At 65.3% G+C, this 40,585-nt stretch carries 36 protein-coding genes and 4 pseudogenes; 22 read left to right on the plus strand and 18 right to left on the minus strand.

Going from position 1 to position 40,585, the window contains the following annotated elements; genetic code table 11:
* Positions 1-135 precede the first annotated feature (135 nt).
* The 7 genes from ABIB25_RS26965 (at position 136) to ABIB25_RS26995 (ending at position 7,205) form a co-directional block, all read left to right on the plus strand.
* Positions 136-840: a GAF and ANTAR domain-containing protein gene (locus ABIB25_RS26965; RefSeq protein ID WP_354531613.1), complete on the plus strand. Its 705-nt coding sequence runs from the start codon at positions 136-138 to the stop codon at positions 838-840.
* A gap of 761 nt (positions 841-1,601) precedes the next feature.
* Positions 1,602-2,099: a YflT domain-containing protein gene (locus ABIB25_RS26970; RefSeq protein WP_354531614.1), complete on the plus strand. Its 498-nt coding sequence runs from the start codon at positions 1,602-1,604 to the stop codon at positions 2,097-2,099.
* Between the two features lie 84 nt (positions 2,100-2,183).
* Entirely contained in the window at positions 2,184-2,582 is a 399-nt protein-coding gene (locus ABIB25_RS26975) for a PRC-barrel domain-containing protein (RefSeq protein ID WP_354531615.1), read from the plus strand.
* Positions 2,583-2,606: 24 nt separating this feature from the next.
* Positions 2,607-3,017, plus strand: a complete 411-nt coding sequence (locus tag ABIB25_RS26980) for a hypothetical protein (protein ID WP_354531616.1) — start codon at positions 2,607-2,609, stop codon at positions 3,015-3,017.
* A gap of 450 nt (positions 3,018-3,467) precedes the next feature.
* Positions 3,468-3,938 (plus strand): PRC-barrel domain-containing protein, encoded by a 471-nt coding sequence (locus ABIB25_RS26985; protein WP_354531617.1) that lies wholly within the window; start codon positions 3,468-3,470, stop codon positions 3,936-3,938.
* Positions 3,939-4,032: 94 nt separating this feature from the next.
* Positions 4,033-4,854 carry an HAD family hydrolase gene (locus ABIB25_RS26990; RefSeq protein WP_354531618.1) on the plus strand — a complete coding sequence of 274 codons (822 nt, stop codon included), beginning with the start codon at positions 4,033-4,035 and terminating at the stop codon, positions 4,852-4,854.
* On the plus strand, positions 4,851-7,205 hold the full coding sequence (locus ABIB25_RS26995; protein WP_354531619.1) for a glycoside hydrolase family 65 protein: 2,355 nt from the start codon (positions 4,851-4,853) through the stop codon (positions 7,203-7,205). Before ABIB25_RS26990 ends, ABIB25_RS26995 begins: the two co-directional genes overlap by 4 nt.
* A gap of 12 nt (positions 7,206-7,217) precedes the next feature.
* On the opposite strand, the pseudogene ABIB25_RS27000 reads toward ABIB25_RS26995, so the two are convergent.
* Positions 7,218-7,604: pseudogene (locus ABIB25_RS27000) on the minus strand (phosphogluconate dehydrogenase (NAD(+)-dependent, decarboxylating)); the annotation flags it as partial.
* A 4-nt stretch (positions 7,605-7,608) separates the two neighbouring features.
* On the opposite strand from ABIB25_RS27000, the gene ABIB25_RS27005 reads away from it, so the two are divergent.
* The 3 genes and pseudogenes from ABIB25_RS27005 to ABIB25_RS27015 all read left to right on the plus strand — a co-directional run bounded on the left by ABIB25_RS27005 (position 7,609) and on the right by ABIB25_RS27015 (position 8,561).
* Positions 7,609-7,809, plus strand: coding sequence for a hypothetical protein (locus tag ABIB25_RS27005; protein ID WP_354531620.1), 201 nt, complete (start codon positions 7,609-7,611; stop codon positions 7,807-7,809).
* Positions 7,760-8,104, plus strand: a pseudogene (locus ABIB25_RS27010) (acetate/propionate family kinase); the annotation flags it as partial. The gene ABIB25_RS27005 and the pseudogene ABIB25_RS27010, both read left to right, overlap by 50 nt.
* 46 nt (positions 8,105-8,150) lie before the next feature.
* Positions 8,151-8,561 (plus strand): hypothetical protein, encoded by a 411-nt coding sequence (locus ABIB25_RS27015; RefSeq protein WP_354531621.1) that lies wholly within the window; start codon positions 8,151-8,153, stop codon positions 8,559-8,561.
* Positions 8,562-8,838: 277 nt separating this feature from the next.
* Here ABIB25_RS27015 and ABIB25_RS27020 read toward each other — a convergent pair whose 3' ends face one another.
* The 12 genes and pseudogenes from ABIB25_RS27020 to ABIB25_RS27075 form a co-directional block, all read right to left on the minus strand.
* A complete protein-coding gene (locus ABIB25_RS27020; protein ID WP_354531622.1) occupies positions 8,839-9,093 on the minus strand; it encodes a hypothetical protein in 255 nt (84 codons plus the stop codon).
* Between the two features lie 190 nt (positions 9,094-9,283).
* Entirely contained in the window at positions 9,284-9,622 is a 339-nt protein-coding gene (locus tag ABIB25_RS27025; RefSeq protein ID WP_354531623.1) for a hypothetical protein, read from the minus strand.
* A 166-nt stretch (positions 9,623-9,788) separates the two neighbouring features.
* Positions 9,789-10,655, minus strand: coding sequence for an ADP-polyphosphate phosphotransferase (locus ABIB25_RS27030; protein ID WP_354531624.1), 867 nt, complete (start codon positions 10,653-10,655; stop codon positions 9,789-9,791).
* Positions 10,652-11,272 (minus strand): annotated as a pseudogene (locus ABIB25_RS27035) (triose-phosphate isomerase family protein). The gene ABIB25_RS27030 and the pseudogene ABIB25_RS27035 overlap by 4 nt, the downstream one beginning before the upstream one ends.
* Positions 11,230-12,051 carry a histidine phosphatase family protein gene (locus ABIB25_RS27040; RefSeq protein WP_354531625.1) on the minus strand — a complete coding sequence of 274 codons (822 nt, stop codon included), beginning with the start codon at positions 12,049-12,051 and terminating at the stop codon, positions 11,230-11,232. The pseudogene ABIB25_RS27035 and the gene ABIB25_RS27040 overlap by 43 nt, the downstream one beginning before the upstream one ends.
* Positions 12,052-12,159: 108 nt before the next feature.
* Entirely contained in the window at positions 12,160-14,796 is a 2,637-nt protein-coding gene (locus tag ABIB25_RS27045) for a plasma-membrane proton-efflux P-type ATPase (RefSeq protein ID WP_354531626.1), read from the minus strand.
* Between the two features lie 95 nt (positions 14,797-14,891).
* Positions 14,892-16,028 carry a class I fructose-bisphosphate aldolase gene (locus ABIB25_RS27050; protein ID WP_354531627.1) on the minus strand — a complete coding sequence of 379 codons (1,137 nt, stop codon included), beginning with the start codon at positions 16,026-16,028 and terminating at the stop codon, positions 14,892-14,894.
* Positions 16,025-18,421 carry a phosphoketolase family protein gene (locus ABIB25_RS27055; RefSeq protein ID WP_354531628.1) on the minus strand — a complete coding sequence of 799 codons (2,397 nt, stop codon included), beginning with the start codon at positions 18,419-18,421 and terminating at the stop codon, positions 16,025-16,027. The genes ABIB25_RS27050 and ABIB25_RS27055 overlap by 4 nt, the downstream gene beginning before the upstream one ends.
* Positions 18,422-18,574: 153 nt before the next feature.
* Complete coding sequence (locus ABIB25_RS27060; RefSeq protein WP_354531629.1) at positions 18,575-18,784, minus strand: hypothetical protein; 210 nt, start codon at positions 18,782-18,784, stop codon at positions 18,575-18,577.
* Positions 18,772-19,299: a three-helix bundle dimerization domain-containing protein gene (locus tag ABIB25_RS27065; RefSeq protein ID WP_354531630.1), complete on the minus strand. Its 528-nt coding sequence runs from the start codon at positions 19,297-19,299 to the stop codon at positions 18,772-18,774. Before ABIB25_RS27065 ends, ABIB25_RS27060 begins: the two co-directional genes overlap by 13 nt.
* Positions 19,296-19,880 carry a universal stress protein gene (locus tag ABIB25_RS27070; protein WP_354531631.1) on the minus strand — a complete coding sequence of 195 codons (585 nt, stop codon included), beginning with the start codon at positions 19,878-19,880 and terminating at the stop codon, positions 19,296-19,298. Before ABIB25_RS27070 ends, ABIB25_RS27065 begins: the two co-directional genes overlap by 4 nt.
* Positions 19,877-20,233, minus strand: coding sequence for a DUF3040 domain-containing protein (locus ABIB25_RS27075; protein ID WP_354531632.1), 357 nt, complete (start codon positions 20,231-20,233; stop codon positions 19,877-19,879). Before ABIB25_RS27075 ends, ABIB25_RS27070 begins: the two co-directional genes overlap by 4 nt.
* A gap of 1,025 nt (positions 20,234-21,258) precedes the next feature.
* On the opposite strand from ABIB25_RS27075, the gene ABIB25_RS27080 reads away from it, so the two are divergent.
* Positions 21,259-22,923, plus strand: a complete 1,665-nt coding sequence (locus ABIB25_RS27080) for a SulP family inorganic anion transporter (protein ID WP_354531633.1) — start codon at positions 21,259-21,261, stop codon at positions 22,921-22,923.
* Positions 22,924-23,465: 542 nt separating this feature from the next.
* Here the strand turns inward: ABIB25_RS27080 and ABIB25_RS27085 are convergent.
* Positions 23,466-23,933, minus strand: coding sequence for a DUF1707 SHOCT-like domain-containing protein (locus ABIB25_RS27085; protein WP_354531634.1), 468 nt, complete (start codon positions 23,931-23,933; stop codon positions 23,466-23,468).
* A gap of 360 nt (positions 23,934-24,293) precedes the next feature.
* On the opposite strand from ABIB25_RS27085, the gene ABIB25_RS27090 reads away from it, so the two are divergent.
* Complete coding sequence (locus ABIB25_RS27090; protein ID WP_354531635.1) at positions 24,294-24,497, plus strand: hypothetical protein; 204 nt, start codon at positions 24,294-24,296, stop codon at positions 24,495-24,497.
* A 599-nt stretch (positions 24,498-25,096) separates the two neighbouring features.
* Positions 25,097-25,750 carry a universal stress protein gene (locus ABIB25_RS27095; protein WP_354531636.1) on the plus strand — a complete coding sequence of 218 codons (654 nt, stop codon included), beginning with the start codon at positions 25,097-25,099 and terminating at the stop codon, positions 25,748-25,750.
* A 592-nt stretch (positions 25,751-26,342) separates the two neighbouring features.
* Here the strand turns inward: ABIB25_RS27095 and ABIB25_RS27100 are convergent.
* Together ABIB25_RS27100 and ABIB25_RS27105 are read right to left on the minus strand one after the other, a co-directional pair.
* Positions 26,343-26,777 carry a PRC-barrel domain-containing protein gene (locus ABIB25_RS27100; protein WP_354531637.1) on the minus strand — a complete coding sequence of 145 codons (435 nt, stop codon included), beginning with the start codon at positions 26,775-26,777 and terminating at the stop codon, positions 26,343-26,345.
* A 97-nt stretch (positions 26,778-26,874) separates the two neighbouring features.
* The gene (locus ABIB25_RS27105) at positions 26,875-27,747 is read right to left on the minus strand and encodes a slipin family protein (protein ID WP_354531638.1); all 873 of its coding nucleotides are present in this window, start codon (positions 27,745-27,747) and stop codon (positions 26,875-26,877) included.
* An 845-nt stretch (positions 27,748-28,592) separates the two neighbouring features.
* Here ABIB25_RS27105 and ABIB25_RS27110 point away from each other — a divergent pair.
* From ABIB25_RS27110 to ABIB25_RS27150, 9 genes and pseudogenes are all read left to right on the plus strand, one after another.
* On the plus strand, positions 28,593-29,378 hold the full coding sequence (locus tag ABIB25_RS27110) for a hypothetical protein (RefSeq protein ID WP_354531639.1): 786 nt from the start codon (positions 28,593-28,595) through the stop codon (positions 29,376-29,378).
* Between the two features lie 459 nt (positions 29,379-29,837).
* A complete protein-coding gene (gene tdc, locus ABIB25_RS27115) occupies positions 29,838-31,676 on the plus strand; it encodes a tyrosine decarboxylase (protein WP_354531640.1) in 1,839 nt (612 codons plus the stop codon).
* Entirely contained in the window at positions 31,673-33,223 is a 1,551-nt protein-coding gene (locus ABIB25_RS27120) for an amino acid permease (RefSeq protein ID WP_354531641.1), read from the plus strand. The genes tdc and ABIB25_RS27120 overlap by 4 nt, the downstream gene beginning before the upstream one ends.
* Positions 33,224-33,263: 40 nt before the next feature.
* Entirely contained in the window at positions 33,264-34,610 is a 1,347-nt protein-coding gene (locus ABIB25_RS27125) for an APC family permease (protein WP_354531642.1), read from the plus strand.
* 346 nt (positions 34,611-34,956) lie between these two features.
* Positions 34,957-35,373 carry a nitroreductase/quinone reductase family protein gene (locus ABIB25_RS27130; RefSeq protein ID WP_354531643.1) on the plus strand — a complete coding sequence of 139 codons (417 nt, stop codon included), beginning with the start codon at positions 34,957-34,959 and terminating at the stop codon, positions 35,371-35,373.
* A 165-nt stretch (positions 35,374-35,538) separates the two neighbouring features.
* A complete protein-coding gene (locus ABIB25_RS27135) occupies positions 35,539-36,171 on the plus strand; it encodes a TetR/AcrR family transcriptional regulator (RefSeq protein ID WP_354531644.1) in 633 nt (210 codons plus the stop codon).
* A gap of 35 nt (positions 36,172-36,206) precedes the next feature.
* Positions 36,207-36,691 (plus strand): annotated as a pseudogene (locus ABIB25_RS27140) (nitroreductase family deazaflavin-dependent oxidoreductase).
* Between the two features lie 324 nt (positions 36,692-37,015).
* Positions 37,016-37,186: a hypothetical protein gene (locus ABIB25_RS27145; protein WP_354531645.1), complete on the plus strand. Its 171-nt coding sequence runs from the start codon at positions 37,016-37,018 to the stop codon at positions 37,184-37,186.
* Positions 37,187-37,619: 433 nt separating this feature from the next.
* Positions 37,620-37,913 (plus strand): hypothetical protein, encoded by a 294-nt coding sequence (locus tag ABIB25_RS27150; RefSeq protein WP_354531646.1) that lies wholly within the window; start codon positions 37,620-37,622, stop codon positions 37,911-37,913.
* Positions 37,914-37,925: 12 nt separating this feature from the next.
* On the opposite strand, the gene istB is transcribed toward ABIB25_RS27150, so the two are convergent.
* Both istB and istA read right to left on the minus strand, forming a co-directional pair.
* Complete coding sequence (gene istB / locus ABIB25_RS27155) at positions 37,926-38,705, minus strand: IS21-like element helper ATPase IstB (protein WP_354531647.1); 780 nt, start codon at positions 38,703-38,705, stop codon at positions 37,926-37,928.
* The gene (istA, locus tag ABIB25_RS27160; RefSeq protein WP_354531648.1) at positions 38,702-40,306 is read right to left on the minus strand and encodes an IS21 family transposase; all 1,605 of its coding nucleotides are present in this window, start codon (positions 40,304-40,306) and stop codon (positions 38,702-38,704) included. Before istA ends, istB begins: the two co-directional genes overlap by 4 nt.
* Positions 40,307-40,585: the final 279 nt, after the last annotated feature.

A 40,585-nucleotide genomic window follows, 5' to 3' on the forward strand; every position in this document is an offset into this window, starting at 1 on the left:
CACCACGGCAAACTCGTCGAACGATCAGATCGCGACACCGATGTTCAGGAGGTCGCCTAAATGATCTTGATCCACAGGTATTGACAATATCTCCGTGCCGGTCCGACAGAGGCTGCCCCGCACGCCGGTGACGGCGTGAGACGACTGACCGATGTGTCGCTCCCGCCCGGTCGGCGCGGTGCCGACCCGTCGCTAGATCGGGATTTCGCTGCAGAACTGGCCCACTTGGCCCTGACCTGGCACCAGCAACCCGACCAGGCCTCAGCCCTGAACGAGATCACCTCAGCTGTCCCTCAGTTGCTCCCGGGCGCCGACATGGCCGCCGTCGCCGTTGTTTCCAGCTCCGGGAACTTGCAGATCACCGCGGCCCACGGACCGCCGGCGACCTTCGAGGCGGCGCTGCACCGCACCCTGGAACCGCCTCGGTGGGCCGCGGCCGACCAATCGCAGCCAGGTGCAGTGGCCGATCGGTGGCCGGTGTCGGTGACTCTGGATCACTACGCGGAAATGGGCAGCCTGATCTGCGTGCCGCTGGGCAGCGGGGCGATGATGTTCGGGACCCTGCTGGTGCTGGGTTTGCGCGTCGACGCTTTTACCCCACGCACCGCCGCGGACGCCACCACCCTGGCCATCCACGCCTCGATCGCCCTGGCCGCCCAGCGCCACCGAAGTCACCTGCAGCAAGCTGTCCTGTCCCGCGACATCATCGGGCAAGCCAAAGGCATCCTGATGGATACCCGGCACCTGAGCGCAGACCAAGCATTCGCCCACCTGGAGGCCGCGTCGCACAACAGCAACGTCAAATTGGCAGGTCGCCGAAAACCTTTCTCGCACCGGTGAACTACCCGACCCACGTGCCTCGCAGTGACGCCGCAGGTCCTTCACAGTGGTTGACCTGCTCGGCCTCACCGGACCACTGCAGCCGCCGGCATCATCGAGGTCGACAACTGGCCGCGTCGGGGGTGCGGACCATAGAGATCGAAAAGATGTCATGGTCAACCTGATGGGGCGCCATACGGCCAGCAGCGCCCAGAATAGCCTTCTATGCGGTCCCGCCTTGTACTGTGCGCCCTTGTAGACCGGCGCCGCACCGGCGCGTAGTGTCGGAGTTAGCTGAGTTGACAGCCAGCCTGGACCTCGTGGATCGCCTGACGGCCGCCGCGGTGAGCGAAACGCTCCCCACCAGGCACTTCTGAGCGACAACCCCTTGTTGATTCGACACCGTACGTGGTGGTGCTGCGCCCTTGGCCTCGACCCTAGTTGACCCGCCGCAGTCCTGCCGGCCTGATCAGCGGTCCACGGTTCCAACCGCAGGCCGAGTGGGTGCCACTGAGCTGAATCGAGCATTGGTCATGGTCCTGCGTACCCGTGCCGTTGGTCATCTGGACGCGTTTGCTGGTGACCAGCTGCTGTGCGACCCGCCCGCCCTCCCGCGCTCCCGCGCCCGACAATGCGCAACCGGCGTCTGCGGCGCCGCCAGTGCGGGGCCTGGACTGACGTCGGCGTTCGTACCGGCCCAGTGGAGCGCAGCGGATGACCGCCACCTCATCGGGCTCCTGACCAAATCCGCACCGCACGCCACCACCGAATAGGAACCCATGATGACGAGAAGTCAGATGTTCACCGCCGACCGCATACAGATGCAATATCCGCTCTCGCTGGGTGTGTACGACCAGTACGTGAAGGCCCAGCAGGTGGTGGATTACCTCGCCGAGAACAACTTTCCGGTGCAGAACGTGGAACTGGTGGGCACAGAACTACGATCCGTCGAGCGGGTCACCGGCCGCCTGACCCGCAGCAAAATCGCGGCGGCCGGTGCTCTGTCCGGGTTGTGGATCGGGCTGTTCGTCGGGATCGCGTTCAGCCTGTTCAGCGACCGAAGCCAGCTGGGCTTCCTGATCACCACTCCGCTACTGGGAGCGGTGTTCGGGTTGGTCTGGAGTCAGCTCGGCTACAGCACAGCGACGCGGCGGGGCACCCGCGATTTCACCTCGGTCGACCAGATCGTGGCCACCAAGTACGAGGTGCTCGTCGAACACGGCTACGCCGCCCGTGCACGGGAACTCCTGGCCGCTATGCCGCGGGACATGACGACCTGACATCCGCCGTAACGCCGCCGTCGCCGGGATCGACGGCCGATCAAACCAACTCAAGCTTTCACCAACAGAAGGAGACGATCTTTGATGACAACGAGCGAGAGCACCACCTTGTACACGCTGGGTGACCGCGGTCAGACGATCGACGGATCAGCCAACGACGTCCGCGGACGGCAGGTCAAGGACAGCAACGGCGACGGCATCGGCAACGTAGTTGATCTGCTGGTGGACGACCAGGAAAACAAGGTCCGCTTCATGGTGGTGGAGCACGGCGGATTTCTGGGCTTCGGCGAAACGCAGTCGCTGATACCCGTCGACGCCGTCACCAAGACCACGAAGGACGAGGTGTTCATTGATCAGTCCCGCGAGCGGGTCGCGGCGGCGCCAGGCTATGACCCAGGTCTGCTCGAGGCCCGGACCTACCACGCCAGTATCTACCGGCATTACGGGTTCACCCCTTACTGGGGTCTGGGCTACGCCTACTAGAAAAGCCCAGCTGCCCGCCCGGCAGTGGCGGAAGACCAGGACCGCAGCGTCGATATCAGGCACAGACCGGGGCAGCTCGTTTCGATCACGCAACCGCCGATCCGATCCACCTCAGGAGTGATTCCGATGTTGTTCTTCCTCATCGATGTGCTGATGATCGCTCTGGTGATCACCGGGTGGCACCACGATCCCGCGGTCGGCCCCGGCCCGCACACTCAAAGCGCACACAACTCGACCGACACCGCCGTCGACACGCCGGAACGACAGCCGACCGGGGCTGTGAGGCTGCCGCACCGCAGCACTGTGCGCGCCTCTTTGCAGCGCGGCAGCCGCGGCCCGGTGCGGCCCGGCGAGTTCACCGGTAACGAGATCCCGGAGTGGACCGCCCTTGATGATCACCAACTCACCCGGCTGCTCAAACAGTTTTCGCCCTGATCGGCGCGGCGTCGGACGGCGAGTGAAAAACACCACTGGCAGCCCGTTGCGACCGGCCAACGCCGAGCAGCCGACCAGCCGCTTGCCCCGATCCCCCAGCCGACAGGCTCCCTACCGACTGGATTTGATGAAAGGACCATGACCCTCATGGGCACAGCCGAACAAGAACCTACTCAGGCGATCAGCCCGGGCGCGGACCCTTACGAACCGAAAACTCCCGGCCAATCCGACCCCGCGATGGTCGACCCGGCAGCGGCCGCGAACGCCGAATTCGACCCGGCCCACCCACCGGAGCCGATGCCGTTCGTTTCGTGGCCGCCCGCGCCGCCATCGCCATGAACGTGAACCGGCACCGAAGCTTTCCCCATTCTCGACACGAAGTAGGCGTCGATTCACCAACACCGGCTCAGCCCCACCAGCACCCGCCACACCTACCTGGGAGTAAACCCCATGAGCAGTGAAGTGACTGACAACAACTCCGCGCTGATCGCGCTCGGCACCCAGGGGCAGACCGTCGCCGACCCCGTCGAAGACATCCGCGGACGGAAGGTCCAGGACAAGGACGGCACCGACATCGGCAAGGTGACGGACCTGATGATCGACACCCAGCAGCGGAAGGTCCGCTTCCTGAAGGTGGAGCACGGAGGATTCCTTGGCCTCGGGGCCAAGGAATCGTTCATCCCGGTCGATGCGATCAGCGCCGTAGCCGCCGACGTCGTGACCGTCGACCAGTCCGGTGAGCACGTCGCCGCGGCGCCCGACTACGACCCGGACCTGCAGAACGAAAGAGGCTACTACGGCAACCTTTCCGGCTACTACGGCTATCAGCCGTACTGGGGCATGGGATACACCTATCCGGGCTATCCCTACTACGGCGCAGACCCTTACCGCGGCGTCGGCACATCCCAGCCCCCCGACTGACCCACAGACCGAGGTTGAGAGATGGTTATTGGTGACAAACACCAGCAGGGACCATACGGAACCGGGGTTTCGTAGCGTCGGATCCAGTGCAGCGATGAGCGCATCCGCGCCGCACCACCCCGAGAGTCGGCAGCGGTGCACGGTCGGCTCTGCCCCGCATAGCCCGCTGGGCTTGCCGGCAGGAGCGCAGGCATGCCTGTTCGATCTGGACGGTGTCCTCACCGACACGGCCCGGCTGCACGCAGCGGCGTGGAAGGAGATGTTCGACAAGTACCTCAAGGCGAGGGCCGAAAAGGAGGGTCAGCCGTTCGTGGCGTTCGACGACGTCGGCGACTACGACACCTACGTCGACGGCAAGAGCCGAGCGGACGGCACCCGCTCGTTTCTGCGGTCACGCGGCATCGACATGCCGATCGGAGCTTCCACTGACGGGGTCCAGGAGCCGACGATCACCGGGCTCGGTGCCGCCAAGAACGCGATGCTACTGCGCAGGATCCGCCGGGACGGGGTAAATCCCTATCCCGGCTCGGGGCGCTACGTCCGCGCAGTGCGGTCAGCGGGTCTACGCACGGCGGTGGTGTCCTCCAGCGCCAACTATGCCGAGGTGCTCACGGCCGCCGGTATCGCTGATTTGTTCGACACGCGGATCGACGGGGTCACCGCCCAGGAACAGCAGCTGGACGGAAAGCCTGCGCCCGAAACGTATCTCGCGGCTGCGACGGTGCTGGGGGTGGATCCGGGCGGGGCGGCGGTGTTCGAAGATGCCCTGTCCGGGGTGGCCGCCGGTCGGGCCGGCGGATTCGGGTTCGTCGTGGGGGTCGACCGGGTCGGCCAAGGCGAGGAACTGCGCGCGCACGGCGCCGACCGGGTGGTGACCGACCTCGGGCAGCTGCTGACTCCGGTCGGCCCCGGGTGATCACGCATCCGGCGTACGCGGTGGCGCCGTGGTGTGTGCGGGAGACCGGCCTCGATCTGGCGGTGCTGGCGCAGAGCGAGTCGGTGTTCGCGCTGTCCAACGGACATATCGGGTGGCGGGGCAACCTGGACGAGGGTGAGCCGCATGGGCTGCCCGGCTCGTATCTGAACGGGGTGTTCGAGTCGCACCCGTTGCCCTACGCCGAGGGGGGGTACGGCTACCCCGAGGCCGGGCAGACCGTCATCAACGGCATCGATGGCAAAGTGATCCGGCTGCTGGTGGACGATCAGCCCTTCGACGTCCGCTACGGACAGCTGATCGCGCACGAGCGGGTGCTGGATTTCCGCACCGGGCTGCTGCGCCGGCAGGTCGAGTGGATATCGCCGGGTGGGCAGGGCGTGCGGGTCCGCTCGACCCGGATGGTCTCGTTGGTGCAGCGTGCGGTGGCCGCGGTTTGTTACGAGGTCGAACCGATCGATACCGCGGCGCGGGTGGTGCTGCAATCGGAGCTGGTGGCCAACGAGAGGCTGCCGGGTGCCGGTGGTGACCCGCGGGAGGGATCTGCGCTGCTGAGCCCGCTGGTGTCCGAGCAGCACACCAGCCGCGGGAGCGGCGCCTTCCTGCTGCACCGCACCGCGTCCAGTGGTCTACGGCTCGGCGCGGCGATGGAACACCACCTGGACGCGCCGCCGGCGACGCGGGTGTCCAGCGAGAGCTTCCCTGATCTGGGTCGGGTCAGCTTGACGGCCACGCTGCAGCCCGGTCAGCGGCTGCGGCTGGTCAAGTTCGTCGCCTACGGCTGGTCGGCGGTCCGCTCGCCACCGGCGGTCACCGATCAGGTCGCCGCTGCGTTGACCGCGGCCGCGGCGACCGGCTGGGACGGTTTGGTCGCCGAACAGCGCGCGTATCTGGACCGGTTCTGGGCCGGCGCCGACGTCGACGTCGACGGTGACCCCCCGGTGCAGCAGGCCGTCCGTTTCGCGTTGTTCCACCTTCTGCAGGCTGGCGCGCGGGCCGAAGGGCGGGCCATTGCCGCGAAGGGACTGACCGGGCCCGGCTATGACGGGCACACATTTTGGGACACCGAGACGTTCGTGTTGCCGGTGCTCACCTACACCGCGCCGTCGGCGGCGAGGGACGCGTTGCGGTGGCGGTACTCGATCCTGCCGAAAGCCCAGGCAAGGGCCAACCAGTTGGGGCTGGAGGGGGCGGTGTTTCCGTGGCGCACCATCGCCGGGCATGAGTGCTCAGGCTACTGGCCGGCCGGCACCGCCGCGTTTCACCTCGGGGCCGATATCGCCGACGCGGTCGTCCGCTACATCGCCGTCACCGGCGACGTGGCGTTCGAGCGGGACATCGGGGTGGAACTGCTGACTCAAACCGCACGATTGTGGTGCTCACTGGGCCACCACGACGCCGCCGGCGGGTTTCGTATCGATGGGGTGACCGGTCCCGACGAGTACTCCGCTGTCGCGGACAACAACGTCTACACCAACCTGATGGCTCAACATAATCTGGTGTGCGCCGCTGATGTCGCGCAGCGCCACCCCGACCGCGCCCGAGACCTTCACATCGCCGCACCGGAGATCGCCGAGTGGCTAGACGCCGCCGGCGCCATGGTGGTCTGCTACGACCAGAAGCTGGGGATCCACAGCCAATCCGAGGGTTTCACCAACCACCAGGTCTGGGACTTCGCCGCCACCACCACCAGTCAGTATCCGTTGTTGCTGCATTTCCCGTACTTCAACCTCTACCGCCAGCAGGTCGTCAAGCAGGCAGATCTGGTGCTCGCCATGCACCTACGCGGGGAGGCCTTCACCGCGGCGGAAAAGGCCCGCAACTTCGCCTACTACGAAGCTCTCACCGTCCGGGATTCCTCGCTGTCGGCCTGCACCCAGGCTGTGCTGGCCGCTGAAACCGGCCACCTGGACCTGGCCTATGATTACCTGACCGAGGCCGCGTTGATGGACCTGAACGACCTGGAACACAACACCCGCGACGGTCTGCATCTCGCGTCCCTGGCCGGAACCTGGATCGCCCTCGTCCACGGTTTCGCCGGTCTGCGGGAACGCGGCGGCACCATCGCCTTTGCCCCGCGGCTACCGGCGGGCATCACCCGGCTGGCCCTGACGATCGGTGTACAGCAGAGCCGGCTGAGCCTCGAGATCGCCCCGGCGACGACGACATATCGGGTCTTAGACGGGCCGGCACTGTCAGTGCGGCACGACGGACAAACCCTGCTGGTGGCGGCCGGTCGTCCGATCAGTGTCCCTAACCAGAAGCCGCCCACCGGGCCCGCACCCACCCAGCCGTGGGGCCGGGCGCCGCAGCGTCACCGGGGCGGCTGGTGAAAGTCCCTGTCGTCATGATTTTGGCTCGTGGTGGGTGACCGCGGTGGTCGCTTTCTCTTCGTGTCCGCCGAAGCCCATGCGCATGGCTGACAGGGCTCTATCGGCGAAGTCGTCCAAGCCGCGGGAGCCGAAGCGGGAGTACAGGGCGGTGGTCAGTACGGGGGCGGGGACACCTTCCTCGATCGACGCGATCGAGGTCCACCGGCCTTCACCGGAGTCCGACACTCTGCCTGCGTACTCGTCGAGGTCGGGCGATTTGACCAGGGCGGCGGCGGTGAGATCGAGCAGCCAGGACTCGATGACGCTGCCGCGGCGCCACACCTCGGTGACCGCTGTGGTGTCGATGTCGAACTGGTAGAACTGCGACTGTTCCATCGGAGCGGTCTCGGCGTCGCCGCGGGTGTTGGCGGAGCCCGATGTCGTCGGTCACCGCATCGTGCACGGCGGCACCCAATTCACCCACGCGGTCAACATCGATGCCGACGTCGAGCAGCGGCTGCGTGAGCTGACCGACCTGGCCCCACTGCATCAACCCAAATCGCTGGCCGGTCTGGATGCAGTCACCGCCCTCCTACCCGACACGCCGGCGGTTGGCCTGCTTTGACACCGCCTTCCATGCCAGCCTGCCCGCCGAGGCCGCAACCTACGCGATTCCCCGGCAGTGGCGCGAAAAGTACGGCATCCGCCGCTACGGCTTTCACGGCCTATCCCACAGCTACGCCTCCCGCCGGGCGGCGCAGCTGCTGAACCGCCCCATTGCCGACCTGCGGATCGTCACCTGCCACCTCGGTGCCGGAGCATCGCTGGCGGCCATACTCGCAGGCCGAAGCGTGGACACCACTATGGGTTTCACCCCACTGGCGGGGCTGGTGATGGCGACCCGCTCGGGCACCGTCGACCCCGGCCTGGTGCTATGGCTGCAAGAACACGAACACCTCACCGCGCATGAAGTCGCCACCGCCCCTCGAGCAACGCTCCGGCATCCTCGCGCTCGCCGGAACCGCCGACATGCGCCAGGTCGACGCCGCGGCGCAGCGCAGGGAACCAGACGCGCAACTGGCGATGGATATCTACATCCACCACCTGGCCGCCGGTATCGCAGCGATGAGCGCAGCAACGGCCGGACTCGACGTGCTCGTCTTCACCGGCGGCATCGGGGAACAGTCATCGATCGTGCGCGAGCGCGCCGCACGACGGCTGGGCTACCTCGGCGTCGAGATCGACCACCGCAAGAACAAGCTCGAGGGTGACGACGTGATCAGCCCGCCGGACGCGAGCGTGCAGAGCCTGGTGATCACCGCCAGAGAAGACCTTCAGATCGCTGCGGAAGTTCGACAGCTACTGACAGCAAAATAACCAACCACAACATCCAGACATCAGATGTACGGCATCTGCCTCGACGCTGATCAGCTCTTGGGCCATACCAATCCGCAATTCACTCACCGGCGGGACGACTGCGGCTGGCATGCAGCGACCACAGCATCTCCCGGACCATGCCGCGCCACAGACCAAGGCCCGGCGTCCTGGCATCCGGCGACTACGCCGGAAACCTGCCGTACCCCCCGATGCTCCCCGCCGCCACGATGAACGTGACCCGCGAGTCCGCCCGACGGTAGGGCGCCGGAGTATCGCCTCACTCCTGCGGGCCGACCATCTCGATCAGATCGATCTCTGTAATTCGGTGCGGGTCGAGCCGCACCGGATCCGGCGGGAATCCACTTTTGGTCTGGACAGCGAGCATCGGCACCTCCGCCGAGCGTGCCTCGTTCAGGTCGTAGATCAGCCCCTCACGCTCAGCCTCCGCATCAATCCCGGAAAATCCACGTAATGCGATGCGTGCAGGTTCAGCGGAATCACGCAGATGAATGACGATTTCGTAGTCGGTCACCGGGCCAGCCTCTCACGCCGCCGCGGGCGAATGTCGAGCTCGGCAGCGGGTTTGATCGTGGCGCCAGTGTCGATCCGTTTGCCGGCGGCGTGTCAACGTGTGCTCGCTTCGGTGTCGATCCCATCTTTGGGCAGCAGATCTCGCACGCGTCCGCTAGTAGCGGTGGTCGCCAGCGGCGGTGGTCGCCTGTTCAGACTGAGCGGCGGGGGTCGGTTGAGATGTGGGAGCGCGTGTCGGCGGCGGCGAGCTGGGCGGTGATGCTGGCGTTCGTCACTTCCTGTTGTGCGTGGATGACGCCGATGGCCTCTAGCACCTTGGCCAGGTCGTCGCGGTTGAGCTCGTTGTAGGCGGATTTCATTCGGGTGGTACGGGTTTGCCAAACGCGCTGCTCTGCATCGGTGGTAGCGCGGGACAGGGCTTCGGCCACGGCGCGGCGGGCCTTGAAGTACAGGCCGTCGAGCTCGTTGACCGCGTCGGTGGGCGCGGCGTGGATCTGTGGGATAGGGGTGACAGCCAGGTTGATACTCATCGGCGCGGTCCATTCTTCGTTCCGACTGTGACGGCGCGCCGAATCCGGGATCGATCCATTGGGGTGCCAGGCGGTCGTGAGAGGTGAGGGGTACTGCGGTGTGGTCAACAATGTTCGAACGAGAGCCAGATCTGGCTGCGCAGCTCGCAGGAACCGGCGTCACCAATCATCTGAGTTGGTGGCGGAATGATTCCAGTTCATGGTGGCGTTTGTCGGTCGTCTCGGGGTAGGCCATCTTCAGCTCGGACAGCGTGTCCAGCAGGATCTGGGAGACGATGAGTCGGGCGTTGTGCTTGTTGTCCGCCGGGACGACGTACCAGGGTGCGTGCTGGGAGCTGGTGGCGCTCAGGGCGTCGCTGTAGACGCCCTGGTAAGTGTCCCAGTAGGACCGTTCGTGGATGTCGGCGAGGCTGAACTTCCAATTCTTGTCCGGGGCGTCGATGCGGGCCCTGAACCGTTTGGCCTGTTCACCCTTGGACAGGTGCAAGAAGATCTTGACGATCTGGGTGCCGTTGCGGTGCAGGTGCCTTTCCAGGTCCTCGATGGAGCGGTAACGCTGCTGCCAGATCTTCTTGTCGTCGATCAGATCGTCGGGAAGGCCATGTCCGTGGAGCATTTCCGGGTGGACCCGGGTGATCAGGACGTCTTCGTAGTAGGAGCGGTTGAAGATGCCGATCCGGCCACGCTCGGGTAGGCACCGGCTGGTGCGCCAGAGGAAGTCGTGGTCCAGTTCTTCGGTGGTGGGTTGTTTGAAGCTGAACACCTGGCAGCCTTGCGGATTGATTCCGGACATGACGTGGCGGATCGCGCCGTCCTTGCCGGCGGCGTCCATCCCTTGGAAGATCACCAGCAGCGCGCGGTGGTCGGAGGCGTAGTGCAGCCGCTGCAACGCGCTCAGTTTCTTGACGTGCTTGCGCAGCTTCTTCCTGTAGTTCTTCTGCGATTTGTACAGCGGCTCCACCGTGGTGGGCCGGTCGGTCAGGTCGACCTGCGTTCGAGCCTCGACTCGGAATGATGCGGTCTTGATGCTCAAGGGTTTTCCTTTCCTGCCGTGACGGTTTCGTTGGTGTCGCAGCTCAACAGGTGCCCCGCTTCTTCATCGCGTAGGCGCCGGTAGGTGGCCAGGCAGGCCCGGATCAGGGCCTGGAACGAGGTCAGATGTTGGCTGGCGCCGCCGACCAGGCCGCCGTCGATATCAGCCTGCCGGAAGTACGTTTCAGCGTTGTCGGCGGTGACGCTCCCCCCCTAGAGCAGCGTGGTGTCGGCCGCGACGGCGCCGCCGAGCTCCGCGGCGATGACCGCGCGGAGGAAGCCGTGCCGGTCTTGCGCCTCCTTCGCTGTGCATGCCATCGGGTCGTTGCCGGTACTGATCGCCCACGCGGGCTCGTCGGCGATGAGAAACGGGCCGCCGGTCTGCTGGTAGACCTCGAGCAGGACCTCCAGCTGCGCCCGCACGGCTTGCTGGGATCGGCCCGCTTGGTGCTGCTCCAGGGTGTCGCCGACGCACAGGATCGGGGTGAGGTGATGGGTGAACGCGGTCTGCAGCTTCCGGGCGATCATGTCGTTGGTCTCGCCCAGGTACAGCCGCCGCTCGGAGTGGCCCAGGATCACGTATCGGCAACCGAGGCCAACGCGGTCATCGACGGGCACACCGACAACTCGAACAGACCTTCCGCCTCGGACACGGCCCTCGTGGCGGCGTCGGCGAGCACCAGCGAGTGCGCCAGGCTCACCTGGTTCTTCCAGGTGGCGAAGATCTTGTGCCGAGTTGTCGGACGATCTCCGGCGGCCGACAGCGATTCCGCGGTCCAGCCAGATTGGAGGGTCGGGCCGTGGGTTGAATTCTGGAGAAGACCGGAATCTGCGTTGCACAAGCCCAGACACCGCTCACTGTCATGATCTTCGACCAGCGAAACCGAAGCAGTAGTACTCGCGAAGAGCCGTCCGTATTTCGGTGCCAGCCCGATGGCTCGAGCAGCCAGGATCCGGGAGAAGTGGCCGTGGGTCACTACAACCAACGGCTGTGTGCCGTCGGGTACCACCCCGGCCAACAAACGGTCGGCTCGTGTCCCGACATCCGGCGTCGACTCGCCATGCGGGCAGCCATCCCGCCAGATGTCCCAACCGGGTGCGCGCCGGCGGATGTGCTCGCCCGTCAAGCCCTCGTAGTCCCCGTAGTCGAATTCGGCCACGAGCGGGTCGATGTCCATCTGGTGTCCGGGTAGCGCGAGGGTGATTGTCTGGATGGCGCGTTGCCGTGGGCTCGTGACCACCACCGGATCCCGACCACGCAGGACGTTGGCCAGCACCGGTGCCAGGGCGGCCGCCTGGGTCCGGCCCTTGGCCGTCAGGGCCAAGTCCGTGCCGCCGGTATAGCGGCCGGTCAACGTCCAATCGGTTTCGCCGTGTCGAACGATGATGAGCCTCATCGCCGCTCCCGGCCCCTCGGGATCCACCGGTACGCGGGCGGGTTGCTTGTCATGACGCACGGTCGGTTGATTCAGGCAATCGATTCGTTCCAGGTCCGTCGGGCACCTTCATTTGTTGGCTACCAGCGGCTGGTCGTGCTGGGCGCACCAGTCGCAGCGGCGGCGGTGGCCGGTGCCGGGCTGGTCGTGGTGATGGCTCTTGATTTCGGCGCCGTGGGGGCAGTCGGTGTTGTCGTGGAACACCGGGTCCCGCAGATCGGCGTCGGTGTGAAACGCGGCGGAAACCGACGGGGCGGTGACGGATGAGCGGCCCGTGGAATCCGTCTGGCTGGGCGGGTTGTTCGTGTCCGGGTCGGCGGTTGTTCTGATGGGGTCGAAGATGCGGTAGGCAAGCAGTTTGATGCGGTCGCTGGCCAGCGCCCAGATCAGGGCGTAGCCCCAGACGAACGCGGCCCAGCCCCACCCGAGCGGGGTCATGAACAGTCCGTAGACGGCGATCAGGGTGGCGATGGTCTGGGTGCCCAGGACGGCCAGGAGCAGGATCCGGGCCGGGCGGATGGACCAGAACGGCCCGCGGGTGCGGGTCAGGAAAATGGTGAGGTGCCCGGCAACGGAGAGCATCAGGTACATCATGGTCTGCAACCGCGGACGGCCCAGGTCGAAAATCTGATCGCCGAGGTAGAAAAGCCCGAACGCGGCGATCGGTCCGATCACGCCCAACACTGTGGAGATGCCCAGGACCAGGCGCATGTTCCAGGCTTCGGGTTTCATCTCGTAGCGGACGTTGTCATACGCGATGGACAGGATCGCGCCGTCGTTGAGCAGCGCGAGCATCACGATCATGATCGCGGTGACCGGGTAGAAGTTGAACACCAGGATCGCCAGGGTCATGAACAGCAGTACCCGTAGCGTTTCGGCGATCCGGTAGATGGCGTAGGAGTTCATCCGCTGGAAGATCTTGCGGCTCTCCTTGATCGCGTCGATGATCACCGACAACCCCGGGGTGAGCAACACGATCGCCGCGGCGGCGCGGGCAGCGTCGGTGGCGCCGGAGACGGCGATGCCGCAGTCGGCCTTCTTGAGCGCGGGCGCGTCATTGACGCCGTCGCCGGTCATCCCGACGATGTGGCCGCGTTGTTGCAGGACGTCGACGATGTGGTACTTGTGCTCGGGAAAGACCTGGGCGAATCCGTCGGCCGTTTCGATGGAGTGCGCAACCTCGGCGGTTTCGGTCTTCTTCACATCGCCCAGGCCGGCGGCGTCCAGGATGTCGGTGCCCAGGCCCACTTTGCCGGCGGTTTCTCTGGCGATGGCGATGGCGTCGCCGGTGACCATCTTGACGGCCACGCCCATGGCCTTCGCGGTGGCGATGGTGGACGCGGCGTCCTCGCGCGGTGGGTCGAACAGCGGGAGCACGCCCAGGAATTTCCAGCCGCCGCTTCCTTGGGCGCGGGCCACACCCAGGGCACGGAAACCTTTGGCGGCGAAGTCATCCACCGCGGCGTCGACAATGGTTTTGATCTTGGCGGTGTCCTGCGCCAACGCGAGGATGACCTGGGGGGCGCCCTTGCTGACCTTGAATGTGGTGCCGTCGCTGCCGGTGACGGTGGCCTCGGTCCGTTTGTCGACCGGGTTGAACGGCTCGAAGTGTGTCACCTGGTAGCCGTCCAGCGCCGTCTTGTCCTCCAGGCCGCCGAGCACGGCCAGATCGATGGGATCGTTGTTCTCCGCCCGGGAGGCCAACGCGCCGGCCAGGATGACCTGGGCGGCTGAGGTTCCCTCCAAACTGAACGGATCGCCCAGGGTCAGCGAGTTCTGGGTGAGGGTGCCGGTCTTGTCTGCGCAGAGGATGTCGACGCCGGCGAGTTCCTCGATGGCGACCAGTTTGCTGACGATGGCCTTCTTCTTGGCCAACAGCCGGGCCCCGACGGCCATCGTCACCGACAGCACGGTCGGCATCGCCACCGGGATCGCCGCCACCGTGAGGACCAGGGCGAACTGCAGCGTGGTCAGGATCGGGTCGCCGCGTAGCACCGACACGACCACGATCACCGCGACCAACGCGACGGCCAGGATGATGAGGTAGTTGCCGATCTTCAGGACGGCCTTCTGGAAGTGGCTGACCGTGTGGGCGTCCTGCACCAGTTCGGCGGTCTTGCCGAAATAGGTTCCGGTGCCGGTGGCGTAGACCAGGGCGCCGATCTCGCCGCGGCGGACCACCGACCCGGAGAACACCGCATCCCCTGCCTGGCAGGTCGCCGGCAGGGACTCCCCGGTCAACGCGGACTGGTCGACCTCGATCTCGTCGCCGGCCAGCAGACGCGCGTCGGCCGGCACGATATCGCCCAGCCGCAGCCGGATCACATCTCCGGGCACCAATTCCCGAGCGGCGGGGGTGACCCATTGGCCGTCGCGCAGAGCGCGGGCATTGATCGCCAATTTCGCCTTGAGCGCGTCGATGGCGTTGCCGGCCTGGCGTTCCTCAGTATAGCCGACGACCGCGTTGGCGATCAGCAGGACCAGGATGATGAAAAAGTCCGGCCAGTGCCCCACGGCACCGGACAGGATCACCGCGATTTCGATCATCCACGGAATCGGGCCCCAGAAATAGGACAGGAACTTCAGCAGCGGGTTCCTCTTGTGCTCGGCGATCTCGTTCGGCCCGTACTGCTCCAACCTGTTCGCGGCCTCAGCCTGGGTCAAACCATCCGGTGAGCTCTGGAGTTGCTGCTGCACCTGCGCCATCGGCAGGGTTTTCAGATCATTCTTCGGGTCCGAATGTGGATCTGGCTTCCTACCGGGCGAAGAAGCAGCCTCGGCTTGCTTGGCATGGGTGGTCATCAGGCTGGCTCTGTTCTGGAAGTGGGGGGAAGAAGGTGGACTTCGATCGGTCGGGACGGGGCCGGCGGGAGAGTTCCGACGGTCTTCACCGGCCGGCCTTTTGCGTTGGTGTCGTCGCCTCGGCGGGCGTCCTGGTTGGAGCTGGCCCGAATGAGCAGGGCCTGTTGCGCGGCACGGACGTTGGCGTCTTGCCCAGCCCAGATGCTCAGGGCGGGTTCCTGGATCGCGCGTCCGAAGGAGAACGCGACCGGCCACGGCAGCAGGTCAGGGTCTGCGTTGATGGCGGCCAGGCGGGCCGTGGCCAGGTCACCGGACTGGCCGCCGGACAGGAACGCAACGCCGGCGACCGCGGCCGGAACGGCCCGCCGCAAGCAGGTGATCGTCGCGGCGGCCACCGTCTGGTTCGATTCCTGCTCGGCGCAGTCGGTCCCGGCCAGGATCATGTTGGGTTTGAGCAACATGGCTTCCACGACGACCTCCTGGGTCCGCAGCTGCTCGAACACCTCGTGCAGCACGTCTTCGGTGACCTGCGCGCAGCGGGCGAGGGTGTGGGCGCCGGTCATCAGCACCTCCGGTTCCACGATCGCGACCAGCCCGGCCTCCTGGCACAGCGCCGCATACCGGGCCAACGCGTGGGCGTTCGCCTGTGTGCAGGCCCGGCTGGGCGACGCCGCGCCGATAGTGAAAACAGCCCGCCATTTGGCGAACCGGGCACCCATCCCGGCGTACTCGCCCAGTCGTTGTCGCAGCCCGTCCAACCCCTCGGTCACCGTCTCCCCGGGATGCCCGGCCAGCGGCTTCGCGCCGAGGTCAACCTTGATGCCCGGGACGACCCCAGCGTCGGTCAGCACGGTCAAGAAAGGCACACCGTCGCTGGTGTGTTGCCGGATCGTCTCGTCGAACAGGATGACCCCGCTGATGAAGTCCCCCAGTCCGGGTGTAGTCACGAGCAGTTCCCGGTAGGCGCGGCGGGTCGGTTCGTCCTGGGCGATGCAGAGGGCGGCGAACCGCTTGTTGCACGTGGAGATCGATTCGTCGATCGCCAACAAACCCTTGTCCTCGGCGACGAGCAACTGCGCAGTCTCCACCAGGGAACTCAGGTCCGTAGGCTCCGGGAGCAGCGTCGCTGTGGTCATGGCGTAGGTGTCCAGGTCCAGTTGCGGATCTCCGGCAGGTCCTGGCCGTGCCGGTTGATGTAGAGGTTATGTTCCACCAGCTTGTCGGCCATGGTCTGCTTCAGGTAGTCCCCGGTCGCGCCCAGCTGGGGCAGACGTTCGATGACGTCCTGCACGAGATGGAAACGGTCGAGCCGGTTCTGCACCCGCATGTCGAAGGGGGTGGTGATGGTGCCCTCCTCGTTGTAGCCGCGGACATGCAGGTTGCGGTTGGCCCGGCGGTAGGTGAGCCGGTGGATCAGCGTGGGGTAGCCGTGGAAGGCGAAGATGATGTGCTTGTCGCGGGTGAACAGGGCGTCGTAGTCACCGTCCGGCAGCCCGTGCGGGTGTTCGCTGGCCGACTGCAACTTCATCAGGTCGACCACGTTGACGACCCGGACCTTCAACTGCGGCAGGTGCTCCCGCAGGATCGACACCGCCCCGAGCACCTCCAGGGTCGGGGTGTCCCCGCAACAGGCCAGCACCACATCGGGTTCGGCGCCGCGATCGTTGCCGGCCCACTCCCAGATGCCGATGCCCTCGGTGCAGTGCACCTGCGCGTCGGCCATGGAAAGCCACTGCGGCATCGCATGTTTGCCCGCCACGATCACATTCACGTACTGACGGCTGCGTAGGCAGTGATCTGCGACGGACAGCAGGCAGTTGGCATCCGGCGGCAGGTAGACCCGGACGATGTCGGCCTTCTTGTTCACCACGTGGTCCAGGAAACCCGGATCCTGGTGGGTGAAACCGTTGTGGTCCTGCTGCCAGACGTGGGAGGCCAGCAGGTAATTCAGTGAGGAGATGTCGCGGCGCCACGGCAACGCCTTGGTGACCTTGAGCCATTTGGCGTGTTGGTTGAACATCGAGTCCACGATGTGGATGAACGCCTCGTAGCAGTTGAACAACCCATGCCGGCCCGTCAGCAGATACCCCTCCAGCCAGCCTTGCGACTGATGCTCGGACAACATCGAATCCAGCACCCGCCCCGCCGGGGCCAGGAACTCATCACCATCGACCGTGCGGGCCTCCCACTGCCGGTCGGTGACCTCGAACACCGCCCCCAGCATGTTCGACAACGTTTCGTCGGGCCCGAAGATCCGGAAGTTCCGCTGATCGGAGTTGAGCGTAACGATGTCTCGGAGGAACTCACCGAGCACCAGGGTGTCCTGCGCCGTCACCGCACCCGGGGCGGGGACGGTGACGGCGTGGACCCGGAAGTCCGGCATGCGCAGGTCGCGCAGCAGCAGACCACCGTTGGTGTGGGGGTTGGAACCCATCCGCCGGTCCCCCTGCGGAGCCAGCGAAGCAAGCTCGGCCAGCAGCCGCCCATCGGTGTCGAACAGCTCCTCCGGTCGGTAGCTGCGCATCCAGGCGTCCAGCTGCTCGACATGGCCCGGATGGTCCTCGTCGACCAGCAGCGGAACCTGATGGGCCCGGAACGTCCCCTCGATCGCCAGGCCGTCGACCACCTTCGGGCCGGTCCAGCCCTTCGGCGACCGCAGCACGATCATCGGCCACCGCGGCCGGACCGTGTTCCCGCCGACGCGGGCGTCAGCCTGAATGGAGTGGATGGCCTCGATCGTCTGATCCAGAACCGTGGCCATCAACTCGTGCATCGTCTCCGGGTCATCACCTTCCACGAAATACGGATCCCACCCGCAGCCCCGCAGGAATTGATCCAGTTCTTCGTGCTCGATGCGGGCCAACACCGTCGGGTTGCTGATCTTGAAACCGTTCAGGTGCAGGATCGGCAGCACCGCCCCGTCACCGACCGGGTTCAGGAACTTCGTCGACTGCCAGGCGGTGGCCAGCGGACCGGTCTCGGCCTCCCCGTCACCGATCACGCACGCCACGATCAGGTCGGGGTTGTCGAACGCAGCGCCGAACGCGTGACTGAGGGAATAGCCCAGCTCGCCGCCTTCGTGGATCGAACCGGGCGTGGTCGGGGCGACGTGGCTGGAGATCCCGCCCGGGAAGGAGAACTGGGTGAACAACTTTTTCATCCCCGCCTCGTCCTGGGTGACATCGGGATAGATTTCGCTCCAGGAACCTTCCAGGTAGGTGTTGCCGACCAACGCCGGACCGCCGTGGCCCGGGCCGGCGACATAGAACATGTCCAGGTCGTATTTGTTGATCACCCGGTTCAGGTGCACGTAGATGAAGTTCTGCCCCGGCGTGGTCCCCCAGTGCCCCACCACCAGTGGTTTCACATCAGACAGCGCCAGAGGCCTTTTCAGCAGCGGGTTGTCGTATAGATAGATCTGGCCGACCGACAGGTAGTTCGCCGCCCGCCAATACGCATCCATCCGGCGCAACAGTGCCGGATCCACCGTCCCGGTGAGTGCCACGGGGGGCTCGAGGGTTCTGGTCATGGGTTGCTCCTCATTGCTGATTTACGTCGGTGAAGGTGGAAGCCCGGCGGATGAGCGGCGGATCGCGGGTAACGGTGGGTGCACTCCCGGAAGTGCGACGCGGGCGGCCTCATCCGCGGCGGCGGCCGCCGGTTCTCGTGACCGTCGATGAAGTCATGAGGACGGGTCGGCCAGGAGCCGGATCAACTGCCGCTCATCCAGAGCGGTCCAGTCACCGCGGACCACGGCCGGCGGCCACTGCACCGGGTCATCCTCGACGCCAGCGACCGGTCCCGCCGCTGTCGTCCTGAAGGCCCGGCGTAGAAGCATCACGGGGCCCCAGCCGAGCAGGCAGATGCACAGCGCGATCATCACCGTCTGCACCCGGAGTGCGATGACGGCAGGGGCGGGAGGTAGAGGTGGCGGTGGAGTTCCTCCGCGATCTGGGCGACGGCGGGTTGAACTAGTGGCTTCTGGATGGCAGGGCCCGGCGCGTGTCCTTCCCGCCACAAAGTTGCAACCGGCTGTGTGATGACCGCCGGCTGCCCGATCCGATGTGCAGATGAACGGTCCGAGCAAACTTCTGGCCCAACGGTTGTGCATGGTGCGCCGCCGCCGCTGGTGCTTTCGGCGAAGGAAAGAACTGTCCGGCCGGTGAAATGGTCACGGGCAGCGCGGCGGATCAGCACCGGTAGGAATTCGCGGATCGGCGCATCGCGGAAAATATCCCGCAGACCACCCAGTAGCAGATCAACCTGGTCCAATGTTGCGGTCGGGAACGACGCAGTCAACTCGGCCGCCAACCGCTGCATCGCAAGGTCCTCGTGGACGCTCGTCGGCTCGGGCTCCTGGTTTTGGGCGGGTTCAAAAGGGTTCGGCGCGGCAACCTCGCATCTCACGAGCACCGCACCTTCTCATTGGCTCCAGGTACCAAAGGTTCAACTGCGGCGGGTTGTTGCATACCCCCGCCGCCCCCGGCCGCTGCCGGCTGGCGCGGTGTGGGTATTTGCGGGATCCGGCCATGTTTCTGTGAAGCGTTGCTCAGGGTCCGCGCCACCGCCGGGCTGCCCGGGTCGATGACGGAGACCGGGCACCGCGCATCCTGCCGGCAGATCGCCACGATCGAACCAGCCCTGGTGGCGTCCCCGGCATTAGGTTCGGTCGCGCCCAACACCAGCAGACCGGCCCGCGCCGATCGTGAAATGAGGACGGCAGCAGGGTCTCCGGGTTGGTTGCTCAACCGGATCGGGGGTGAGTCTTTGATGGCCGCCAGAGCGACCCACACCTCCCGTGAGAGCAACGAGGATGATTGAGCCCTGGCCCCGCCGGCCGCCGGTGATGGGCCCGCGGCGGGTAGGTAGGCATGGACTGCCTCGATGGCGGCTCCGGTGCTGATCGCCTCGCCGCACGCCCACCTCAACGCAACGATGGCCGCGTCGGAGCCGTCGATGCCGACAACGATCAACTTCTGTTTGGTCATCGGCCGCTACCTCCTCCTGCGTACTGCCCGGGTGTAGGCGAGCCTGAGTCGCGGCGACGCCGGATCAGCAACCTGGGCAACGGATACCACCACCGGGTCAGGTTCATCGTTGCGGCGGACAGGGCAATGAACCCGCTGATGCTCGATGCGCAACCCCACACCGGCGAGGCCAACGTCAGCGGTAGGCCACCGATCATGACGGCCATCGCAGTGGCAACGGCTGTGACCGCCGCTGCGACGGACCGCGGCCGGGTCGGCCAGCGCGCCAGCTGGGCAGCCAGCGCGGGATCGGTCACCGTCAAAGCGACCGCGATCTGCTCGAGCAGGCGGTGTTCGCGAACGGTCAGGCTCACCGGACACCAGTAGACGATGGAGGTACGAACAAGACCGCTGAATGCTGAAGCATGGGACGTCCCGGTGGTTTCGGGTGAACGTGTGACCGTGCGCGGCGACGAGCGATGCACGCTCCCAGGTTCGCGACGAAGGTGCAGCGAATCCGTTCCACGCTGGCTGAGTCCCAGCCATGCAAGCGTGACCCCGCCGGGCCGCCGGTGTCAAGCACTCACGTCGGCCGGGCCATTCCGGCGCGGGCACCGTCCCTGTCCTTCACCTCGCAGCCGCGGTCACCGGGTGTCTACCGAACGGTTTTTCATTACTTGTCAATGACTCTCGTCTGCCCGACGGTAGGTGCGGTGAGCTGCTGGCGGCGCTCATGCTGATCGGGCTCCACACCCACCCGAAGACCACCGGCGGCGGGCTGAGCGGGCTGCTCGAACAGACCGGGATCTGCTCAACGAACGTTGCGGCGCGGCAGTCATCCTGACCGCAGAATAACCTCCGCACCGTCGGCCACAGCACCGTCGGCTGGCCGGCCGATCCGCCAACCGGCGGCGGCAGGTGCTGTGCACCCGCCTCGACAGACGCCCGCACCGGACGCGTCGCGCTGCCCGCGCCCTGCGCGGAGATCCTCACCACGCCGTCGACCCTGCGGATGTCGTCGATTTTCACCGGCGTCAGCTGCGGCAGCAGAACGCGTCACGAACAGCAGTCGGCCGCCAATGCCTCTGGGGCATCACGTAACCTCCCCGCTCTGGGCGCTGCCCAGCTCCGGGTGGGAGCAGTCCGTCGGCCACCGCGTCGAGCAGTGCGGGGTATTTCTGGCTCCGGAAGACTCGGGTGCAAGAACCGCGCAGGCGATGGGCTGGACGGTGATTCCCAGCTCATTGTGCTATTTCTGGCCCCCGCCGTACCGAGCTTCCCGTCCCGACCTGGCCAGGTCGGGACAGGGGTAGGGTCCCACCCGGTTCGCAAGCTATTGTTCACCAAATGTTTGTCCGGTCAGAGCGATAGAGCACTGCAGGTAGTGCGAATGCCGTCGATGGTCTTGCGTTCCCTGCGCGGCTATCGCATGTCGTGGGCCGTCGGTGACGGGGGCGCCGCGCTCACCCTGCTGGCGATTGCCCTTCCCGAGCAGCTGGCCACGGCCAGACTGGCCGGTATGCCCCCGATTACCGGCCTCTACGCTTTCGTGGCGGGCTCGTTGATGTTCGCGCTGTTGGGCTCAAATCCTCAGATGTCGGTTGGCGCCGATTCAACCATTGCGCCGTTGTTCGCGGCGGGGGTCGCCACCCTGGCGGCGTCCGGGTCGGCTGTCTACTTGGCCGACGTGGGCATCCTGGCCGTCATGGTGGGACTGATCGTGGCTCTGGTGGGTGTGCTGCGGCTCGGTTGGATCGCCCAGTTCCTATCCGCTCCGATCATCAGCGGATTCCTGGGAGGCGTGGCAGTGATCGTCGTCGTCGGGCAGCTGCCCGACCTCCTGGGCTTGCCCGGCGGCGGCGGCGGCATCCTGCACCGGATCGGGACTGTGCTCACCAGCTTGCAGCTGACGAACTGGTGGACGCTGGGTATCGGTGTCGGTGTGTTCGTCGTGGCGCTGCTGGGGCACCTGATCGATCACCGGGTACCCGGTCCGCTCGTCGGGCTGGTCCTGTCCGCCGTCCTGGTCGGCGCCCTGCATCTGCACGGCCACGGCGTTGCGGTGCTGGGCGCTCTGGCCCATGGCGGTCCACGACTGGGGTTGCATGGCCTGTCGTGGTCTGTGCTGGGCAGCCTGGCCCCGATCGCGGGTGTGGTTGCGCTGGTCGTTGTCAGTCAGAGCGCCGTGACCACCTCGGCTTTCGCCGGTCAGGGTGGATATCAGGTGGAGGTTGGCCGTGACTTTCTCGGTGTCGGTGCCGGCAGTATCGTCGCCGGGCTGGTCGGCGCCTTCCCGGTGAACGCGAGCCCACCGCGAACCGCGGCGGTCGCCTCGGCATCTGGACGAACTCAGGCGGCCGGGCTTGCCGCTGCGGTCGGCGTGGTGCTGCTGATCCCGGCCGCCGCTTTGCTGCAGGACGTACCGTTGGCCACGCTGGCCGCTGTACTGATCTTTATTGCCGGCCAGATCTTCCATGTTCGGGAGTTGATTGCGATCGCCAAATTCGACCGCTTCGAATTCGCGCTGGCGATGGTCACACTGTTCACTGTTGCGCTCGTCGGCGTAGAGCAGGGCATCGTGATCGCGGTCGCCCTGGCCATCCTGGATCGCACCCGGCTGTCCGACCGACCCGCGCTGCACATCCTGGGCCGGATTATCGGGGCCACCAGTTGGACCCCGGTCAGCGGCGCCGAGCGTACCGCGCAGCTGCCCGGTGTCCTGGTGGTGCTGTTCGCCACCCCACTCTGGTACGCCGATGCGGCACGTTTCCGGACCGAACTGGACGCCGCGAAAGACCGCACCATATTACCGCTGCGAGCGGTTGTCCTGGACACCATCGGGATGAGCGATATCGACTACACCGGATCCCTGGTACTTCATCAGGTTTTGGACGAGCTGGACCGCGACGGTGTTCGGTTCGTGATGGCCAGAACCGGCGGTCGAGTACGCGCCGGACTCGGCCGGTCCGACCTCCTGCAACGAATCGGCCGACAAAATCTGTTCTCCTCGGTGAACGAGGCGGTCCTGGCAGTCAGCCCCTTGACGTCGCCGGACCCTGAGTAGTTGTGCCCAGTCGGTCCGGGACCAGGATTGCTTAAGCAACCGATCGAGTTGATGATCATCCAGGGGCTCCACCCCAGCGGTATACCCGGGGCCGCCGCTCGCACGGCCACCGATCCCCCGCGGGGCTTCGGCGCCAATGTACCGATCGCCTCCAACCTGGCCCACCGCCACCCTCGTCGAACGCTCCGAAATCGGCAGCGACGAGACCGCGTCCCAGACGTCGAGCGCCGCTTGAGCCCGCCCGCGGGCCGCGTCGCCTACAAATGCCGGCCGTGTGACCTCCACCAGCTCACCGGCCAGCCGAAGTCATCCCATATGTGAATGCCGAGTTAGCTTTGACGAGGCCGCGGATCCGACGTTGGCGCACAAAAAACCTTTCCTACCGCCACAGTAGACGCGCCCGATGATGCTGTTCTTTCAGGAGAAGACTGCTGTCAAACTGAGGCACGCTGCGCAGCCCTGCACGACGAAGGGGATCTCACCTGGCAGCGTGCTGACACCAAAACGGTGTGCCGGTCAGAAATCGAAGGCGAGTCCACTGATCAGCGCAGATGAAAGCGTGACCCGTCCAGGCGGTTGGGGCGATGCGCCCATCTCCTGCTATGCGTAGTTCCGGACAGCGGCAAGATGAGAACCAACAGCCAGCCGTGGCCGGTAAGAAGGCCCAGCAGTAGCAGCAGCACGACCACGACCGGACCCAGGCCGGCTCGCAGCGCACCCCAGGAGACTGTCCTCCGCACTGGCCGGCCCAACTCCAGCCCAGGCGCCGACAGTGCAGCAGGCAGGCCGCCGGGCAGATCGATGAACACCGCAGACAAGTCTGCCACCGTGCGCGCAGCAGCGGTCATGCTGGAACGCTGCTCGAACTCCGGCATGACCAGACGACCCTGGCTGAAGTGCTCGATCAACGCGGTCTGTGCCCGCTCACGCTCGCTGGTGCCGATGCGCACTTCCGGTTTTTCTTCCACGATTTCAAGGTACCTCCGCCGCCCGGCGGGGTAGTCGGTCACAATCCTTCCACCACTTGCCCGGTGAACGACCCGCCCAACTCGCCCAGCACAGAGGGACCTCGCCGCCCGGTTCAAGGGACCTTCGACCCTACCCATCGCGCTACCTCGCCATCATAATTCAGGTTGATAAGCGAGCCGGGCGGCCCTTCAAGGCGTACCAGCGCATCCAGCAACAATGCAGTCCAAATGAGGTGGTAGCCGAAGGGGCGAACACCAGCCGGTCAGCCCAACGGCTGAGCAATATGATTCAACGATAGTGGTGACTTCAATGCCCACCTTATTGGCCTCGTGCCGGCCGCTGGGGCACCAAGAACCTATCTCCCCCGGTTACCCCGCTTTGTCAGATCAGGAGGCTCACCGATGAGCGAAGCAGCACCGAAGCCGGCACCCACCATGAGGCGGTCGGGCGCGGCGGAAGATCCACTGGACAGAGCCGTCGCCGGCCCGCCGATCGATTGGGACGACTCGAACACCGCACCGGAGGAACCGAGCGCAACTGACATCATGCCCGACGCGCTGCACAGCATCTACGGCCCTCCGCCGGGCCACACCCCTGGCGACTGAAGGCGCATGCGGCGCAATCACGCACCACCCGCCGCCCGGCTGATCGCAGGGACGCCGTGCCGTGGGCCCTTCCTCTCACTATGGTGCTGATGCGATTGGGTCTGTCCCTCGACACCGGCGAGAGAATTCATCCAGCAGGGTGCTGCCGCCGGCCGAGACCGGTGTCGGCTCAGCGGTCAACGACGCCGCCGGGGACGCCGGCGGCACCCTTGGGTGTCACGGTCATCGGAAGCGTCTTGCTGTCCCGGTGCCCCGGTATCGACCGCTCACCATTCGCCGATCTACCAGCCGCCGCGGGGCGCGGCCAGGAAATCCGTCGCTGCCGCCGCGCGCTCCACACCGACAAGTGAAAGACCGGTGACGTCGGCTCGCGTACCCGGGCCAGTTCCCGAACCCGGCGGGTACCCCCTGCATCGCACGGAGGTCCTTCCACTGATGGGGTTGGACTCCTTCAGGTATCCGACATCAATCTCGGAAGGACCGGGTCCCGGTCGACCATGGCGAGCGAGTCGGCCGGATACGGTGAGCGCCAGGCTGGGACGTACGGCGGACCGTTCGCCCCGTCCAGTCCCCGGAATTGCCCGGAAAGTCGTGGGACGGTGCGCTCACTGCGCCAATCACGATGCGCCCTCGCCGATCAACTCGCCGCCCGCGACCATGACCATGACCATGACCATGACCATGACCATGACCGCAGAATTCCACGACAGGATCGGAAACTCATGACTGTCGCCAGCACCACCGAATCAAACGGCCGGATCATCGTCGGCGTTGATGGTTCCGAATCTTCCAAGCAAGCGCTGCGCTGGGCGATCTCGCTCTCCGCCGGCCTCGGCGCCGCCCTTGATGTCATCGGGACCTGGTACGAACCGACGATGACCGGCTGGGAGGGTGTCATTCCCGACTGGAACCCGCAGGCCGATATGGAAAAGATCCTCGCCGATGCTGTCGACGGAGCTGTGCCTGCGGGCCGACCCTCATGGATCAATCTGATCGTCTGCGAGGGCGACCCGGCCACCGTCTTGATAGGACATGCGCTGCACGCGACGATGTTGGTGGTCGGCAGCCGAGGGCACGGCGGATTCACCGGACTTCTACTGGGTTCGGTCAGCACAAAATGTGCTGAACATGCCAGCTGCCCCGTCCTGGTGGTGCACGGCGATACGGCAGTACCGAGTCGCCTGGCTGAGACCTCAAAGCCCAAGGCCGCCTCCAGTGCGCCCACAGCAACTGAGCGGTCGAGCAAGGTGTAGTGGATCGAGGGGACCCATCGGTCCCGTTTCGGCAACGTGAAACACGACTGCCCTCTCCGGTCCAAGAAATGGTGACAAGAGAAACCGACACCCCTCCGGAATTTCCCTTTACATCCGCGAGAGGTGGAGGTCACTGTGCCACTGGAGGACCGTGAGAGGTCGGTCGCCGTGGCCCCGAGGGGGGAACTGAGCGGTGGTGAGGTATGCATCGCATCTGATGGTCAGTCCGTACAGTCGTTCTGATGCGTATCCCTGTCCACGACAGCGGTACCAGTTGGCGCGCAGTAGATCCGCCGCTCCAGACCCATCAACTCGTTCAACGCCGTGAGCGCCGCGACGGGTTCTCTCCGCGCCGAACCGACTTCTTGTTCGTGCACGCGAACATCGTCCGAGCAACTTCCCTCAGGGAGCCCGCTTCGGATGTCCCACCGGCCTGAGGGGGAAACCTTGGTTCACTCGGTGTCGGTGCAAAAGATGGTGCGCAAATGGCCCACGCCTGGTCCTGATCCGACCTTCGGTCCCTACCCGGCGGCGGCACCAAAGGAAATGGTCATGACTGCGCCGGCAGCAGCGAGCGGGACCGCAGGTGGCATCAGTACGCACCCATACCGATACCGCCGAAACCGAGCGGGTAGACATAACCGGCGCCCCAGTACGGCCCATACCCGTAGTAGTTGTACAGGCTGGAGTGATAGGGCCGATCGTTGATGAGCTTCGGGTCATAGCCGGGCGCCGATTTGATTTGCTCGCCCGTTTGATCGACATGGACTTCGCCCTCGGTGATCTTGGTGACCGCGTCGACGGGTATCAGGGTCTTCTTCTCTCCGAAGCCCAAGAATCCGCCGTGTTCGACCAGCAGGAAGCGGACCTTCTGCTCCTGCTCGTCGATGAGCAGATCGGCGACCTTGCCGATACCGGCACCGTCCTTGTCCTTGACCTCACGGCCCCGAACATCATTCGCTGATCCGCTCACCGTCTGACCGCGGTCGCCGAGGGTGTAGAGGGTTGAATTTTCGCTAACGGTCATGAACTGTCCTGTCCTGGGCTGTGGATACGTGATCGCTCTTGTGGTCTGTGGGCGAACCGCGCCGATCCTTCGATGACTGGCACCGGGACCAGTCGGTTCATCGCTTCGCCAGATCAGCGTGGCCGTTGGTGGGCACCGCCGGGGCGGAGGACAAACCTGCCACCGGGCCCGGACCCGCGCTGGGACCGCCCGATCCGGCGGCGGCGGATTCGCGGGCCAGGAAGTTACCCAATTCGGCGATGGTGCTCATCAACGGGGCCGGGAACACGACGGTGGTGTTCTTGTCGACGCCGATCTCCACCAGGGACTGCAGGTTCCGCAGCTGCAGCGCGAGTGGGTGCGCCATCATCGTGTCCGAGGCGTCGCCCAGGGCGGCGGCGGCCATCGATTCGCCTTCGGCGTTGATGATCTTCGCGCGCTTCTCGCGCTCGGCCTCCGCCTGCCTGGCCATCGCTCGTTTCATGCTGTCCGGCAGTTGGATGTCCTTGAGCTCTACCAGGGTGACCTGGACGCCCCAGTCGGCCGTGGTGACATCCAGGATTTTGCGTATGTCGAGGTTGATCTTGTCCGTTTCGGACAACGTCTGGTCCAGGCTGTGTTGGCCGACTACTTTACGTAGCGTCGTCTGGGCGATCTGATCGATGGCGGAGTAGACGTTCTCGATCGCGACGACCGATTTGACCGGGTCGACGACCCTGAAGTAGGCCACGGCCGACACATCGACGGTGACGTTGTCCTGGGTGATGATGCCTTGGGATTGGATCGGCATCGTGACGATCCGGAGCGACACGCGGTGCAGCACGTCGACGATGGGGATGATCAGGCGCAGGCCTGGTTTGCGGGCCCCGATAACTTTGCCGAGCCGGAAAAGGACACCCTCCTCGTACTGCTTGATGATGCGAATCGACGCCGCAGCAAGGATCAACACGACGATGACGAGGATGATGAGGACGGTTGCGAAAGAATTCATGTCACGACTCCGGGCGGCGCATGCCACCATCGACGGCGGGTGGATGACTTGGATCTGGTGCGTAGTGATGTCAGTCTGCTCCGGCGCCGAAGGATCCCGGCAGGGTACAAAGACCCGGTTGGTGCGCCGAAGTACCGACCTGGAAGCACTGCCAGCCGACCACGGAGGCCAAAAGCTCCTGCGCCGTCGCGTGATATTGGCGGCGACACGCGCCTGGAGTTCCTGAAGCGCTGGGGCATGTCGCGGATGGGGCAGGAAAAATGTTGGACTTTGTCTGCTACGGGTGCACACTCAAAGGTGCAGAGGACCTGCCGGTCTGGAACCGCCCTCGTTGCCCCACGGCCACGATCTCGTGAGCATCATGCTCACCGCATCCAGAGACTCCCCAAGTGTTTTCCTGATCTGCTCCGCCGCCGGGGATTCGGCAGTCGGCCCAACCGGAGTTCCTCTACCCACATGAAACTGGACTGCCGCCACACGACGTGCTGGTGCCCCCACCACACCCAACTGCACCGCGGGCTGCCACCTCTTGCCGATCCCAGCGATCGGCCCGGGTCAACTCCCGCCAGTTCACCCGACGGAGCCGAACACTCATGACGAACCTCGATGCCGCCACACCGCCGCCGACCTTCACGTCGACACAAACCCCGGCGCCGGCCGCGCCGGGACCAACCACGGCGTCTGCTCATCGGCGCGAGTTGATCACAGTCAATCCGCCCCTTGTTCGACCAGCTCAGGACATCGCCGCATCGCGCTACGCACTCGGACAGTCTGAGATGCCGTCGGTCCCGCCGCAAGGTCAGTCCTGGGCGCCGCTCCGCGCCGACCGAAGAAGCTGGCCGCAGGTGTGGGCGGCCCTGGACCAGGCCCAGGCCAACTACGACCCGCAAATCCTGGACACCGCCGAGAGGGCCGTTGTGGCGTGTTACCTGCCGGCCGCACAGGCAGTCGCCAACAACGCTGCCCCGGCGCACGGCCTGGACCAACCGCAGGCCGAAGCACTGGCCGAATCGGCGTTGATCAAGGCGATTCGCCACTGCCGGGCCTGGAACATCCACGGGTTCGAGCTGTACGTGCAGGCGGCGGTGGAGTCCGAACTGCGCAGCAACGCCAGGCCCGCCCCGGGTGCCGCCACTTCCCGCACCCCACTGATGGCAGGCAGCGATACCCACACCCGGCCAACGATTTCCCTCCGGCGCGGTGCCCGGTCAGGGACGCACCCGGCGGTGGGGGATCCACGGTCCGGTTGGGCACCGGCCCGGTCGCCGAAGGGTTCGGCGCTGGGGAGGGCAGCCCCCGCCGGGGCCGGAAAACTCGGGCGGACTATTTTGCCCGGCTCAGGAGGGACTTTCGACCCTGTCGAGCCTGCTACCGGACAGCAAAATCAGCGTCGGGGCAGGCGGCCATCGGTGGCCGTATCACCCAGGAGGAAGAAGCCCATGGATGAAATTGCAGAGGAACCAACCCAGGCGGTCAGTCCGGGTGCCGAGCCCTATGAATTGAAGTATCCAGGTCGGTCGGATCCTCTCATGGTGAACCCGTTTCAAGCTGCCGACGCTGAATTCGATCCTGTTCGCCACCAGTTGGCCCCTTTCCTCGACAAAATGTTCGGTCGAGTGAAAAGCGACTAGTTCCGGTTCATCTGGGCCGCCGACCTGAAAATAGACTGTGGCGGGCGTAGGTATCCGACTGTGGCGGACGAGGTATCCGATTGTACTTGGCCGTCGGAGTTTTTGTCCGTAGATGCGTGGCAGGAGTGTTGTAGAGGCCGGCGACTCTTCGTTGATCTGCTCAGCCGCCTACCAGGCCCGACCGGACCACCGGCAGTACGTCCTGAGGGTTACCGCGACACCCATACCGTTCTCAATCTTTGCATCAAGGTCCGCGACGCGAACCCACTCCTGCATCCCCCACCTCGTGAATAGGAATCCTCGCATGACAAGAACGCCTCTGAGTCGGCCTGGCAATGGCGCTGCCGCCTACGCCAGCCGGATCGTCAGCAGTAGCTGCGACGCCGTCGCGGGGAGTGGGCGTGCCCCTCGCGCGCAGGTTTTCCTGACCGGCCAGGGAACTGTCAGGAGGTGGCACCGATGAGCGACCTGGACTACCGGGCACTTTTCATCGGTGACCAGGCCGAGAACGGCAAACTTTTCAAGGAGCTTCTCGGACAACTTGTCGACGAACACCTCGGTTGGCGTGAGAATTACATGCCGGGGGACCGGCCGGGGATCGCCGTCCGGGACGAGAGCACGCCTGAGTACGTCGCGGCCCAGGAACGCTTGCGTGAGGTGATGGCGGATCTGTCGCAGCGGCTTCGCGGGGGATCGGTGCCCTGGAACAGTGCGGGGCGCTACTGGGGCCACATGAACGCCGAGACGCTGATGCCCGCAATCTTGGCGTACACGTTCGCGATGTTGTGGAACCCCAACAATGTTGCTCTCGAATCGTCCATGGCGACCTCCCAGATGGAGGCGGAGGTCGGCGAAGACTTCGCGAAGCTCTTCGGGTTCCCCGGGGGTTGGGGCCACCTCTGCGCGGACGGGTCGATCGCCAACCTGGAAGGACTGTGGTACGCCCGCTCCCTCAAATCCATCCCACTGGCGCTGGCCTCTACCCTGCCCGAGACGGTGGCCGGCAAGTCAGAGTGGGAACTGCTCAACATGAGCGTCGAGGAGATCCTCGACGCGCTGGACACCCTCACACCCGAGCAGTACGACCAGGTCAAAGCTGCCTCTTCCCGTTCGGGTCGGGACCTTCAACGGCTGGGTAAGTGGATCGTGCCGGAAACCAAGCACTACTCCTGGCTCAAGGCGGCCGACATCATCGGGATCGGCCTGGACCAGCTGATCGCCATTCCGGTGTCCGAGAACTACCGCATGGACATCGGCGCCCTGACCTCGACGGTCGAGGAGCTCGCACGTTCACACACACCGATTCTGGGCCTGGTCACCGTCGTGGGTACCACCGAAGAAGGCGCCGTCGATGAGGTCGACAAGATCGTCGCCCTCCGCGAACGGATGCTGAAATCAGGCACCTACTTCTACATCCACTGCGACGCGGCCTACGGCGGCTACGCCCGGTCCCTGTTCTTCGACACCGACGGCCGGTTCGTCGACTACGAAGAACTCGCAGACCTGCACCGCAGCCACGGGGTGTTCTCCCACGAGGTGAGCGTGGCCGAGGATGTCTACCAGGGTTTCAAGGCCATCTCGCAGGTGGAGTCGGTCACGGTCGACCCGCACAAGATGGGCTACGTCCCCTACGCCGCCGGTGGCATCGCCATCCGGTTGAAGAAGATGCGGAACGTCATCTCCTATTTCGCTCCGTACGTCTTCGACAAGGCGGTCACCGCACCGGACATGCTGGGCGCGTTCACCCTCGAGGGGTCCCGGGCCGGCGCCACCGCCGCCGCCGTCTGGGCCGCCCACCGCTGCCTACCACTGGATGTTTCCGGCTACGGCCGCCTGGTCGCCTCGGGCATGCAGACGGCCCACCGCTTCCGCGATTTCCTCAAGGAGCTCACGTTCATCATCGACGGGCGGGTGGTGCGAGCGTTCCCGCTGCACAAACCCGACTTCAACATGGTCGACTGGGTTTTCAAAGCCGACGACATGGTCTCCCTCACCCAGGTCAACGAGCTCAACCAGAAGGTCTACGACCTGTCGTCCTACCTGTCTGGCCCGGAGTACAACAACATCTTCATCACCTCGCACACCACATTTTCCACCGACGACTACGGCGAAAGCCCGGTGACGTTCATCAAAACGTTGGGGTTCGACGAAACCGAGTGGAAACGGGTGAAGTCGGTGACCCTTCTCCGTGCCTCCATCCTGGACCCCTACCTGAACTCCGACGAGCTGTTCACCTACTACACCGCCGCGATCAAGGCCGCCTTCAGCCAACGCCTGGCCGAAGTACTGACCTCATGACCGCCAAGACACAGGCCAAGGCCAAGTCTCTCAAGCCGGTCGGTGTTCTGACCTTCTTCGGGATGACGGTCGCCCTGGTCTCCAGTGTCCGCAACATCCCCGACGTCGCCGCGACCGGCTGGACGATGTTCTTCTACATGCTGGTGGCGACCCTGCTGTTCGCGTTGCCCATCACGCTCATGTCCGGAGAGTTCGCGGGCATGTTCCCGCGCGCCGGCGGACCCGAGCTGTGGGTGACCAACAGCCTGTCGCCGCGGTGGGGGTTCGTCACCTCATGGCTGCTGTGGGTGCAGATGTTCCCCGGCATGGTGATGGTCGCATCGGTGGTCTCGCCGCTGGTCGCGGTCACCATCGGCGATCCACACCTGGGCTCGAACAGCATGTTCACGCTCATCTGCATCCTGGTCACCTACTGGACGATCACCATCCTCAACCTCTTTTTCGACATGGCCCGCATCGGAGGCCGGATCGGCGTCATCCTGGGGCTCTACCTGCCGGTCGCCTTCCTGGTCATCCTGGGAATCGTCGCGCTGTTCAAGGTCGGCATCAAAGCCGACGGCTACCTCGGCAGCGGCCAGATCACCCACGACGCCGTCAGAACCGGGTCGGTCGGCCGGCTCCTGGTGCCGTTCTCGTCGAAATCGGTGAGCACCCTGGCGTTCTTCTCCTCCATCGTGTTCATCTACACCGGTATCGAGATGTCCTCGGTCTACATCCCCCGGCTGAAGAAACCGGCCAAGACCTACATCCGCGGAATATTCATGGCCCTGATCTTCATGTTCTCCTTCAACACGCTGCTGGCCTTCGTCACCGCCGACGTCATCCCGCTTGGCACCATCGACCTCAACAACATCGCCCAGGCGCCAGTGATCATCCTGAAGATCCTCGGCCTGCCCACCTGGCTCGGGAACGTCTTCGCCGCATCGGTTCTCATCGGTGTCATCGTGCAGCTATCGGCGTGGGCGTCCGGCCCATCCAAGACCATCACCGACAGCGCCCGTCGGGGCCTCTACCCGGCCAGGCTGCGCTTTTGGAAGACCAACCAATTCGACATCGCACCCACCGTCCTGCTCACGCAGGCCACGGTCATCTCCTTCTTCGCATTGATCTTCATCCTCATCCCGGGGGTGAACAACGCTTTCCTGCTCCTGGTGACCGCGACAGCGATCATCTACATCGTCGTCTACGTCCTCATGGCCATCGGCATCCTGCGACTCCGCTCAACCAAACCGACGCTGAAGCGGACCTTCCACATGGGCAACACACACCTCGCATGGACCGTGATGGTGGTCTTCTTGATCACCGTCCTGGCTTCGTCGATCGCCACATTGTGGTATCAGGGCTGGACCAACGCGTTCATCATCCTGGCCATCACCGTTGTCCTGAGCGTCGCGCCGCTGATCATCTACCGCATACGCAAGCCGTCGTGGCTCAGCGATGTCACCCGCGAGCTGGGCGAGCAGGACGCCGACCAGGAACCGACCAGCCAGCCCTCGGCGCAGTCATCGTCGCAGCCGGTGACTGCGCCGCCAACACCGGTCCGGTGAGCGTTTCCGGGTCGGGACGGGGTACATCAGGGGCCGCGCCATGAGCGCCCGGGCGCCGTCCGGCCACCATCAGATCGGCCTGGTCTCCGCCGTTGCACTGTGTGTCGGGACGATGGTGGGCGGCGGTGTCTTTGCGCTGTCGGGGATCATCCTCAACGACACCGGCCCGCTCGGCATCCTCGCCTACGTCCTGGCCGCCGGCGCTGTTCTGCTCAGCGCGTTGTCCTTCGCCGCGGTCTCCAGCCGGGCCAAGGACGGGGAGACCGGCTACGGCCCCATCGCCGACCAGCTCGGCCCCCGATGGCGTTTCGTCACCATGTGGGCCTTCTACGTCTCGGCGATCGCCGGCGGAGCCTTCATGCTCGTCGCATTCGGGTCCTACCTCCGATATTTCCTCGCGGGCGCGAACCCCCTGCTGCTAGGCCTCGCGGCGCTGATCCTGCTGATCCTGCTGAATCTGGGACCCACCGATCTGGTCGGCCGCGCAGAAACCGTCCTCGTGGTCTTCAAATTGACCGTCCTCGTCAGCCTCATCGGCTTCGGCCTCGCGGCGTTCAACATGAGCCACCTCACCCCATTTGCCCCGCACGGCATAGGAGCCCTCCTGACCTCCACCGGGCTGCTGTTCAGCGCCTACCTCGGGTTCAGCGTCGTCACCAACGTCGCGGGGGTCGTGAAAAACCCTCGCCGCACCGTGCCACTGGCCATCCTGGTGAGCCTGCTGCTGGTCGCGGTCGTCTACATCGGGATCACCGTGGCCATGCTGATGAGCGGCCAGAAAACTTTCGGATCTGCCGGGGTGGCGCAGGCCGCGGACATCCTCATCGGCCCATGGGGTGGCGCCATCATCGCCATCGCCGCCTGCGTCTCCACCCTGTCCGGTGCCAACGCCGTGATTCTGGGTAACAGCGAGCTGCTCATCCGGATGGCCGGCAACGGCGACATCCCCGCCCGGCTGGGCCACATCGGCAAAGGCGGTCACGCCTACGCCAGCGTCCTACTCACCGGCGCCGTCGCCGTGGTTCTCATGCTCACCGGAGGCATCCAGAACATCGTCGCCTACTGCAGCGTGGCCGGAATAGTCGGCCTCGTCCTGATGAACCTCACCGCGCTGCAGATGGCGCGTAAGCACTGGGTTGAGCCGGGAATGAAACTGCCGTTCGGAATTCTCATTCCACTACTGGGGACGATGCTGGCTCTCGCGCAACTGCCTGCGCTGGGCTGGAAGAACGCGATCGTCGGGCTACTCCTGGTCTCCGTCGCTCTGATCGTGTACGCCCTGCGAGGACACTCACACCCATCGAATCCAAAGACGCAGAATCACCCGGCGCAGCACCTCGACTCCCCCCGTGCCGACTACCTCACGCCGGCAAACCCCGATGGATGAGACGGCACCCTTACTCGTCCCCTGGCAGCACGACAGCACATCCTGGCTGCCCCCGACTGGACGTCGGGACAGGAACCAAGCGTAAACCGGCAAGTCACAATCGAAGGCTGCTCAAACATCTCAGAAGGCGTAGGCGGCCAAGGTGCGCGAGTAGCTCGGCGCGAGGTCCGATGAACCATGGCTGCCCGGGCGCTCGGGTCAAACCGCGCCCCCCGGGCCTAGGCTCATTGGGCGACCGGTTGAGCTCACGCGCGACCCCAGAAGCTGTGAGGCCGCCCAAAAGGGGTTGGCGCCCCCGGTCGATACGATTCAGCGACATTGAACTACTGAACTCTATGAGGTGGCGATGAAGCCGAATGTGCGGGCGCGGTTCCTCTGGGTTTTGAAGCATTCGCTGAACCGCCTCACCACCCGGGCCGCTCGGGCCGGCGTTGGGCCGTTCTCACTCGTGCTCCACGTCGGCCGAAAATCGGGCCGCCAGTACGAGACCCCGGTGATTCTGGCCAGGGACGCGAACGGGTTCATCTGCGAATTGACCTATGGCGAACAGGTCGACTGGTACCGCAATGTCGTGGCGGCCGGGAATTGTGTGGTGATCGTCAAGGGAATCGAGCACCGGATCGACGGGGTATCGGCATACCCGACCGCTGACGGGTTGCGGGCGTTCGGCCCCTTCAAGTCCCGGGTCCTGAGGATGCTCCGACGAAAAGACTTCCGGCTGCTGCACGTCCAATCTCCGGACACCGCCCCCAACCCTGCCTAGGCTCCGGACATTGCTACGACCGGTCTGATACCGCCGCGTCGCCCGATCAGGGACCCCGCTGCGGAACAATTCGTGATCCGTGGCGGTGAGGCAGCGAGTCGTCGATGTGAGCAAGGTGTTCCCAAGGCTCGGCTTCCAGATGAACAAGCGTTTACAATAGTGGCCATGCGTTCACCCTACATTGAGGACCGAACATCCAAGGCGATCATCCGCGACGAGGCGCTGCGTCTGTTCGCCACCCGCAACGCAGACGCCGTCACCGTCCGCGACATCGCCGCCGCGTCAGGGGTTTCTCCCTCCCTGATCCTGCGGCACTACGGGTCCAAAGACGGTCTGCGAGCCGCGGTCGGCGAGCATGTGGTGCGCCTGTTCCAGACCATGCTCGAGCAGGCGACTGCACCCGAGGGGACCGCGCCGCTGGACGTTCAGGCACTGCCAAGTCTGGCCACGCAGGTCGCCCGGAACCTACCAACGGGCTCACCGATACCCGCCTACCTCGCCAGGTTGCTGATCGACGGCGGTCCCGAAGCGAGGGCGCTATTTGCACAGCTGCACGCACTGAGCCAGGCCGGACTTGCCGACCTGATCGAAGCTGGATCGGCTATCGACGGCGGTGACCCGTCGGCACGCGCCGCATTCCTGCTCGCCAACGATCTGGCCGTCATCATGCTGCGCGACCGGCTCCACGAGGTGCTCGGTATGGACCCACTCTCGGTCGCCGGGCTGCACCGCTGGGGCCGGCAAGTGCTCGCCGTCTACCAAGGCGGCTTGCTCGCCACACCATCGGACCAACGATGAACCGCCCACTGCGCAAGAAAGAAGCGAGGCCGAACATGCCGCACATCAACGCATCCCGCGCCGGCCGCGCGATCGCCTCCCAAGCGGCGGCACTGCTTCGGGTCCGTTGGTTCGTGCGTGCCCCGATCTGGCTGTACCGGGCGCGGCTGGGGTTCCTGTTCGGCTCCCGGCTACTGATGCTCGAGCACATCGGGCGCACTTCCGGTGAACGCCGATACGTCGTCCTGGAGGTCATCGCCCATCCCGGACCAAGCAGCTACATCGTCGCCTCCGGTTTCGGCGACCGCGCCCAGTGGTTCCGCAACATCCGGGTCAACCCGCAGGTACGTGTCTACCTCGGCAGTCGCCGCCCCGCGCCGGCGATCGCACGCGCACTCACCGGCGAGCAGAGCGGATCGGCCCTCACCGCCTACGCCAACGCCATCCCCGCGCCTGGCGCACCCTCAAACCCCTCCTCGAGACCACCCTCGACGCGCAGAACACAACACTGCCGCTGGTCGCGTTCGACCTCGACCAATAACGCCGCCAGCCCCCAGTCGCACTACCGGAATTCCGATCGCCTACCGAATCGGGTTCCTCTGGTGCCCTGCTTCGTTCAACAGCGTTGGTCGGCGCTGAACCGTCGCGGTGGACGCGACCGGATCACTTCTTGAAGCTGATCCAGGTGCGCATCGGCCACCTACCCCATCCGGAACCCACCGACCCCGCGCGTACCGTTGCCAAGGGCTGGATAAACAGCCTGCTTGGAGCTGGTACTGGCCACCTCGTCGAGGCCGCAGGAGCCAGGAGCATCGCTCACCATCCAAGACGGCATCCCGAAACATTGCCTCTGCGCGGTGGACCCATGAATTCTCAGCCCCCAGCCGGCGTCCCTGATCCGGCAGCATCCATCCCGGTTCCCCGAGGCGATGGACCGACGACGCCGGTTCCGGTCTCCCCCGACCACAGCACCGCGCAGAACCAACAGCGCAGCGCCGCCGAGCAGATCGCCACCGAGATCGCATCCGCCATGTGACCGCCGCCCGGCAAACTCCCGGACCCTCCCGCAAGATGCTGACCTCGCCCATCCCCCTGTCTTACTGACACCGGCTCGGGCGGCGGCACACCACTGCCGCCCGAGTGATCTCCCGGCCGCAAGAGCGACCCTGCACACCGCCCGATCCGTGTGCCACGCACAAGCAGCGCGTGGTATGCAGTCGGCGTACCGAAAATGAGGAGGGGTATGGCGACGACGACGAGGCCCAGTGGTCGGAGCCTCGAGCGCCGATCGGTGCTCTCACCCGTCGGCTGCTCTTTGAACTTGGCCGGTGCGGACCCGGTCACCCGCCGGTGGTTCTGTCAACCCGAGTTGGCCCCGGTCTGACGGTTTGATCTGGCCCCTCCGGCGTCGTGAAGGTCTGGTGGGGTGCGCCACCTGGGCGTGGGCGGTGATGTGAGACGGTCACGGGATGACAGATGAGTCTGTGGCGCAAGGCCGGGTGTTGCGCTTGACGTTGCTGAGGGGGATCTATTCGGCGTTGGTTCGGCATGACGAGGTTCTCGCGGCTGTAAGCGTCTCAGCGGATCGAGCAGAAGCAAATGCGGCGGTCCGCTTACTCCTTGGCCTGGATCGCACTCAGGCCGACGCTGTGCTCACCCTTGGGTGGGATCGTTTGACGGCGGAAAGCATTCAGCAGATCGCTGAGGAAATCGCGAACGAGAGTGTCTTCCTGGACGCAAATCCCGGAGATACCAGCCGCTGACACGAAGCCGGTCTACTGTGAGCTCCTGGCGGCGCGCGAATGCTCGAGTCGGTAGCTGGTGGTGCCGGTTTCGATGATCTGGCCGTTGAAGGTGAGGCGGTCGACGATGGCGGCGCAGAGCCGGGGGTCGGTGAACGTCTTCGTCCACCCGGAGAACGCCTCGTTGGAGGCGATCGCCACGGCCGATTTTTCTTCCCGTTCGGTCAACACCTGGAACAGCAGCTCGGCGCCTTTGCGGTCCAGCTCCAAAAATCCCAGCTCGTCCAGGCAGAGCAGATCCACCCGCCCGTAGCGGGCGATCGTCTTGGAGAGTTGTTTGTCATCAGCGGCTTCCACCAACTCGTTGACCAGCTTCGAGGTGAGTGTGTATCTGACGCGGTAGCCCTGCTGGGCGGCGGCGGTGCCCAACGCGATCAACAGGTGGGATTTGCCGGTCCCGGAGTCGCCGATCAGGCAAAGCGGTTGCCCGGCCTTGACCCACGCTCCGGTGGCCAACTGGTTGATCACGGCGGCGGGGATCGCCGGGTTCGCGGTGAAGTCGAAGTCCGCGAGGATCTTGGTGCGGGGGAACCCGGCGGCGGTGATCCGCCGGGCGGAGGCGCGTTTGTCCCGGTCCTCGCACTCCACCATCACCAACTCAGCCAAAAAACCCAAGTAGGACAGTTGTTCTCGCTGGGAGTCGGCAGCAATGTCGGCGAACCGGGCTCGGATCGTCGGTAGTCGCAGTAGCCGGCATGCCGAGTCGATCGCCGCGACCGCGGCCTCTTCGGTGACGCCGCGGCGGGCGTTCACGCCGACCCCGCCCGGCGTTGAAGCAGCGTGTCGTACTGGTCGACGGTCGGCAGTGGCCGGTTGTCACCTGGCAAGCTCGTGGGTCGGCGTTCGGTCAGGTGCACCACGTCATCACTGCTCCGTTTCGGTTGTTCGGCGCCGGGGTTGGCGCCTCGTAGTTGTGCGGCCTTGCGGGCTTCGACTGCGACGATGTCGGGGTTGATCGACCCGACAGCCTGGGCGGCGGTGATCCCGGCGATCACATCGACCGCGGCGAGATGCCGGTGCAGCAGCAGCACCTCGATCAACGCGCGGGTGCCGGCGCTGTCACCGCCGGTTTTGCGGGCGGCGGCCCAGAACGCATCGTGGGCCGGGGTGAACACTTTCGCGGCCCGTGCTTGGACCAGGGCGGTCGCACCGGGCAGGGCGCCGGGTTTGCGTTGCAGGATCTCCAGGTAGTGATCCAGCTGCAAGGACTGCCCGCCGGTGCCGATGAGCCGTTCGTGGCGGGCCACTTCGGTGCGGCCGTCAAAGATCACCACCGACGCCGCACCCAGATGCACCCGCACCCGCCGGCCGATCAGCCGCGCCGGCACCGAGTAGTGCCGCTGACGCACCGTGACCCGGGCATACCGGTCGACCCGCGGAGTCAGCGACAACCACGTCGGGAACACCTCGAACGGCAACGGCCGCAACGTTTCCCGCTCGAAGGCAAAGTCATGCCCGACACTCTGAGCGCGGTTTTCGATGCGGCGGTGATCATCCTTGGCATCGGCGGCGATCAACAGGTCGTTGAGCTGCTCCAACGAGTCGACCTTGAGCATCGGTACGCAGTGGTTGCGGCGGAACCGACCGCCTTCACCCTCCACCCCGCCCTTCTCATGAGCCCCTTCCACTCCGGGGTGGCAGTAGAACGCATCGAAGCCGAAGTGGGACTTGAACGCGGTCCAGCGGGCCGATTCCTCCCGGCCCCGCCCGAACAGCACCCTCGAGACGGCGGCCTTGAGGTTGTCGTAGCGGATCTTGTCGATCGGGGTGCCGCCCAGCTCGGTGAACGCGGCGACGTGACCTTCCAGGAACGCTTCCTGGGCTTGGGTGATGAACGCCCGGTGCACCGACTTGCCGGAGTAGGACATCCGCAGGGTGAACAGGAACGTTTTCGTCTTCACCCCGCGCAGGATGATCCACAGGTCGGCGAAGTCGACTTCGGCCTCGCCGCCGGGTTCATGGGTTTGCGGCACGAACCCCTGCTCCAGTCCGCGGCCGGCCTCGGCGGCGATCTCCGGGCGGCGCCGGGCCAGGTAATCCCGGACGGTGGAGTACGAAACATCAACGGCTGCTTGCTCATCGACCAACCGGGCCAGCACCCGCCGGGCGGTATGCCGCTGCTTACGAGGGGCGTCTAGATCATCTTTGAGCCACCCGTCGATGACCGACTTGTGCTCCTCGAGCCGGCGGGACACCCGCACCGGGGTCTTCCGCGGTGGCGGCAACGCCGACGCCAACGCCTGCCGCACTGTCCGGCGGTGCACACGATGCCGATCCGCCAACTCCCGGATCGACAACTCCTCCACGCGTGCATCCCGGCGGATCGCAGCAAACAACTCCACCCTCGACTCCATCCCGAGCCCCTCTCAACGAATGCAACACCGACATCGGTCGGGTTTCACCGTCAACTGGGGCCACATCAAACCGTCACAACAAGCCCGGCGTGTCGAGATGGGGCCAAATCAAACCGTCACAACAGACCGACCGGATCGGCCCAGGTGGAGCCACATCAAACCGTCACCCCGGGGCCAAATCAGACTGAGCCGCCCGTTTTTTCCCGGACTTGGGTCCCCAAGTAGAATACTGGGGAAGGGACGGAGAAATTGTGAGCAAGTTTCGAGGAAAGTATACCC

Source organism: Nakamurella sp. UYEF19 (genome assembly GCF_040546275.1).
GTDB lineage: Bacteria > Actinomycetota > Actinomycetes > Mycobacteriales > Nakamurellaceae > Nakamurella.

What these genes read in the sequence shown, in the direction of transcription:
- ABIB25_RS27090 (WP_354531635.1), top strand. Translation starts at nt 24,294, where the DNA reads ATGAGCGAAGCAGCACCGAAGCCGGCACCCACCATGAGGCGGTCGGGC.
- ABIB25_RS27130 (WP_354531643.1), top strand. Translation starts at nt 34,957, where the DNA reads ATGAAGCCGAATGTGCGGGCGCGGTTCCTCTGGGTTTTGAAGCATTCG.
- ABIB25_RS26990 (WP_354531618.1), top strand. Translation starts at nt 4,033, where the DNA reads ATGAGCGCATCCGCGCCGCACCACCCCGAGAGTCGGCAGCGGTGCACG.
- ABIB25_RS27125 (WP_354531642.1), top strand. Translation starts at nt 33,264, where the DNA reads ATGAGCGCCCGGGCGCCGTCCGGCCACCATCAGATCGGCCTGGTCTCC.
- ABIB25_RS26970 (WP_354531614.1), top strand. Translation starts at nt 1,602, where the DNA reads ATGACGAGAAGTCAGATGTTCACCGCCGACCGCATACAGATGCAATAT.
- ABIB25_RS27135 (WP_354531644.1), top strand. Translation starts at nt 35,539, where the DNA reads ATGCGTTCACCCTACATTGAGGACCGAACATCCAAGGCGATCATCCGC.
- tdc (WP_354531640.1), top strand. Translation starts at nt 29,838, where the DNA reads ATGAGCGACCTGGACTACCGGGCACTTTTCATCGGTGACCAGGCCGAG.
- ABIB25_RS27150 (WP_354531646.1), top strand. Translation starts at nt 37,620, where the DNA reads ATGACAGATGAGTCTGTGGCGCAAGGCCGGGTGTTGCGCTTGACGTTG.
- ABIB25_RS27050 (WP_354531627.1), bottom strand. Translation starts at nt 16,028, where the DNA reads ATGACCACAGCGACGCTGCTCCCGGAGCCTACGGACCTGAGTTCCCTG.
- ABIB25_RS26975 (WP_354531615.1), top strand. Translation starts at nt 2,184, where the DNA reads ATGACAACGAGCGAGAGCACCACCTTGTACACGCTGGGTGACCGCGGT.
- ABIB25_RS27040 (WP_354531625.1), bottom strand. Translation starts at nt 12,051, where the DNA reads ATGAGGCTCATCATCGTTCGACACGGCGAAACCGATTGGACGTTGACC.
- ABIB25_RS27045 (WP_354531626.1), bottom strand. Translation starts at nt 14,796, where the DNA reads ATGGCGCAGGTGCAGCAGCAACTCCAGAGCTCACCGGATGGTTTGACC.
- ABIB25_RS26985 (WP_354531617.1), top strand. Translation starts at nt 3,468, where the DNA reads ATGAGCAGTGAAGTGACTGACAACAACTCCGCGCTGATCGCGCTCGGC.
- ABIB25_RS27105 (WP_354531638.1), bottom strand. Translation starts at nt 27,747, where the DNA reads ATGAATTCTTTCGCAACCGTCCTCATCATCCTCGTCATCGTCGTGTTG.
- istA (WP_354531648.1), bottom strand. Translation starts at nt 40,306, where the DNA reads ATGGAGTCGAGGGTGGAGTTGTTTGCTGCGATCCGCCGGGATGCACGC.
- ABIB25_RS27015 (WP_354531621.1), top strand. Translation starts at nt 8,151, where the DNA reads ATGAAGTCGCCACCGCCCCTCGAGCAACGCTCCGGCATCCTCGCGCTC.
- ABIB25_RS27145 (WP_354531645.1), top strand. Translation starts at nt 37,016, where the DNA reads ATGAATTCTCAGCCCCCAGCCGGCGTCCCTGATCCGGCAGCATCCATC.
- ABIB25_RS27070 (WP_354531631.1), bottom strand. Translation starts at nt 19,880, where the DNA reads ATGACCAAACAGAAGTTGATCGTTGTCGGCATCGACGGCTCCGACGCG.
- ABIB25_RS27100 (WP_354531637.1), bottom strand. Translation starts at nt 26,777, where the DNA reads ATGACCGTTAGCGAAAATTCAACCCTCTACACCCTCGGCGACCGCGGT.
- ABIB25_RS27025 (WP_354531623.1), bottom strand. Translation starts at nt 9,622, where the DNA reads ATGAGTATCAACCTGGCTGTCACCCCTATCCCACAGATCCACGCCGCG.
- ABIB25_RS27120 (WP_354531641.1), top strand. Translation starts at nt 31,673, where the DNA reads ATGACCGCCAAGACACAGGCCAAGGCCAAGTCTCTCAAGCCGGTCGGT.
- ABIB25_RS27080 (WP_354531633.1), top strand. Translation starts at nt 21,259, where the DNA reads ATGGTCTTGCGTTCCCTGCGCGGCTATCGCATGTCGTGGGCCGTCGGT.
- ABIB25_RS27055 (WP_354531628.1), bottom strand. Translation starts at nt 18,421, where the DNA reads ATGACCAGAACCCTCGAGCCCCCCGTGGCACTCACCGGGACGGTGGAT.